The 57,671-nt window shown below is 46.1% G+C and carries 52 protein-coding genes and 1 pseudogene (2 of these 53 cut by a window edge); 25 read left to right on the forward strand and 28 right to left on the reverse strand.

Translation table 11 applies throughout. From position 1 onward, the window contains the following. Positions 1 to 900, forward strand: partial view of a helix-turn-helix domain-containing protein gene (locus EHQ17_RS08660; protein ID WP_135595364.1) — the 3' portion only. It extends 351 nt beyond the left edge of the window; 900 of the gene's 1,251 nt are visible here — the last part of the coding sequence; its start codon lies off the left edge, out of view; its stop codon occupies positions 898 to 900. 238 nt (positions 901 to 1,138) lie between these two features. Here EHQ17_RS08660 and EHQ17_RS08665 read toward each other — a convergent pair whose 3' ends face one another. After that, on the reverse strand, positions 1,139 to 1,759 hold the full coding sequence (locus tag EHQ17_RS08665; RefSeq protein ID WP_246057473.1) for an MORN repeat-containing protein: 621 nt from the start codon (positions 1,757 to 1,759) through the stop codon (positions 1,139 to 1,141). 44 nt (positions 1,760 to 1,803) lie between these two features. Beyond that, positions 1,804 to 3,003, reverse strand: a complete 1,200-nt coding sequence (locus EHQ17_RS08670) for a metallophosphoesterase (protein ID WP_135595362.1) — start codon at positions 3,001 to 3,003, stop codon at positions 1,804 to 1,806. Positions 3,004 to 3,154: 151 nt separating this feature from the next. Here EHQ17_RS08670 and EHQ17_RS08675 point away from each other — a divergent pair, with 151 nt between their 5' ends. The 3 genes from EHQ17_RS08675 (at position 3,155) to EHQ17_RS08685 (ending at position 6,498) form a co-directional block, all read left to right on the forward strand. Then, positions 3,155 to 4,918, forward strand: coding sequence for a GAF domain-containing SpoIIE family protein phosphatase (locus EHQ17_RS08675; protein ID WP_135595379.1), 1,764 nt, complete (start codon positions 3,155 to 3,157; stop codon positions 4,916 to 4,918). A gap of 237 nt (positions 4,919 to 5,155) precedes the next feature. Then, positions 5,156 to 5,440, forward strand: coding sequence for an LIC10816 family protein (locus EHQ17_RS08680; RefSeq protein ID WP_135595361.1), 285 nt, complete (start codon positions 5,156 to 5,158; stop codon positions 5,438 to 5,440). A 407-nt stretch (positions 5,441 to 5,847) separates the two neighbouring features. Beyond that, entirely contained in the window at positions 5,848 to 6,498 is a 651-nt protein-coding gene (locus tag EHQ17_RS08685) for a DsbA family protein (protein ID WP_135595360.1), read from the forward strand. A gap of 7 nt (positions 6,499 to 6,505) precedes the next feature. On the opposite strand, the gene EHQ17_RS08690 is transcribed toward EHQ17_RS08685, so the two are convergent. Further along, the gene (locus EHQ17_RS08690) at positions 6,506 to 6,901 is read right to left on the reverse strand and encodes a phage holin family protein (RefSeq protein ID WP_135595359.1); all 396 of its coding nucleotides are present in this window, start codon (positions 6,899 to 6,901) and stop codon (positions 6,506 to 6,508) included. 12 nt (positions 6,902 to 6,913) lie between these two features. Beyond that, the gene (locus EHQ17_RS08695) at positions 6,914 to 7,102 is read right to left on the reverse strand and encodes a hypothetical protein (protein ID WP_135595358.1); all 189 of its coding nucleotides are present in this window, start codon (positions 7,100 to 7,102) and stop codon (positions 6,914 to 6,916) included. A 158-nt stretch (positions 7,103 to 7,260) separates the two neighbouring features. Between EHQ17_RS08695 and EHQ17_RS08700 the strand changes: the two genes are divergently transcribed. Together EHQ17_RS08700 and leuA2 are read left to right on the forward strand one after the other, a co-directional pair. Continuing rightward, positions 7,261 to 7,872 (forward strand): tetratricopeptide repeat protein, encoded by a 612-nt coding sequence (locus EHQ17_RS08700; protein WP_135595357.1) that lies wholly within the window; start codon positions 7,261 to 7,263, stop codon positions 7,870 to 7,872. Positions 7,873 to 8,150: 278 nt separating this feature from the next. Continuing rightward, entirely contained in the window at positions 8,151 to 9,452 is a 1,302-nt protein-coding gene (gene leuA2 / locus EHQ17_RS08705) for a 2-isopropylmalate synthase LeuA2 (RefSeq protein WP_135595356.1), read from the forward strand. Positions 9,453 to 9,890: 438 nt separating this feature from the next. Here leuA2 and EHQ17_RS20395 read toward each other — a convergent pair. From EHQ17_RS20395 to EHQ17_RS20325, 4 genes and pseudogenes are all read right to left on the reverse strand, one after another. Further along, positions 9,891 to 10,050, reverse strand: a pseudogene (locus EHQ17_RS20395) (TetR/AcrR family transcriptional regulator); the annotation flags it as partial. Between the two features lie 57 nt (positions 10,051 to 10,107). Beyond that, positions 10,108 to 13,323, reverse strand: coding sequence for an efflux RND transporter permease subunit (locus tag EHQ17_RS08715; protein ID WP_135595354.1), 3,216 nt, complete (start codon positions 13,321 to 13,323; stop codon positions 10,108 to 10,110). A 478-nt stretch (positions 13,324 to 13,801) separates the two neighbouring features. Beyond that, positions 13,802 to 14,500 carry an Lcl C-terminal domain-containing protein gene (locus EHQ17_RS08720; RefSeq protein WP_135595353.1) on the reverse strand — a complete coding sequence of 233 codons (699 nt, stop codon included), beginning with the start codon at positions 14,498 to 14,500 and terminating at the stop codon, positions 13,802 to 13,804. A 14-nt stretch (positions 14,501 to 14,514) separates the two neighbouring features. After that, complete coding sequence (locus EHQ17_RS20325) at positions 14,515 to 15,252, reverse strand: LIC_13076 family protein (protein WP_425460695.1); 738 nt, start codon at positions 15,250 to 15,252, stop codon at positions 14,515 to 14,517. A gap of 181 nt (positions 15,253 to 15,433) precedes the next feature. On the opposite strand from EHQ17_RS20325, the gene EHQ17_RS08730 reads away from it, so the two are divergent. The 4 genes from EHQ17_RS08730 (at position 15,434) to EHQ17_RS08745 (ending at position 19,693) form a co-directional block, all read left to right on the forward strand. Next, positions 15,434 to 16,420: a YheT family hydrolase gene (locus EHQ17_RS08730; RefSeq protein WP_135595351.1), complete on the forward strand. Its 987-nt coding sequence runs from the start codon at positions 15,434 to 15,436 to the stop codon at positions 16,418 to 16,420. Between the two features lie 83 nt (positions 16,421 to 16,503). Beyond that, a complete protein-coding gene (locus EHQ17_RS08735) occupies positions 16,504 to 17,013 on the forward strand; it encodes a DUF1564 family protein (RefSeq protein ID WP_135595350.1) in 510 nt (169 codons plus the stop codon). 345 nt (positions 17,014 to 17,358) lie between these two features. Further along, positions 17,359 to 18,570 carry an acetyl-CoA C-acetyltransferase gene (locus EHQ17_RS08740; RefSeq protein WP_135595349.1) on the forward strand — a complete coding sequence of 404 codons (1,212 nt, stop codon included), beginning with the start codon at positions 17,359 to 17,361 and terminating at the stop codon, positions 18,568 to 18,570. Positions 18,571 to 18,769: 199 nt separating this feature from the next. Next, the gene (locus EHQ17_RS08745) at positions 18,770 to 19,693 is read left to right on the forward strand and encodes a hypothetical protein (RefSeq protein ID WP_135595348.1); all 924 of its coding nucleotides are present in this window, start codon (positions 18,770 to 18,772) and stop codon (positions 19,691 to 19,693) included. A gap of 97 nt (positions 19,694 to 19,790) precedes the next feature. Here the strand turns inward: EHQ17_RS08745 and EHQ17_RS08750 are convergent, their stop codons facing one another. Genes EHQ17_RS08750 through EHQ17_RS08760 form a run of 3 tightly spaced genes read right to left on the reverse strand, consistent with a single transcriptional unit; the run spans position 19,791 to position 22,202 of the window. Beyond that, positions 19,791 to 20,936 (reverse strand): acyltransferase family protein, encoded by a 1,146-nt coding sequence (locus EHQ17_RS08750; RefSeq protein WP_135595347.1) that lies wholly within the window; start codon positions 20,934 to 20,936, stop codon positions 19,791 to 19,793. Then, positions 20,933 to 21,163, reverse strand: coding sequence for a hypothetical protein (locus EHQ17_RS08755; RefSeq protein WP_135595346.1), 231 nt, complete (start codon positions 21,161 to 21,163; stop codon positions 20,933 to 20,935). The genes EHQ17_RS08750 and EHQ17_RS08755 overlap by 4 nt, the downstream gene beginning before the upstream one ends. Positions 21,164 to 21,179: 16 nt before the next feature. Beyond that, entirely contained in the window at positions 21,180 to 22,202 is a 1,023-nt protein-coding gene (locus EHQ17_RS08760; protein WP_135595345.1) for a DUF2804 domain-containing protein, read from the reverse strand. 125 nt (positions 22,203 to 22,327) lie between these two features. On the opposite strand from EHQ17_RS08760, the gene EHQ17_RS08765 reads away from it, so the two are divergent. After that, positions 22,328 to 23,203, forward strand: a complete 876-nt coding sequence (locus tag EHQ17_RS08765; RefSeq protein WP_135595344.1) for an LIC_13029 family protein — start codon at positions 22,328 to 22,330, stop codon at positions 23,201 to 23,203. Positions 23,204 to 23,273: 70 nt separating this feature from the next. On the opposite strand, the gene EHQ17_RS08770 is transcribed toward EHQ17_RS08765, so the two are convergent. Further along, entirely contained in the window at positions 23,274 to 23,864 is a 591-nt protein-coding gene (locus EHQ17_RS08770; protein WP_135595343.1) for a DUF6962 family protein, read from the reverse strand. Positions 23,865 to 23,965: 101 nt separating this feature from the next. On the opposite strand from EHQ17_RS08770, the gene EHQ17_RS08775 reads away from it, so the two are divergent. Further along, a complete protein-coding gene (locus tag EHQ17_RS08775) occupies positions 23,966 to 24,796 on the forward strand; it encodes an aldo/keto reductase (protein WP_135595342.1) in 831 nt (276 codons plus the stop codon). Between the two features lie 15 nt (positions 24,797 to 24,811). Here EHQ17_RS08775 and truD read toward each other — a convergent pair whose 3' ends face one another. Continuing rightward, on the reverse strand, positions 24,812 to 26,083 hold the full coding sequence (gene truD / locus EHQ17_RS08780) for a tRNA pseudouridine(13) synthase TruD (protein ID WP_135595378.1): 1,272 nt from the start codon (positions 26,081 to 26,083) through the stop codon (positions 24,812 to 24,814). Between the two features lie 104 nt (positions 26,084 to 26,187). Here truD and EHQ17_RS08785 point away from each other — a divergent pair, with 104 nt between their 5' ends. Further along, positions 26,188 to 26,637 carry a MarR family winged helix-turn-helix transcriptional regulator gene (locus EHQ17_RS08785; RefSeq protein WP_135595341.1) on the forward strand — a complete coding sequence of 150 codons (450 nt, stop codon included), beginning with the start codon at positions 26,188 to 26,190 and terminating at the stop codon, positions 26,635 to 26,637. A 193-nt stretch (positions 26,638 to 26,830) separates the two neighbouring features. Next, the gene (locus tag EHQ17_RS08790) at positions 26,831 to 27,277 is read left to right on the forward strand and encodes a DoxX family protein (RefSeq protein ID WP_135595340.1); all 447 of its coding nucleotides are present in this window, start codon (positions 26,831 to 26,833) and stop codon (positions 27,275 to 27,277) included. A gap of 102 nt (positions 27,278 to 27,379) precedes the next feature. Here EHQ17_RS08790 and EHQ17_RS08795 read toward each other — a convergent pair whose 3' ends face one another. Continuing rightward, complete coding sequence (locus tag EHQ17_RS08795) at positions 27,380 to 29,116, reverse strand: GMC oxidoreductase (RefSeq protein WP_135595339.1); 1,737 nt, start codon at positions 29,114 to 29,116, stop codon at positions 27,380 to 27,382. A 204-nt stretch (positions 29,117 to 29,320) separates the two neighbouring features. On the opposite strand from EHQ17_RS08795, the gene EHQ17_RS08800 reads away from it, so the two are divergent. Both EHQ17_RS08800 and EHQ17_RS08805 read left to right on the forward strand, forming a co-directional pair. Further along, positions 29,321 to 29,599 (forward strand): GNAT family N-acetyltransferase, encoded by a 279-nt coding sequence (locus EHQ17_RS08800; RefSeq protein ID WP_135595338.1) that lies wholly within the window; start codon positions 29,321 to 29,323, stop codon positions 29,597 to 29,599. Continuing rightward, entirely contained in the window at positions 29,596 to 29,931 is a 336-nt protein-coding gene (locus tag EHQ17_RS08805; RefSeq protein WP_135595337.1) for a VOC family protein, read from the forward strand. The genes EHQ17_RS08800 and EHQ17_RS08805 overlap by 4 nt, the downstream gene beginning before the upstream one ends. On the opposite strand, the gene EHQ17_RS08810 is transcribed toward EHQ17_RS08805, so the two are convergent. The 3 genes from EHQ17_RS08810 to EHQ17_RS08820 form a co-directional block, all read right to left on the reverse strand. Then, on the reverse strand, positions 29,907 to 31,178 hold the full coding sequence (locus EHQ17_RS08810) for a BaiN/RdsA family NAD(P)/FAD-dependent oxidoreductase (protein WP_135595336.1): 1,272 nt from the start codon (positions 31,176 to 31,178) through the stop codon (positions 29,907 to 29,909). The two genes, EHQ17_RS08805 and EHQ17_RS08810, sit on opposite strands and share 25 nt — an antisense overlap. Before the next feature lie 186 nt (positions 31,179 to 31,364). Further along, positions 31,365 to 31,784 (reverse strand): DoxX family protein, encoded by a 420-nt coding sequence (locus tag EHQ17_RS08815; RefSeq protein WP_135595377.1) that lies wholly within the window; start codon positions 31,782 to 31,784, stop codon positions 31,365 to 31,367. Between the two features lie 118 nt (positions 31,785 to 31,902). Beyond that, positions 31,903 to 32,787, reverse strand: a complete 885-nt coding sequence (locus tag EHQ17_RS08820; RefSeq protein WP_135595335.1) for a pirin family protein — start codon at positions 32,785 to 32,787, stop codon at positions 31,903 to 31,905. Between the two features lie 72 nt (positions 32,788 to 32,859). Here EHQ17_RS08820 and EHQ17_RS08825 point away from each other — a divergent pair, with 72 nt between their 5' ends. Both EHQ17_RS08825 and EHQ17_RS08830 read left to right on the forward strand, forming a co-directional pair. Next, complete coding sequence (locus EHQ17_RS08825) at positions 32,860 to 33,333, forward strand: LIC13081 family protein (RefSeq protein WP_135595334.1); 474 nt, start codon at positions 32,860 to 32,862, stop codon at positions 33,331 to 33,333. 78 nt (positions 33,334 to 33,411) lie between these two features. Then, positions 33,412 to 35,091: a GAF domain-containing hybrid sensor histidine kinase/response regulator gene (locus EHQ17_RS08830; RefSeq protein WP_135595333.1), complete on the forward strand. Its 1,680-nt coding sequence runs from the start codon at positions 33,412 to 33,414 to the stop codon at positions 35,089 to 35,091. Between the two features lie 42 nt (positions 35,092 to 35,133). Here EHQ17_RS08830 and EHQ17_RS08835 read toward each other — a convergent pair whose 3' ends face one another. From EHQ17_RS08835 to EHQ17_RS19780, 5 genes are all read right to left on the reverse strand, one after another. Continuing rightward, positions 35,134 to 35,733 carry an anthranilate synthase component II gene (locus EHQ17_RS08835; RefSeq protein WP_135595332.1) on the reverse strand — a complete coding sequence of 200 codons (600 nt, stop codon included), beginning with the start codon at positions 35,731 to 35,733 and terminating at the stop codon, positions 35,134 to 35,136. After that, positions 35,730 to 37,112 (reverse strand): anthranilate synthase component I family protein, encoded by a 1,383-nt coding sequence (locus tag EHQ17_RS08840; protein WP_135595331.1) that lies wholly within the window; start codon positions 37,110 to 37,112, stop codon positions 35,730 to 35,732. The genes EHQ17_RS08835 and EHQ17_RS08840 overlap by 4 nt, the downstream gene beginning before the upstream one ends. After that, complete coding sequence (locus EHQ17_RS08845) at positions 37,030 to 37,353, reverse strand: hypothetical protein (protein WP_135595330.1); 324 nt, start codon at positions 37,351 to 37,353, stop codon at positions 37,030 to 37,032. Before EHQ17_RS08845 ends, EHQ17_RS08840 begins: the two co-directional genes overlap by 83 nt. Before the next feature lie 26 nt (positions 37,354 to 37,379). Beyond that, a complete protein-coding gene (ilvB, locus tag EHQ17_RS08850; protein WP_135595329.1) occupies positions 37,380 to 39,068 on the reverse strand; it encodes a biosynthetic-type acetolactate synthase large subunit in 1,689 nt (562 codons plus the stop codon). Between the two features lie 132 nt (positions 39,069 to 39,200). Then, positions 39,201 to 39,356 carry a hypothetical protein gene (locus tag EHQ17_RS19780; RefSeq protein WP_167881127.1) on the reverse strand — a complete coding sequence of 52 codons (156 nt, stop codon included), beginning with the start codon at positions 39,354 to 39,356 and terminating at the stop codon, positions 39,201 to 39,203. Positions 39,357 to 39,462: 106 nt separating this feature from the next. On the opposite strand from EHQ17_RS19780, the gene tpx reads away from it, so the two are divergent. After that, positions 39,463 to 39,978 carry a thiol peroxidase gene (gene tpx, locus EHQ17_RS08855; RefSeq protein ID WP_135595328.1) on the forward strand — a complete coding sequence of 172 codons (516 nt, stop codon included), beginning with the start codon at positions 39,463 to 39,465 and terminating at the stop codon, positions 39,976 to 39,978. A gap of 357 nt (positions 39,979 to 40,335) precedes the next feature. On the opposite strand, the gene EHQ17_RS08860 is transcribed toward tpx, so the two are convergent. Beyond that, a complete protein-coding gene (locus EHQ17_RS08860; RefSeq protein WP_167881128.1) occupies positions 40,336 to 41,439 on the reverse strand; it encodes a zinc-dependent alcohol dehydrogenase in 1,104 nt (367 codons plus the stop codon). Positions 41,440 to 41,768: 329 nt separating this feature from the next. Next, a complete protein-coding gene (locus tag EHQ17_RS08865; RefSeq protein WP_135595326.1) occupies positions 41,769 to 43,250 on the reverse strand; it encodes an aldehyde dehydrogenase family protein in 1,482 nt (493 codons plus the stop codon). A 469-nt stretch (positions 43,251 to 43,719) separates the two neighbouring features. Between EHQ17_RS08865 and EHQ17_RS08870 the strand changes: the two genes are divergently transcribed. The 6 genes from EHQ17_RS08870 (at position 43,720) to xrtN (ending at position 53,017) form a co-directional block, all read left to right on the forward strand. Beyond that, positions 43,720 to 45,246, forward strand: coding sequence for an HDOD domain-containing protein (locus EHQ17_RS08870; protein ID WP_135595325.1), 1,527 nt, complete (start codon positions 43,720 to 43,722; stop codon positions 45,244 to 45,246). Between the two features lie 291 nt (positions 45,247 to 45,537). After that, positions 45,538 to 46,788 carry an LruC domain-containing protein gene (locus EHQ17_RS08875; RefSeq protein ID WP_425460696.1) on the forward strand — a complete coding sequence of 417 codons (1,251 nt, stop codon included), beginning with the start codon at positions 45,538 to 45,540 and terminating at the stop codon, positions 46,786 to 46,788. Between the two features lie 84 nt (positions 46,789 to 46,872). Next, positions 46,873 to 47,916 (forward strand): sensor histidine kinase, encoded by a 1,044-nt coding sequence (locus EHQ17_RS08880; protein ID WP_135595323.1) that lies wholly within the window; start codon positions 46,873 to 46,875, stop codon positions 47,914 to 47,916. A gap of 11 nt (positions 47,917 to 47,927) precedes the next feature. Then, entirely contained in the window at positions 47,928 to 48,593 is a 666-nt protein-coding gene (locus EHQ17_RS08885; protein WP_135595322.1) for a response regulator, read from the forward strand. A 421-nt stretch (positions 48,594 to 49,014) separates the two neighbouring features. Further along, a complete protein-coding gene (locus tag EHQ17_RS08890; protein ID WP_135595321.1) occupies positions 49,015 to 51,642 on the forward strand; it encodes an XrtN system VIT domain-containing protein in 2,628 nt (875 codons plus the stop codon). Between the two features lie 7 nt (positions 51,643 to 51,649). Next, the gene (gene xrtN, locus EHQ17_RS08895; RefSeq protein ID WP_135595320.1) at positions 51,650 to 53,017 is read left to right on the forward strand and encodes an exosortase N; all 1,368 of its coding nucleotides are present in this window, start codon (positions 51,650 to 51,652) and stop codon (positions 53,015 to 53,017) included. Between the two features lie 12 nt (positions 53,018 to 53,029). Here the strand turns inward: xrtN and EHQ17_RS08900 are convergent, their stop codons facing one another. The 4 genes in view from EHQ17_RS08900 to EHQ17_RS08915 are tightly spaced (at most 15 nt apart) and all read right to left on the reverse strand, a layout consistent with a single transcriptional unit that may run on beyond the window. Then, complete coding sequence (locus EHQ17_RS08900) at positions 53,030 to 53,746, reverse strand: DUF1554 domain-containing protein (RefSeq protein WP_135595319.1); 717 nt, start codon at positions 53,744 to 53,746, stop codon at positions 53,030 to 53,032. A 15-nt stretch (positions 53,747 to 53,761) separates the two neighbouring features. Beyond that, positions 53,762 to 54,598 (reverse strand): fibronectin type III domain-containing protein, encoded by an 837-nt coding sequence (locus EHQ17_RS08905; RefSeq protein ID WP_425460697.1) that lies wholly within the window; start codon positions 54,596 to 54,598, stop codon positions 53,762 to 53,764. 2 nt (positions 54,599 to 54,600) lie between these two features. Then, positions 54,601 to 56,205, reverse strand: coding sequence for a hypothetical protein (locus EHQ17_RS08910; protein ID WP_135595317.1), 1,605 nt, complete (start codon positions 56,203 to 56,205; stop codon positions 54,601 to 54,603). Then, a protein-coding gene (locus tag EHQ17_RS08915) for an adenylate/guanylate cyclase domain-containing protein (protein WP_425460691.1) crosses the window boundary here: on the reverse strand, positions 56,202 to 57,671 show its 3' portion. The gene runs 765 nt beyond the window's last position; the window shows 1,470 of its 2,235 coding nt (coding positions 766-2,235); its start codon lies beyond the right edge, outside the window; it ends in the stop codon at positions 56,202 to 56,204. The genes EHQ17_RS08910 and EHQ17_RS08915 overlap by 4 nt, the downstream gene beginning before the upstream one ends.

Raw genomic sequence — 57,671 nt, forward strand, 5'->3', positions numbered from 1 at the left:
GATCCGTTGAAACTTTCTCTTTGGGGATTTTTAGGATTTCCGATTCTTTACTGCGTTTCCCAATTTATAGACAACTTATATACGATTACATATGTCGGCAAATCCGTCGTGTTACTGATTCAAATCAGCGCCGGAATCACCTCGTTTCGTTATATCCGTAAGAATCGGATGCGACCGATTTACTACAACTATCCGATTCTCAACGTCACGGTTTGTATTTCGATTCTTTGTCATACGATCGGACTTTGGATCGGTTTCCTTCCGTTGGTCATCGGATCCGCGATCGTTCCTGCGTTTCTTGTGGTTTATTTTTTCATTCTCGAATACAACCATCCCGAATTTTGGAGAAAGATAGAAAACGCGGAGCTGAACAACACGGAGTCTGTTTTGACGGAATTACTACTCATCGAAGACGGATCCTCCTTGTCGGTGGAAGAAACGGAAGCGGGTTTGAGTTCCTACATTCCGAGAAATTTGATCGAGGGTTTGGATCTCAGTCGGATCGAAACCAAAATCGAAAAGTTCGTGGAAGACAGAGAGTATTTGGACGAAGATCTGCGTTTATCCGACTTTGCGGCGTATCTGGGAATTTCCCTTCATCAGGCTTCGTATTATTTGAACAATTACAAGAAATCGAGCTTCACCGATTTTCTCAATTTTCATCGTTTGGAGGAATCGAAACGGATGTTCCTGGAAAAACCGGCAATGAATCTTTTAGAAATCGCCTTAGCCAGCGGATTCAATTCTCCTTCTTCCTTTCGTAGGGCTTGTATCAAATTTGCGGGTAAATCTCCGAAAGAATTCAGAAGTTCTTTGTTTAAGGAAAAAATCGCCCAGGAAATCGAGACGCCGATTTCTCCGGTTTCCTATACTGGTTTGGAACTGCAAACCAATCGATAGATAATCGTTTCAAATCGGGTATGAGCCCGTAAAACCCGTCGCCTTTTTTCGCGCGACGGGTTTCCTTCTCTAACACCGCAGAACCATCCGCGTTTTTTAGGTGTTCCTACAATTCGTTTCGTTTTAACCTACTTTGATCGGCATTCGGATCCGCGGGAGTTCCCGCACTTGTTTCCTAACAAAACAAAACGTCGCTTGAATTTCAGTCCGATACAAAAATCGAAAACTTCGAAATCCTTCAGCGGGAACAACTCATCCGATTTCGAAGAATGGAACACTCTTTCCTTTTTTTTCCGACCGTCAAAAAGCCTTCGGCGCTTTCTCCGTCTTCGAGAAAACGACCGCTAAAAATCGCTCCGCTGGAAAAACGGTAGGTCCCCGGCCCGTATTTTTTGTCAAAACGAAACCCACCGGAAAAACGATCCCCATCCTTATATTGGATACTACCGAAACCGTGTCTTTGTTCGTTCTTAAAACTTCCCGAATAGACTTCGCCCGAATCGTAGACGAAAATACCGTTTCCGTTGTTGCAGTTTCCCGATTTACATCCCGGAGGAGATCCTACATAGGAATTCAAGGATTTGTTTTCTTTTTTCGGTCGAACGTTCTCCGAAGAAGCGACCACCTCTTCCTGCGCGGATTCCGGTTCGACGTATTTTTTCGGCTGACCGAACGCATCTTCCTGGAAGAATTTCCTCTCTTTGATATCCGGTTCCAGATCGAGATCGTTCTTTTTCACGGAGGATTTTTTATGAGCCTCTGACGGCTTGGAAATTTCCTTATTTTTTTTGCCGCAGCCGATCAAAAGCGAACAAAGTAAGATCGCAATCGTTGTTCGATAGATTTGGGAAAGGACCATGTCCATCCTCCACGTTCGAAGTCCTTTCTATAACTATCGGATTTTTAGGAATTCTTCTTCAATTCAATGACGCTGATTTCGGAAGGCGCTCCCAAACGTAAGGGCGGCCCCCAATATCCGGTTCCCCGACTTACGTAAATCCAAGTGGACTTATGTCTATGCAAACCCGCGACGAACTTCTGCGCGAGATAAATGAGAAAATTTCCCGGAAAATACTGCCCCCCGTGCGTATGTCCCGAAAGTTGAAGATCGAAACCGGCCTCCGCACTTTCGAACACGCTGTTGGGTTGATGAGCCAGTAATACCTTATAATCGGAATGTTCCCCGCCTTGGATGGCCTTATGCGGATCCGTTTTGTGTTCCGGAAGAATGGAACCCGCTTTTAGATCCGTAACACCAGCTAACGTCAGTTTGGCGGAACCGTGTTCCAAAATCCGGTTTTCGTTTAACAAAACTTCGATCCCGTGACCTTCCAACTCCCGAATCCAGGAAAGAACCCCCGAATAATACTCGTGGTTGCCCGTAACGAAAAAAGTCCCGTGTTTGGATTTCAGATCGGCCAACGGCGTGATATGGTGTTTGAGTTTGTTCACCGGTCCGTCCACAAGATCGCCCGTGATGGCGACCAAATCCGGCTTTAATTCGTTCACCGTCTTTACCACGGACTCTAAAAAACCCTTTTTGATGGTCGGTCCGATATGGATGTCGGAGATCTGAACGATTCTAAATCCTTCCAAGGAAGAATGTAAATTCTCTCCCGGCACCGTCACCGGAAGTATCTTCAACTTACGATGCGCTTGGTAAAAACCGATTCCTGTCAGACCGCCGGCCAGACCTAAAACGGAAACGCTCAAAATACGATTGAGAAATTCCCTTCTTCCGAAAAAAGAAACGGCCCCGTCGGAAGTCGAACCGGGAAGAACGCTTACGATTCCGTTTACGGAAGCGGTCGTTATGTCCTTCAACAAAACCAGACTGAAGAGGATCGTAAAAAATCCCAAGCCGGTAAACGCGAGATACGAGAACGCGGTCTGAATTTTTTCCCGATCTGAGGTAAGACTGATATAATAACTGATCGGAATACTCAGCGTGAACAAAACGATCAGGATCCAAGCCAACCGGGACGTCCAACCCTGCGCCCCCAGACCGTCGATCAAACGAAAGCCGGTATACGTATAACCTAACCCGATGATCAAAGTGAACACTCCGAGAAATATGAGAAAGCGGGAGATTTGATTTTCCATTACTTTAATAAGACCGTAAAAAACGATCGAAGTTTCTATTCGGATTAAATTCCGGAGTCCTTAGGAAAAACGCATTCGTATTTTCATCAAGTCGAATATTCCCAAACCCTTGACGAACCTTCCGATTTTCGTAGCATTGACAGAAAGTTCCATGGTTCCGGTCGATTTAGAATTTCAAAAACTGAAAAGTATCCTCAATACGAGTACGATCTTAAACGCAAATTTAGATCTCTATCAGCTTTTGCCTTTGATCATGTTGTATTCCAAAGATCTGTTGGAAGCGGAGGCGAGTTCCCTGTTTCTTCTCGACGAAACCGGAGAATTTTTGTACTGCGAGGTGGCCTTAGGAGAAAAAGGGGAAATCATCCAGAAATACGGACGTCTCGATGTGGGCCAAGGAATCGCGGGTTGGGTCGCAAAGGAAAAAAAGCCCATCATCCTGGAGGACGCGTATTCCGATCCAAGATTCAACCAGGCCTGGGATCAAAAAACCGGTTACAGAACCCGCTCCTTGGTATGTGTGCCGTTGTTCGTAGAAGACAAAATCATCGGGACTTTAGAAATCCTGAATAAAACCCGGGAACGTTCCTTTGATTCCTCGGATCTGCATTATCTCACTTCCCTTTCCGAAGTCGCGGCCATCGCGATCCAAAACGCGAAGATCCACGACAATCTCAAAAAGAGAATCCTGGAACTTTCGCTTCTCTACGAGTTCGAAAAATTGATCGTGTCCGAAAAAAGCATTCACGAACTGGGAAGTTGGGTTTTGGAAAAGATCCTTGCGTTTTTGGAAGCGAAAACCGGAACGATCTACCTCGCGGATCATACGAATCGATCGCTTCGTATTTTAGCCGCCAAGGGAATTCCCAAAGAGGCTTTGCATTCTATCGTGGTTCCGTTCGGGGAAGGGATCGCCGGCTGGGTCGCCGTGGAGAGAAAAAATCTTCTGATTCAAAATCTCGAAGAAGACAAACGATACGATCAAAACGCGAAGTATAAGTTCGAGGCGAATTCCCTCATCTCTTCCCCTTTGCTTTATAGGGACGAACTTTTAGGAGTCATCAGCGTTAACAGTAAGAATTCGGGATTCGCATTCCATCAAAACGATCTCGAAATGTTGGGGGCGATCGCCAATCGACTTTCCGTAACGATCAAAAACGCCGATCTTTTCCACAGAGTCGTGGACAGCGATCGGGAATTACAAAGGGCCCGCGAAGTGATGTCCAAGGTCATACCGACGGCGATTCCGTATATCAAAGATTTGGAAATCGGTGCGGAACATATTCCTTATTCGAACGTCGGCGGCGATTTTTACGGAGTATTTAAACTCGATACGGAACGAACCGGGTTTTTGATCGCCGACGTTTCCGGACACGGGCTTTCCGCTTCCGTGATCGCTGCTGTGATTAATACGATCGTATCCACCTTCGACAAGGAAACCCTTTCCAGTCCTTCTAAATTTTTTACCGGACTCAACCACGCGTTGAACAATAAAATGGCGGGAAATTTCGTGACCGCTTTTTATTGCGTAATCGATACGGCAAAAAATTCGATTCTTTATTCGAACGCGGGACACAATCATCCTTTGTTGTTTAAGAGATCGACCGAAACGATCATTCCTCTTGAGACGAAGGGAAAACTGATCGGGGTGATTCCGGATCTGTTTTTCGAGGAGAACACAGGTTCTTTCCAGAGTGGGGATCGTCTCGTATTGTATACGGACGGGATTTCGGAACATTCTTCCGAGGATCGATCCAGAAGATACAGCGAAGAAGCCATATCGTTGTCCGTCCGCAAATCCATATCCAAAACCTGCAAGGAAGCAGCCGCACAGATCGTAGGGGATTGTGTCGAATACTGCAACCGGCCGAAATTCGACGACGACGTGACGCTCCTCGTGGTGGATCGCAAATAAAAAGTTTTTCTAATTTAGAATTTACGAATATACTAGTTTTTTAAAACATCACCGTTCCCGGACTAACTTAGTTCGTTTAAAATCGAAATCCGCATACGATCTAAGGATGGATTTTTTAATCCGAAGTCTCTAACGTTAGATTGAACGCTTATTATATAATGTTTCGAATAAAATAAAATTCGCAAGGTTTTTGCGAACAAGTCGGCGTCTAACTAGATGAAATAAGGAGGGTTCACCATGAATGCAATCACGATCTTTGCGCTTGCGTTGTTGGCAGTTCCTGTTTTTGCCCGTTTTGCTCGGGTGACGAAAGAGGCGATGGGTAGATATCACCTGGTCGGCTTGGGTGGTTTGTTTTTGATTTTGGGAGAAGCGACCCGAATGACGGCGGATAAAATTTCGCCCATTGCAGCGCTCCTTCCGGTCATCGACATCGTCACTGCGATCTTGGCTTATGCGGGAGTTCTTTTCGGGACGCTGTGGTTATCAGTGTATTACATTAAACACCCGAATGAAATTTGAAAATTCATTAAATCAGGTTCAAAAAGGCGGGTTCTTCCCCGCCTTTTTTGTGTACGGAGGTCCGACCTTGTTTTCGATGGTTTTTGTGCCAAGGATTGTGGGAACTCCCCGCCTGAACTTCGAAGAGATGGAGCGAGCGGAGAAAAAATTTTAAGAGAATCGGTAGGAACACCTAAAAACGAATCGATCACGGCACAAAATCCCGATTCCTTGGAAAAGCGAATGAATGCGGGAACTCTCACACGGATCGAAACGATTCTTCCAAAAACTTCGGCAAAACTACCGAAAGATTTTTAAGCCAAACGAATGTGGGAACTCCCTCGTTTTACCAAAAGAATCTCGATGAACTCCGAAAATGCGGGAACTCCCCCGGAAATATCAAAAACGAAACAAAGGATACAAAAGCCATGAACGAAAAACGTCCGCTCACTCATTCGATACTCTATGCCGCAGATCCTCTTTGCCCTTGGTGTTACGGTTTTTATCCGGTCTTTCGAAAAATCCAGGAAACGTATTCCGACAAGATACGATTTTCCCTGAGCCTGGGCGGATTGAGATTCGGAAAAACGGCGGAACCGCTAACGCGGGAACTTGCAAAAATACTAAAATACGAATGGAAGGACGCGGAAACCGTAACCAAACAGCCGTTCCATTCCGAAATCCTGAACCGAAACGACATACTCTACGACTCGTTTAATGCGTGTAAGGCGACGATTTCCGTTCAAAAAATATCGCCCGAAAAAACTTTCGAATATCTCGGAGAAACCTCTAAATCTTTCTTTTACGAAAATCGAAACCCCGGGGAATACGAAACCTTCCTGACCGTCGCGCAAAAGGTCGGCATCGATCCAGATCGATTTCAAAAGACGTACGAAGACAAGGACACGGAATCGGAAACTTGGGCGGATTTTTATTACGGATTTTCGGCGGGGATCAGCGCGTTTCCTACATTCATTTTTTCTGATGGAGTGGAAAGCGGCGTATTGATTCGAGGATACCACACATACGAACAGACGGATTCGATTCTAAAGGATTATTTCCGATCCGTTCGCGTATAGGAAAGATTCAATCGTTTCTTTCTCGTTTACTTTTTGACTTCGATTCCCTGGATTCCGTTTTGCCGACGTAATTGGCGAGAACCAAAAGGATTCCTCCTAAGAACGCCGACCAAAAACCCGGAACGGACAAAGCTCCGGGAAACCAATCTCCGATGATCAAAATCACCCAAGCGTTAATGATCAAACCGATCAAACCCAAACTAAGATAATAAAAGACGATTCCGATCCCGAGAGTCATCACGATCAACACGAGACGCAAGGCCGCATTAATCACTACGAAAGCGATCACGACCGTCACCGAATGAAACCAACCTCCTACGACGTGAAAGTCCGGATGAATCAGAGGAAAAACGAACTCGACGACGAGCGACATTAGAATTAAGGAAAATAAAAAATGAATCATAAAACTTCCGCGTTAAACGTAAACATCGACGTTCTTACCGATCGAAGGAGGAGGTGATCCCGGAGGGACAACCTCGGAATCCGCCGATTCTACCCGATTATCCTGCTCTGCAGTGATTTCTCTCGGAGAAGAACCGGTGGAAACCGGCGCGATGGAATCCGAAAAAAGGATCTGCCTCGATCCGACCGCCATGTAGGACATATCCTCCTCCTTAGATAAGAATTTTCTTTCAGGGAGATATTGTATAAAAGCCCGTCCCGAGTTCCAAGGAAAAATGCGCCGGACTTGGAAAAAACTTTCCAGAAACGGACGAGGATCACAACCTGAACGGGAAAGCTCCGAAAAAAAACTTCTTCTTTATGAATCTTCAACAAGCACTCGAACAAGTGAAAACCGGAAATCTTCCGGAAGCCAAAAAGGCCCTTCTAAAATATCTGCAAGAAAATCCGGACGATCCGGTCGGAAATTATCACCTCGGAATGTGTTTTTCCCATTTGAACGAATTGGATTCGGCCGAGGAAAAATTTCTCAAAGCGATCGAGTTAAACGAAACCTTCGTCGCCGCGAGAATCGGTCTCGGGGTTTTATACGCGAAAAAAAAGGACAAACCGAAAGCGGAAATCCAATTCAGCAAAGCGCTCGAAATCGACGAGAATCACTCCGGTGCAAAAAAGAATCTTGCTTCCCTTTATACCGGAACCGGCAACTACGACAAGGCTCTCGCTTTGTATTTTTCCGTTCCGGAACGGGAACGCTCCGATATAGTTTCCTTATATGCGATCTCTTATTGTCTATTAAAATTGGATCGTCTTTCGGAAGCGCGGCAAACGTTCCAAACGCTGGAATCGCTGCCCGTTCCTGAAACGATGAAAAAAGATATTTCCGAACTGAAAAACCTCATCGAGGAAAAAAACATCGAGTCCGAGGGAATTTGGACCTTGCTCAAAAAACCGGATTCTACCCAAACCTAAGAGATCGGATCGTCCTTTTTCCTTGGAAACGATTTCCTTTCTAAAACGAATTCAAAAATTTCTTGTATTTTTCGCGATCGTTCCGCAGTCTGAATTTATATGTTACACAATATTCTACTCGGTCTCAATCTTGTTGAGCTTCTTCTCCTTCTTAGTTAGGGGGAGCCGGTAGAGTTGTAAAAAAATGACGAGCCTGCTCCTCCCGGAGCGGGCTTTTTTGTTTTCGGAATTCCTCCTCCGAAAACCCGCTCCTCGAACCGACGGCTCAAGGAGAATACATGGACCAAACAGAAAACCCCGAACACACGATCGCGGCGAAAAACGTCTTCACGAATCAAAAGGAAGTTCAGACCTTTTCTGAAATTCTGCAGAACCCTCTTCCTAAACACGCTCCCTTCTTTATGGACGTCACGTTGCGCGACGGAAATCAGGCTCTTCGCAAACCTTGGAATTTGGATCAGAAGGAAACCGTATTTAAGCAACTTCTAAAGTTAGGAGTTCAGGGAATCGAAGTGGGATTCGCCTCTTCCAACGATCAGGAATTCGAAGCGTGCAGCCGTCTCGCTTCGATAGCCCCCGAAAACGTGGTGATCTCTTCGTTGTCGCGCGCCGTGGAAAAGGAGATCGATATTTCCTGGAAGGCGATCCGGAACGCTCCCAAACCGAGAATCCACATCGTGTATCCCATATCCGCCTTTACGATTCAAAACGTATTAAAAACGACTCCGGAAAACGTTCTGCAAAAAATTTCCGAATCGGTCGCCTATGCGAAAAGTCTTGTGGGAGACCGCGGAGAAGTCCAGTTTTCCGGAGAACATTTCGGCGACGCTCTGGAGAATTTGGACTTCGCGGTGGAAGCGTTCCGCACCGCGTTGAATTACGGAGCCGATGTAGTCAATCTTCCGAATACGGTAGAACGTTATCGGCCTTGGTTGTTCGTTTCGATGGTCCGCGCGGTCACGAACGCGCTACCCAAAGACACGAAAATTTCCATTCATACGCATAACGATTTGGGAATGGCAACGGCGACCACGGTGGAATCCTATTTTTCCGGAGCGATCCAACTCGAAACCGCCTTAAACGGGTTAGGCGAACGAGCGGGAAACACGAACACGTTCGAAGTCGCCGTGGCGCTCCATAATTGCGGAGTGGAAGTTCCGCTTGATCTTTCGGCGATCTACGAAACTTCCCGTCTGGTTTCTTATTTATCCGAAGTTCCGATCTACGAAAAAGCTCCTTTGATCGGTGAGGACGTGATTTCCCACCGCTCCGGGATTCATCAGGACGGGGTCGCCAAAACGAGACATTTACGGAAAGGCGCCTATCGCGCGTTCGATGCCGCTTTGATCGGAAGGCCGGAAGGAGATAGGATCGAATTTACGAGCCAGTCAGGAAAAAGCGCGGTCTTCTGTATACTTAGGGACGCGGGCGAGGAAATCAGTCTCGAACAAGCGGGAAGGTTGCAACCGGTTTTAAAAAAGATCTCCGAAGAATCAGGCAAAGGCGGACTTTCCCTGAACGAAATCATGACCGAGTGGAATAAGTTGAAGGCTATCGCGCACGAATCCGTCTCCGAATAGACGGATTCGTATCCGCAAAAAACGTTTATGAGCGATTCATAATACCGTAAAATAGAATCCCGTAAATCGTTCGCAAAACCGTTTCGTTCGAAGTTTCCCGAGGAAGTTCGGCGGAAACCAAAACCGCCTCGAGAGAACGATCCAAAAGCGAAGCGAAGATTCTCGGATCTATGTCCGAACGAAAACGGCCTTTTTCGATTCCCTCGGAGAAAAGCTCCAGGATCCGTTCGTATATCTTTCCCGAGCCGGAAAAGGGAATCGTCCGAAACAGTTCGGGTTCTCTGAGATTTATCTCGGAATAAACGCGCGAAAACCCGGGAGGGAATTCTCGCGCCTTGAATTCTCCGATCGTCCGGATTTTTTCCAAAACGTCCGAAGTTTCGTCTCGGAAAGTTTCCTCCACCTTTTGTACGATCCGACCGTTCTTATCCCGGATCATCTCCGAAAAAAGATGAGCTTTGTTTTCGAAATGTTTGTAAAGGGTTTTACGGGACATACGCAACGTTCTTGCGATTTCTTCCATTCGAGTTTTAGAATATCCGTATTCCAGAAACAATTCTTCCGCCCGTTTCAGTATTTTTTCCCTCGTTCCGACGATCGTCGAAACATCTTGATTTATTACATTATACATATTGAATATACCTTGGATCTAAGTTCATAAATCCGGATTAGGAGAACGTTTTCTGACGAATTCGTTGATCTTCTCTATGTATGAAAACGCGGCCGGAACGACCAACAAAGTCAGAATCGTGGAGGAAATGAGACCGCCGATAATCGCGATTCCCATACTCGTCCTCTGTTTGGAGGCTTCGTTTAATCCTATAGCGATGGGAAGCATACCCGCTATCAGAGCGAAGGAAGTCATCAGAATCGGACGGAGACGTTCCCTTCCCGCTTCTATGATAGCCTCCTTCATTTCGAATCCTTTTTCCAAAAGCTGATTGGTAAAATCCACGAGCAAAATCGAATTTTTCGTGGCGACACCGATCAACATGATCAAACCGATCATCGAAAAAATATCCAAAGACTTACGCGTGATAAAAAGCGCGATAAAGGCGCCGGAAAGCGCGAGCGGAAACACGAGCATGATCGCGAACGGAGTAACGAAGGATTCGTAAAGAGAAGCGAGCACCATGTAGATGAAGAGAACGCCGAGTCCCATCGCGATCGCCATCGAAACTCCCATTTCCTGAAAGCTCTCCGCTTGTCCGAGATAACTGATTTTAATTCCCGGTGGTAGCGGAGCTTCGTTTTGTGTAAAAGCGGCGATTTCCTGCATCGCCCCTCCCATCCCCGGACCTCCCGGAGCGACGTCGGCATAAATTTCCACGGACTTGTTTCGATTCAATCTGCTGATACTCGCAAGACCAATCGTCTCCTCCGCCCTCGCCACGTTCTGGATCGGAATCATCCGATTGTTGAAGTTCGGCACGAAAGAATGATAAAAATTCTCCTTTAAGTCGCGTTGTTCCTCTTTCAATCGAACTCGAATGTCGTATTCGATTCCGTTTTCACGATATACGGCGGGAACGGTTCCTTCCACCAAGGTTCTGAGTTCGCCTCCGATGACGGTTCCTAAAACCCCGAGTTGCACTTCTTTTTCGCGATCCGGAACGATCCTAAACTCCGGAGCTCCGCTCCGATAACTCGTATCGACGTCGAGAAGCGCTTTGGATTCGCGGAGTTTTCGATATAAAAGATCGGCGTATTGTTCTACGATTTTTCCGTTACTTCCGCTTACGACTAACGTGAACGGTCTTTGACCGCCTCCGACGTTGTCTATATCCTTCACGATCGGAGTTGCGTACGCAAACCCGGCGAGTTCGGAACGTAACTTGTCCTTAAATTCGCTCGTATTGATTTTTCTTTGTTTGGACGGAACCATCTCGACGAACATCGTCGCCGATCGGTTGTTGTTCGACATTCCCACGAGTTTGGTTTCCGGATGAGCGGCGATCAAAGACGAGACACGTTGTGCGACATCGGCCATTCCGCCCACGGTGGTTCCCGGAGGCATACTCAAGGTCACCTGGAATTTTCCCTGATCCTGAGCCGGAAGAAACGTTTTCGGAATAAACTTAGTTAGAACCAAACTCACCGCAAAAACGAAAATGGCGAGGGAAAGGATTAGAATGGGCCAATTCAAGGTGAAACGCAAGACGGAAGCGTATAGGTTCTCCAAGAGCGTCTGAAACGAATTGAATCCCGCCAGAATTACGTCGAGGCATTTTTCCATTATTCGAAATAAAAACCGGATCGGCATCCAAAGAAGTTTTAAAATCACGGATACGAGCGTTAGGAACCCCGATTTTTTTTCGAAATTAGAATTCGAACGCGCCGAAGAATCCGTCTTCGGTTCGTTATGCGGACTTCCCGAAGAATGAGAGACCGCCCCTCCGAAATACGCGGACATCATGGGAGCGATCGTAAGGGCATCGTATAAAGAAATCAAAAGCGCGAAACATACGGTTAATCCGAATTCGCGCAGAAACTGCCCGACGATTCCGCTGATAAAAGCGATCGGCATAAAGACGGCGATTACGGTCATCGTAGTCGCAACGACGGCTAACGTTACCTCTTTCGTTCCTTCGATCGCGGCTTCCCGCGCAGTTTTTCCCATTTCCCTATGGCGAAAGATGTTTTCGCGAACGACGATTGCGTCGTCGATGAGTAGACCGACTGCGAGACTGAGCGCCAACAAAGTCATAACGTTGACCGTAAAACCGGCGAGTTGCATTAGAATAAAGGCGCCCAACAAAGAGTTGGGAAGAGCCAAGCCGGTAATGATCGTCGATCGAACACTTCCTAAAAACAATAGTACCACCACGATCGTCAGTGCGATACCTATGATAATCGTTTCGTTCACGTCGTAGATATTATCTTCGATCTGGGTCGAATTATCGCTCGCGATCTCCAAGGACGGCGTTCCTTGTCTTTTTTTAAGTTCGAGGTTCATGTTCGAAACGCGTTTACGAACTTCTTTAGCGACGGCGACCGTATTGGCTCCGGATTGTTTGTAAACGTAAAGAAAGACCGCCTTTTTACCGTTATAGTAGGCCCTGGTGGTTTCATCTTCGAGAGTATCGTAAACCTCTCCCAGCTGACCTATTTTAACCGGTACTTCGTTGCCAAAAAGGGAAATAGGCGTATCCCTAATTTCCTGCGGGGAACTGAATTCGTTGATGGTCCTGTAAACGAGTTCCTGATCTCGTTTACTCACTTTTCCCGCAGGAATATTCGTTCCTCCGGATGCGAGTCGATTGGAAACGATCGAAGCGGATATCATATGTTCCTTTAATTTATTTCGATCTAATGCGACATGAATCTCCCGCTTTCTACCGCCGAAGATGGTGATATTCCCTACGTCCTTAACAGTGAGCAATCCTTGTTTGATTTCTTCGTTTGCGATATCGAAAAGACCCGCTTCGGAAAGATCGGCGCGCAAAGACAAAACCAGAATCGGTTGATCGGAAGGATCCACTCTTCGGATGATCGGTTCTTTGGAATCCTTGGGAAGTTTCGGTTTTGCGGAAGAGACTTTATCACGAACTTGTTGTTCGGCGTATTTTACGTCCGTCTCTAGAGTGAATTCGACTATGACGGTCCCGAATCCTTCGTTACAATTCGATTTGACGCGTTTAACACCGGATATCGTGGACATTTCGTCTTCGATAGGTTTGGCGATTAGGGTTTCGATTTCGTTTGGAGAAGCGCCCGGATACGGAACGGTGACGGTCACAACGGGAATGGAAACGTTCGGGAAAAGATCAACCCCTAGTTTGTTTAAGGAAAGATATCCCGTCACAAGAATGATCAAAACCGTACACGTTATGAAAATCGGTCGTTTGATCGATATTTCTGCGAAGTTCATCTTCGTATTTCTCCTTCTGATTCAAAGTTTATTCCTCATGGGGAATTCCATCAGAAGGGAACACATTCTATTTTTTATACGTCATCGAGAGAAGGCGTATTTTCTTTTTATATTGTATCGTATCGAACGAATTGAAATCGTTCACTTTAGAAAATGAACATATTTAAATTTTCTAAAGTACTATCACGACTCAAGAACAGGAAGAACGATTCAGCGGAAATCACCGCAAAGCAATCCGTTCTCTTTCTTGAGAGTTTCATTTTTTCAATCCCGTATCTTCCGTCAAGGTCATTGAGGCTTTTGGTAGATTCTATTTTATTTTTTCGAATTTCGTTGCTTAGAATGGAATAAAGGAAACGATTTTATATAGGTTTGTATTCTTTTGTGAGGAGAGATTTGGTTTTGGTGGGGAGTTCCCGCAAATTCTCCCTGGAACGACGGGGGGTTGGGCTTTATTTCGAAAGGCAAATCGACATCTTCATGGCGATCCTCCCTGAACGCAACGAATCACACCAATGCTAGTTTTCGAAGTATTTTGATTCGCGATTCCGGAAGAAAAATCCACGCTCCAAGCCGTCGAAGGATCTAAAGAATTGCTGGAACTACTCCAAAATGGAAGCGAAGTTAATGTCTGTCCCGGAAATATCCATTTCCGAATCGTCGGCACTTCAAAGTCTCCGTCTCCTCCGGCGCAACCATTCGTACTCGTTGAATTTGCAACATCGACCCCGTTGGAACAATACACAAGAGACTTTAATTCCGTAACCGTAGGAACTCTCCACCCCGTTCCACCGATGTAATTAGAAGAACTATTTTGACAATCGCTGAACGCCTGTCCCGAAGTTAATTTTCCCCCAGAAACCGAGCCGTTGCATTGGTTATCAGGACTTGAGCAATAAACTTCAAAGTATGCTCCGAACGTGCATTCATTTTGTGTCTGGTCGTATAATTCTCCGTAGGAACATCGCATCCAGCGCAGCCCCGTCCACGGAAAAAGAACAGTATCACCCTGGAGGATGGGAGTTCCCGCAAAAATCAACAAGGACGTCCAAGAAGAATCCTCATACGATTCGACAGTAACCGCCTCCTTAAAATAAGGATTGAGATAACAACCGAAGTTAAAAGACGTCAGACAAAAAATCGTAACTATAGAAAGATAAAAAATGAATCGAGACATATTCAATTTGTTCCTTATTCCTGAAATCGCACCTTCATCACGTCTTTTCTGGGAAAAACTCTTTCTTTACCCTTATAATACAATCGAACGCCTTCTACATCAATTTTTGTGACTTGTCCCTTTACAATTTCTCCCGACCGAAGTAAGAGAACGGATAGATTTTTAAAATTTCTAACTTCTTTTAGCCAAGCGGCGTCAATCTCCGATTTTTTGTCCGAGTAAATACGTTCTTGGAATTCTTCCTTCCATTGTTTTTCGTTTTCTTTGATGAAATCCTCTTTCCACTTCGAAGGATTAATTTTGCTTCCGTCTTTTGCAACGCTATCGGACGAATTCTTTATAAGAACAATTTCCCTTGAATCGCAACTTTCAACCAAAATCGATTTCATCGTTACGGATGCAATTACCCCAAGAATAAGGCTTGAAATACCATCCAACCAAGTAGTTTTCAGAGTTACGCGGTATGGCTGATTCGGCTTCGGAAAAATTTCTGCAAAACGGACTCGATTGATGGGAATCGACCCAAAAAGAATATACCATTGAGTCGCGCTTCCGACAACTTTACATTCAACAGATTCCTCTTTTCCTGTTCCAGAAACGTGCGCGGAAAATCGGTAATTTTCCGTTTCTTTTATTGCAGTCAAATCGAAACTTGCGCAGTTTGTAAGTAAGAAGAGTATGAATAAAAATAATAAATGCGCAAAAAACGAACAATCGTCCGTGAATAGCTTCAATTTTGTGTGAACTCCTATTTTCAAAAATTCGTTTTCTAGTATCCTCTTCTAACAAGAGTTATAGGCACCAGTTTTTTTCCAATTTCAGAAGAATATTCGCCTCTCACGAAGCTAAACTAACCCAAATTTACATAAAAATTTGCCACGTTAGACGCTCAAAAACGCTTTTCCTTCCGAATCCGTAGAATCTAATGATCTTATGCTCAAAAAGTTACAAACGGCAGATTTCATTCCTAAAGGAATTCTCAAATTCTCTTTTGTGCAAACCGCTCTTGCGTCTTTAGCCTGGAATTTACCGGATGAAATGTCATTCTTAAATAATGCGGAAACAATGATTCTACATTCGGGTAAGAATGTAAAACTCGCGGGATCGTTCAGTAGCCAAAAAGACAAAAAAAGCAAAGGACTTTTAATTCTTTTGCATGGCTGGGAAGGAAGCATTAATTCAACTTATATCTTGAGAACTTCTGAATATTTTTTTCGAAACGGATACAATATTTTTCGCCTCAATTATAGAGATCACGGTGATACGCATCACCTAAATCCAGAACCGTTTAATGGAAGTCTTATAGAGGAAACATATGAAGCGGTCAGGCAAGCAAGTCTTTTGAGTGAAAAAGGAGTTCCCACGTTTGTGATAGGCTTTTCATTAGGGGGCAATTTCTGCTTACGAATTGCTCGACGTCATTCGTCTACAGAAAAAAAACTACATCAACTGAAACATTGCATAGCGATTTCACCTGCAATTCATCCAAAAGACGCAACGACACTCATGGATAATAAGTTCATTATAGGTCGTTACTTCCTGAAAAAATGGAAACAATCTATCGAAAAGAAAAGAATTCACTTTCCTACATTAGTACCTTATGAAAGGATTTTGAAAGAAAAATCGGTAATGAAGATGACTGAAAAATTCATCGAAACCGCAGACGAATTCGAGAATCTCGATCAATACTTCGGAACCTATACGTTAGGGGAAAAAGAGTTATCTGAAATTTTAATTCCTACGACGATTTTAACTTCAAAGGATGATCCGATCATCAGAGGAGAGACGTTTTCGTTGCTCCATCCAAATCGTAACGTAAGAATTTCGATTCAAAGTTTCGGCGGCCACAACGGTTTTTTGGAAAACTGGCAAGGGAATTGTTGGTATTTTCGTGTTTTAGAAGAAATTCTTGGTGAATAGCGGGAACTCTTTTGAAAAAATCGAACAACTTTCATTAAAAAAATTGAGAATTTTTTAACAACTCGCTCATTTCAGGAACCGGAATGGGCATGAGAACAATTCAATTCAAAGATAAAAATTCCAAAAAACTTTCGCTCGCAGGATTAAAAGTTACCTGTAGCTTTCTTATACCGGCCAAACTTTTTTATAGGCTAACTTCTCGAGAAAGAAGAGTAATAGGCAAAAATCTTCCCTTTCTACTTAAAAAATTCTCAGCCAAACTAACAACGTCCCCGCGAATCGGCGCAAAAACTTTAACAATTCGATACCAAAGGCCAGGCAAAAATTTAATCAAAATAAACGCGCGCGTAGACGGTGAAGACTGGGCACAGCTTGGTATTTTGGCCGCGTCACATTCGGTTTCGCGTTGTTTACTTTACTGTTTTTTACTCGAGTTACTAAATTCAAATAATTCACTCCCTAAAAAGGTGCTTAAAAAAGAACCTCAAAACTTTATCTTTCTTTGGGATTTCGATTCTAAAAGAAAAATACTAAAACGATTTCTTTTTATAAAATCCCGCTTTTTTTACGAATCGTTTGATAATTATAAATGATAGCCATTTTTAGAAAAATTTGGTAGGCAGTAGTAAATTGGATTTCGGAGTTCCCGCAAAAATTTCAATAAATATAACTAACTGAGAAGCTACGCCCTCCTTTGCGGGATACAAGGACCTTAAAATAAAAAACGAGGAACCACTCTCGACGGACCTTATCGCCAAACTCCCCCGCATAACCAAGGCCGCTCGTTCATTTGACGCTGGTGGGACCTCGATCACTCCGTAACCTAAGGAGTTCCCGCAAAAAGAATTGCAAACCATTCCCTACAAACAAAATAGAAACCAGAATACCCAAATTCATTAAACAGTCGTTCATCTTAAAAGGAACAAAGAGGGAAATCAATGTCAAACGCATATGTAATCGACGCGGTTCGAACCCCAAGAGGAAAAGGAAAAAAGCGAGGCACACTTGCTTCTATTCACCCGCAAGAACTTTCAGCGGCCACCTTAAATGCGCTTCAGGAAAGAAACGGAATCAAGCCGGAAATCGTTGAGGAAGTAGTTCTCGGTTGTGTGTCTCAAGTTGACGATCAAGCAGCGTGTATTGCCCGTTATGCGGTAATGGCTGCAATGTGGCCGAATTCGGTTCCCGGTTATACGGTAAACAGGTTTTGCGGCTCCGGCCTCCAGGCGGTCAATAACGCAGCCAATCACGTTCAGTCGGGATCGATGGCAGTCGCGTTAGGCGGAGGAATCGAGTCGATGTCCCGCGTAAAAATGGGTGCAGATCTCAACGGACGCGACTTTAATATAGGAAATCCTAATATTCAAAAACATTACAATTTGGTTCCTCAGGGAATCTCCGCCGATCTAATCGCAACGAAGTTCGGAATCTCTAGGGAAGAAGCGGATCGCTTTGCAGAATCCTCTCAGATCAAAGCGGACAAGGCGATCAAAGCAGGATATTTTAAAAAGTCGATCATACCGGTAAAAACAGAAGACGGAACCTTAATCGATACAGATGAAAATCCAAGAATCGAATCCACCTTCGAATGGCTTTCCGAATTGGCTCCCGTTTTTAAAACAGTCGGAGAAAAAGAGCTGGATGCGATCGCGCTCAAATCCTATCCTGATGTCCAAAAAATCAATCATATCCACACATTAGGTAATTCTTCTGGAATCGTGGACGGAGCCGCTTCCGTCTTACTTGCTTCCGATGAAGGTATTAAAAAATACGGACTCAAACCTCGCGCCAGAATAGTAGCAATGGCTTCCACCGGAGAAGATCCGACAATTATGCTCACCGGACCTGTATCCGCTTCCAAAAAAGCCCTCTCTATGGCAGGGTTAAAACCGGAGGATATAGATCTTTGGGAAATCAACGAAGCCTTCGCTTCGGTTGTCCTTTACACACAAAAATCACTGGGAGTTCCCGCAGAAAAAATCAACGTTAATGGCGGATCGATCGCCCTCGGCCATCCGTTAGGAGCCACCGGAGCGATCCTCCTCGGAACCGCTTTGGACGAACTGGAAAGAAGACAACAACGTTATGCGTTGATCACTCTCTGCATCGGAGGGGGAATGGGTATCGCGACCATAATCGAAAGAATCTAACCTAACACGCGTAAATCGGGCCAAAGCGTCAGCTCGGCCCGATTTATTAGCTCGCCCCACGCCGTTCCTTCCTCTTTTTTTAGCATTTGCTACCTCCTTTTTATAAAAAAATGTCAAGAAATCGCATCATTTCTGTTATTAGTTCAGAAGTTAAATTCATTTCACTTAGAACTTTTCTCTTGAGATACGGAAGTAACTTATGGAAGACATCACTTTAGCGCAAATTATTCTCGAAAAAATAAAGAAAGAAAACGAGAACCAGCAAATACCGACGAATACCGATCTTTACTACCATTTTCGCTCGACGCTCAATATTTCCGAAAAGAAGATCACGAAAATACTGAACTTTCTAAAAGATTCGAATTGTATTTTTGTTTTAAATATAAAAAAGCAAAATCCCAACTTTTCCGTTCCTGGTATAGACGCCTATGTAGTCGCGGATTCGTTTCTCATCGATTCCTTATTTTCCAAATTTCATAAGAGTTTGGAACTCCAGTATAACGCGATGTATCGCAAATCCCTCACTTATCAACAGATTCTAACGCGAATCCTGGACGAGATCGCGACGATTCAAAACCAGACCATTTTAGAATTGTTCACGTTTTGTGTCCTTTTCGAAGACATCAAAAAAATGATAAAGACACAGCCGGATCGCTATGAAGAAACCGAAAGAATCAAAACGCTCAAGGAACTGATTCGAGAATCGGAGACCCCGCTGTCATTCAATCCTGAAAGAAAATATAATTCCCCGGAGACGGTTTCCATATCGGTCATCTTCGAACCGGATCCGCCCGCAGCTATGGAGGAGAGCCTCCCCGATTCGACCAACAAAACAAAGACTAAATGGGAATTGATGGCCGAACTTTACTCTATACCGTTTCTTTTGAGAATTCATTTTAGAAAAAAAGAATATTCTGTTATTCAGCAGCTTTTACTATCCTCAAAAATTAAAGCCGCTGCGGATCTAAAAATGATCGCTGTCAGCTGTTCCAATCTCTTGTCTAAAAATACTTTGGAATCTCATCTTCGGCTGGAATTAAATAATCTGCGCAATCTGGCGATGAAACGACTTTTAGACGAAGTAAAAAGTCCCGTCTTCGGCGATTTAGAGCTGGTTATTTAAAGCCCTACAGACGCGAACCAAAACACGCCGGTGCGCCATTCGTGGAACTGCAGCCCGTCCCTATATTTGGATTTGCGTCTGGGAAGTTGAAAAAACTTTATAACTTAATATAAAATCTTTTTCTATCTAAGAAAGTCAAAATAGCCCACCAAAAAACAACCCAAACGAACGCATAAACTAAAGATGCGTCGTAAGGATCGAATCCCGAAAGCAATTTAGAATATAAGAATCCTTTTATACTGATCGATTTTCCGTTTTCACGATCGATCGTCCAAACGTTCAAAATCCTCGCTATAATTCCGGAGCCCGCAAAAACGAGAATTGCATTTTTTCCGTAGACCAAAAAAGGTTGAAACCAGAATTCCAATTTCAGAAACGGATCCGATCGGATCATCCGATGATTCCATAGGTATAAAAATTCGAAACAACCCACACAAACGAAGGCCAATCCCGCCGTATAAACGGAATAACTTCCGGTCCAAAGACTTTTATTCATCGGAAGAAGTAAACCCCACAAAAGTCCGCATAACAGCAATAAGGCGCCGATTCCAAAAAAGTATCCTACTCGTTTTGCGAAATCGGTCTTTTCCGTTGAAGAAAATATCAATCCGCAAAGGACACCGAACAAAGAGCTGCTGAGGGAAGAAACTCCGCTTAAAAAACCTTCCGGGTCCCAAGTTTTCGAGAATTTCCAAAGATGGGGAACCCCGAACAAACTACGATCGATCCAAGCTCCGATATCCCGACCCGGCTCCAACGAAACCGCATCGGCACCGGGAGCGGCAACCTGCGTCAACAACCAAGTATGACCGAGTAAGATAGGAACGGTCAAGATCAGTATTTTTTTGTCCGGCAAAAAAAGAAAAACGGAAGCTAACACCAAATATACGAAAGCGATCCTCTGTAGAACGCCGGGAATCCTCAGTTCGCCTAACGACCATTCGCCGAAAAAATTCAAAAACAAACCGATAAAAAAGAGCGACGCCGACCTCTTAATAATTCGAAGCAAAAGCGTTACACGATCCACTTCCATTTTGGAACGGAACGAAACAGGAATCGAAACGCCGACCGCAAACAAAAAAAAGGGGAAAACGAGATCCGTCGGCGTACAACCGTTCCATTGGGCGTGTTTTAAGGGAGAATAAATGTAGGACCACGATCCTGGGTTGTTTACAAGGATCATACCGGCCACGGTAAATCCCCTGAACAAATCAAGTGATAATATTCTAATATTCGAATTCATTTAAATTGCAGTTTAGAAATCAAATCGAGACGGATCCTATCGCCGTTATATAAAACCGCAAACTCTTCACGGTCTTCCGAAACCAAATCAACGATGCGGGTTTTCTCCAAACGCGGAATCCGACTTCCCGGAAAGTCTGTTAACTCCAACGTAACGGAAGTTCTTCTAAGTACGGCTTCTTCAAGACGATCGTACAAATCACAGGAAACAGGAACGTATTCTTTCATCCATTAAAATCCGAATTTACCAAAGGGATCTATGAAACTCCGTAAACCCGTATACGTCCCGGAACACAACTTCCCTTCCTCTCGCAAAACGGAATTTTCCGGAAAACTTTCCTACGAATTGTCGAAAGTAAAGTTTGGAAAAAATGAGATTCATTTTCTCTTTTCGTTCTCCCTCAGGAACGAAAACCAAATCGACCAAACCTTCCTCGTCGCGAATTCTCCAAGGTTTATACGGATCTTTTTGTGAAAAATCGAAAATCAAACGAGGAACTCTTTGTCTTTCATGATCGATCCAAAATGCGTTTTCGGAGTAAAACGATTCGTTCACCAGAGCCGCGAAATTCGCGCCGATGGAGGTTTTATCCGGTAGAATCGCACTCAACGCCGCCCAATACCAATTGGTTTCGTCGCGTAAATAACCGCCGGACCAGTCGTAAAGAATCGTCGTCTTTTTTGAATCGAAAACGAGCGGTCTATCTTGAAAGGAAATTTCGATCGAGGAAGGAATGATGGGGGAACATTTTTCGGTGAACGTCCATCGAGTCGGCTCGGAGGGATTTACGACCCTTAGGGGCGAATGTGTCGCATAACCATATTTTGCGTTAAACCGAAATCGAAGTTTTTTGCCCAAAAAAGCATCGACGCTTAGTTTACCTTCCGCATGGGATTTATCCACGGAAAGAAAAGAAGAGCCTTTCGAAAACCGAATCCCGTATTCGTCCGGATTGGCGGGGAATTTTAAACCGGAACCCGAGTCGAGTCCTTTCGTATCGAATTCGTAGAGGATCCCGTCTTCGTAATGATAAAGATAGGCGAAAACGTTATATACGTAACCCAAACTCACGGCGGCGAATCCGACCAAAAACTGATCCGTGATGATTCCGATATAATTGAATCTTTTAAAAGCGAAACGCTTCTTTAGGCCGCGTATTTCCTTGCCGAAAAAATCCAAAAGTTGAAAGTCTTTATAGTTAAAGTCGATTGGTCCGTCGAAGATCCCGTAGTTTACTTTGTTTTCGGAGCCGATAATTTTTTCCATCTCGATCGCGTAGGTTACCGGACAAGGTTTAAAAAGCAATGTAAATATAAACACATCGGCAATTTCGCTTTACTTTTCCATTTTTGCATACAACATTGGCGTACCAAACTTTCCAAAAGAATCCAATGGCAGAAACATCGAGTCCTAAATCCACGAATCTTGACGAAGCGGATCTTAAGATTCTAAAATCGAAAAAAACTTCCAGAGAACTTTCCATTCTGCTCTATCGCGTGCTTTATCGAACGGAAGAAGTAAGACAAGGCTCCGTGAAGGTTCTCAAAGAAACGTTTCTCAGAACGCACACCAATCACCCCGAACTTTTTCCGATTCTGGATAGGGCAAAATTTACGAAAGATATGATCGCTCTTTACAAAGCCACATCGACCCTTTCTCCGGATAAGTTGGAATCGTTTTTTAACGCAATCCACGCTTCCTTTCAAAACGAAATCCGTTATATGGTCGGGAAGTCGGCTCAGTTCTCTTTCGACATCATCTTTCTTGTAATCGAAACGATATTAAACGAAATGAATCTTCCTGAAAACGAAAGATCGGTCAACATGAAAGACCGGGAATCGATTTTGAAGAATTTTAAAGCATACAATGATCTTTCCAAGATGTTCAATAAAATCGGGAATACGAAGATCGTGATCGACAAAAAGGACGAAATTATAACGGAGATTTCCATTCTACATAAGGACATTACTATCATTTCGATCGAAAGCATGTTCCGACATATTCTCGCACAACTATTACTTTCTAAAAAATACAACTGCGGAAACCTGATCGAAAAATGGGCCCAAGAATACGGAATGGAGGACAATGCGCCGTCGATGAAACGTGTGATCGCGGAGGGAACTCCTTTGACCGAATTCAGACTACAATTCACGAACGCGGTTAAGACCCTAAAGGACGAAAACGAATTGGATCTAATGTTCCTCAGAACCCTGGCAAACTACTACGCCTCTTGGGTCACCCAGGTTTCCGAGCAAATCCCTTCTTAATCTTAGAATATTCTAAATTTAGAATATTCTAAGATTCCGTTATATCACTTCGAACGAGCAGGAAACAGAATCAGCTCAAACGTTTGAGCGAAACGCCCAGGGAATACCCGGCGACGGCCAAAACGACGTGAAAAAGATCCACATTGAGAAAAGGCCCTCTTGATCCGGTCGTTCCGATGACGAGCCCCGCCAAGATAAAAAGAATCGCGCCCAGTATTCCGTACAACGCGGGCACTTTGTTCCCTCCCGAGTTTTTACGGATACAAACGACGATCGCGACGATCATCGCAAGTCCGCCCAACACGGTCGATAAAAACGGAAACGGCATAACGTAGGAGAAGACTATGTAAACGAGAAGCAGAATTCCCGCTATCGGATACAACGCCCCTTTTTCCAATTTTTTAATTCCAAGATGAAAAAATCCCACTCCGATCAAAGGCACTCCGACGAAACCCGCCAGTCCTACGAAAAAACGATAAACCGGATCTAAGACTCCTATTCCCAAAAAGTGAATCGTACCCAAACCGGCCGAAATTCCTATGGAAAACAATCCCACAAATCCCGCGGTTCTGGAAACGGAAGCCGAGTGAGCGGTTCGAAGCGCCGCGTAAATCGCAACAACGCTTAATATTAAATCGGAAATTGCTGTACTCAATTGCATGGTGGATGATAGTTTCATCGAAAACAAAATTGGCAAATCTTTTTATCACTTTATAACGCCGGCGGTCGATCTATACCGTCCAAGAAACATAGGAATTTTTTATGACCCAAAAAGCTTTGACTCAATCCGTTACCTTAAACAACGGAATTTCCATGCCGATTTTCGGGCTAGGTGTTTGGAAAACGAAATCCGGCAAGGAATGTATCGACGCCGTTCTCGCGGCGTTGGAAGTAGGATACAGACATATCGATACCGCGAAAATATACGGCAACGAAGAGGACGTCGGTAAGGCGATTCGCGAAAGCGGTATTCCCAGAAACGAAATTTTTATAACGACGAAATTATGGAACGCGGACCAAGGCAAAGATAAGACCAGAAAAGCGTTGGAAGGAAGTTTAAAAAGTCTCGGAGTGGATTATGTGGACCTATATCTCATCCACTTCCCCGTCGCTTCCAAAAGAATGGATTCATGGAAAGAACTGGAGAAAGCGTATCACGATAAACTTTCACGATCCATAGGCGTCAGTAATTATACGATCAGACATTTGCACGAACTTCTACAAGAATCTCAAATCACGCCGGCGGTCAATCAGGTGGAATTCCATCCGTTTCTCAATCAAAAAGACCTTCTCGAGACGTGTATTAAAAACAAGATACAACTTGAGGCATATAGCCCGCTCGCTCACGGTCAAAAGACGGACGATCCTCAAATCGTTTCAATGGCAAGAAAATACGGTAAAACTTCGGCGCAGATCCTAATACGTTGGTCGATAGAACAGAACATCGTTGTCATACCCAAATCGGTAAAGAAGGAAAGAATATTAGAAAATTCGCAAGTATTTGACTTTAAGATTTCGGATGAGGATATGAAAGTTTTATCCGCGCTCGATGAAAACTTCCGAACTTGTTGGGATCCTACCGACGTCGATTAGGATGTTCCATTTATTTTACGGCGTTGAAATCAATCCGAAGTCGCTCTGCGTTTTTTTGTGTTCCGGTTTCGCACGAAGTAAAAGACGTTTCACCAACATAGTCGCGTAAGTTCCTGCAGGAAGGCGAAATGAAAGGAGCATTTTTTTTCTCCCAGGATTCAATTCGTCCTCCTCGAGTTTTCCGGTTTCGAAATCGTCAGGAACAACTCGAAGCCTTCTGTCAAAGGCGTGCATCCTGATTTTCGGAAACGGGGAACGATCCATACAATTCGAATCCAAATCCCAGGAACTAAGAACGGAATCAAGCATAGACATTTCATTTTTAGAATATTCTAAATTTTTAATTCCCGGATATCCGGGAACCTGTATATTTCTGTCAAGGCCGACAGCCGACAACAAAGAGTCGGGAGGAAAAAACAAAGGTCCGGTTTTCGTTTTGATAAAAACGCCCGATTCTGCTTCTTGAAAAAGAAGCCCAGATACGAATTCATTCCACAACAAGGACTGAAAGGAAGACAGTGCCATTAATAGTTCCTCTTCCGGAAAGGATTCCATCCGTTTCGCAAACGTTTCCGGAGAAATGTTTCGTTCTCTTTTTAAAGCCGAAAATATTCCCGCTTCAAGTTTAGTTCCCGAAAGTTTTTCACAAAGCGGCCAATTTCCCCATTCAGCTTGTAGCTTTTTTTTCCGGTCTCTTGCCTGTTTTTTCTCCCCCGCAAACGTTTCCGTCAAAAACAAACGGAGACAAAGTTCATACTCTTTACGAAAGTATTGAAGAATAGGAAGTCGGAACTCCGGATGAAAACGGCTGAAACGTTGCGAGTCGTAATAATTTACGAAACCGATCCGTGATACGGTTCCAATGTTCTCCTCCAAGAGTGGGAATTCCTTCTCCTGTAGATTTCGTAGCGTTAGTCGAAATCGATTGCCAAAATTCGCTTCGGGACTCAACGGCCTTTCGCACCTTCCTACGGTTTCCAATTTCAAAACCGAGGACAATTCTTTCGGAACTTGGAGCGGCAGTTCGCAAGATATAAATTGCAATGTTTCGGCATGCCTGTCTTTTTTCCCGGCATAACCGATTTGAGAAAGTTGAAGTTTGGATTCCCGCGCGATCCGCAATAGCGCGTCGATTGTATTCCAACCTTTTTTTCGAAGTCGGAAGATCGTCCAACGTCCAGTTTTAGTGAGCCAGGTCGGATCTATGATTTCCTCGACTTGAAAATCTTCGGGGGTTTGTTTCAAGTCGTAGACCAAAAATCCGCTGTACAACCGCTCACGCACGATTCCAAGGTGTAGGAACTCCCCTAGGCAACAACCTGGAATTGAAAAAAAAATTTCCTTGACCAAAAATCAAAGTCCACTGTCTAATAGTTTAAGTTTAAAGTATCGTGGGAACTCATTACAAAGGAAATTCTCGGGAAAAAGCCGTTCTAAATACGTTTATCAAATTGAGTCGATGTTCCGACTCGATTCGACACGTGGAAGAAAAGGTTTTTACCAAATACGGACTTACGACCGGGCAATTTGGTTGTTTGGAAACCCTATTCCATATCGGACCGATGTGTCAAAAAGACATCGGGCAAAAAATTTTTTCCTGCGAAGGGAACATCACCCAAATCATCGACAATCTCGAAAAAAGAAAGCTCGTAAAACGAATTCGAAGTGAAGAAGACCGAAGATACATCATCATCCACCTAACCCCCGAAGGAATTTCCCTGATCGAAAAAGCGTTCCCGGAAATTTTGACCAACCTGGTTCACAAGTTTGATCCCCTGACGGAGAAACAACTCGGTGAGTTAGGGGAGTATTGTAAGGAAGTCGGCTTGAATGAGTTCTAACTTCTTATTTAAGGATTAATACTTTAAATTTAAAGTATTTACGTTTGTAAACAGGTAAGAGTTCCCGCAAAAACAGTCGAATGAGTCGCAAATCGGAAGACAATGAACGAATTCCAAATACTTTAAATTTAAATCATTCAGCATCAAAGATTTGCGAATGATAACGTAGGAATCATTTTAGGAGGTAATAGAAATGTTTCAAAAATTCTTCAAAACGGACTCGGATATAGGTTCTTTAATTTTGAGGGCAGTTGCAGGAATCGTAATGTTCCCCCACGGTGCGCAAAAACTTCTGGGTTGGTTCGGAGGATACGGCTTCGAAGGAACAATGGGTTATCTGGTAGGAATCGGAATTCCTACTCCGTTCGCCTTTCTTGTGATCATCGCCGAATTTTTCGGATCGATCGGATTGATCCTTGGGTTATTCACACGACTTTCCGCATTCGGAGTCGGAAGCGTAATGATCGGCGCCACTCTGATCTCCCACACAGAACACGGTTTTTTCATGAATTGGGCCGGCACTCAAAAAGGAGAAGGATACGAATTTCATCTTCTTCTCATGGCGATCTCCCTGGTCCTGATCGTCAAAGGAGGAGGTAAGGCTTCCCTGGATTCCATGATCGAGGAAAAATTGGAATAAAAGGAAACGTCTCCGGGCATCGCCGAACCAAGCGCGATGTCCGGAACTAGTACTTTATAATTTTAGAATATTCTATTTGTCGAAAAAATAACCCGATACCGCCTATTTTTTTCGGTTTTTCCCCGAGGATTTTTTGGATGGACTTTTTCTTTCCGAACCGCGCAGGGGAAAATTCTGAAACAACTTTTCAACACCCCACTTTTTCTCGAATCGAAACCGAAGGATATCCCCGGATTTAGGAGGAATAAAGGACATAGCACGTTCGGTAAGAGCGGTGATCGTAAGACTCGGATTCACCCCGAGATTCGCCGGAATCATAGATCCGTCGCAGACAAGAAGATTCCGATAGCCGAAAACCCGATTTTGCAAATCCACGACTCCGGTTTCCGGTTTCTCTCCTATATTACATCCCCCTAATATATGTGCGGTGGCCGGAATATCCAACAACGCCTCGTTGATGCTGCTTCGAGCGACACCGTCCGTAATTTTCGCAAGCCTTCTTGCAAACTCGTTTGCGATCGGAATATAAGTGGGAATTTTTTCTCCGCTTTCCTGAGTAGAAGACAAAGTCCTACGGAAAGGCCAAATCCATCTCCGTTTTCGGAGGATCTCGATGCTATTATCAACGGTCTGCATCACGAGAAGAATGATCGTACGACGAGCGAATCCGATCGGATTTAGCAAACGAACGCTACTGATCGGATGTTTTAATACTTCTATCAAAAAACGTAGCTGTCTCGGAATGATTCCTCCTCCGTCCACGATGACCCCCGCAGCCAAACCGTTCATAGCATCGGCCCCGTCCGGATAACGGACCGGTTCGATATGAGTATGTTCGTCCGGGAACACGCTCGAAGTAATGGCTACTCCGTGGGAAAGGTCTGCGCCCTTATCTTTCAGAGTGACTCCGATCAACGATTCGCTGTTGGTTCTCACCATATGACCGAGTTTATGCGAAAGTTTCGGAAGAATCCCCTCCTCCCTCATCTTCAAAAGAACGCCTAACGTTCCCAATACTCCGGCGGAAAGTACGACACCCCTCGCCTTTAATACACGTTTGGGAAATCCGAAAAAAGAAGTGGTGCGTTCCGTATGAATCTCATAACCGTCCGATCCATCCTCGCCTAACGGAATCAATGCGACAGCCTTGGTTTCCGCAAAAACCTCCGCACCGGCTTTTTCCGCAAAATAAAGATAATTCTTATCTAATGTATTTTTGGCGTTGTATCTGCAGCCTACCATACAACCGCCGCAGTCGTTGCAGGAATTCCTTTCCGGTCCTTCTCCGCCGAAAAATGGATCGATCCCGCTTTTTCCGAAGTGAACACCGACAGGAGTCCGTTGAAAGGTTCCCTCGATGCCGAAAGTTTGCGCCGTTTCAAGCATATAACGATCCGAATCCCAGATTCTGGGATTTTCAACGACACCTAACATTTGTTTTGCGAGTTGATAATAGGGAAGAATCGATTTTTTTCCGCCCATCTTAGAAACGATTTCATTTTTCCAGAACGGCTCAGGAGGAACATACAACGTGTTCGCATAAACCAAACTTCCTCCGCCCACACCCGCTCCGCTCAAAACCATTACGTCGTTCAGAAAATTGATTCTCTGAATTCCGAAACAGAACAGTTTGGGAAACCATAAGAATTTTCTTAAGTTCCAATTCGTTTTCGGGAAATCGCCGCTATTCCAGCGTTTTCCGGATTCCAAAACTGCGACCTTATAACCTTTTTGCGAAAGTCGAAGCGCAGAAACGCTTCCTCCGAATCCCGAGCCGACGATAACGTAATCGAAGTCGTAAGCCGCTTCGTTCGTATGCGAAATTGTGCGTGATTTCATTTAGGATCCTATCGAAGATTTAAGGGCTCAGAATCTACTCCTTACCGTAGATGCAAAGTCAAAATTGGGCGAATCGGGCGGGAAACGATCACTTCGGATTAAAAAACGGACGAACCGGATCGAACGACTTAAAATCGACCCCGCTTTTTCGCGCCCTTCCCTCTTTACTCTTGCATGAATTTATACGTTTGTTAGGATTGAATCATGAATTCACAGACGTTACATTCCGAATCGGAGTTCAAATTTTACGAAATCTTTGACGGAATCGAAGCCTATCTCGTTTACGGAGAGGAAGGAGAAATCTGGGATCTACGTTCCACATACGTTCCTTCCGAACTTAGGGGCAAAGGAATCGCCGACAGGTTGGTAAAAACGGCGATGAACAAAGCCAGATCGTTGAATAAAAAAATCATACCTAGCTGCTCCTACGTGGCGACATTTTTGGAACGACATCCGGAATACGCGGACATGGTAGCCGAATGATCCATCACGTCGCGATCGGCTCCAAACATCTTCCTCTCCTCGGAGAATTTTATGAGCGACTTCCGGGCATTAAAAAAATCGGGGAAAATAAAAACGAGGACGGTTCGATACGGTCGATTTGGTTCCGTTCGGGTGAATCGATTTTGATGCTGGAATCCGATTCGGAAAACAGGGGACCGAAGGCGTTGATTTTTTCGGCTTCCTCCTTGACTCCGGAGACGTCCGTCTCACTCCCCAGATTCATTCAAGAAACCGAATATACGAAATACTTTAAGGACCCGGACGGAAATCTGCTCGGATATTCATCTTATCCGGAGCCTTGGCCTTTCTGAAGCGCGGACAATATTCCCCGAGCCGCGATAAAGGAGGTCGTCCATGCGTTCTGAAAATTGAATCCGCCGGTAACTCCGTCCACGTCCAAAACCTCTCCCGCAAAAAATAAACCGGGAACGATCCTGCTTTCCATTGTCTTAAACTGCACTTCCTTGCGATTCACACCTCCGCAGGTGACGAATTCGTCCTTAAATTCACCTTTTCCGGAAATTCTAAACTTCGCGTTTTTCAACTCTTCGATCAGAAGATGCGAATCCTTCGAGGAGAATCCCGCCCAAGTTTTCGTAAACGCGCCCGGATCGGATTCTAAAATCCGCTCCCAATAACGTTTCGGAATTCCGAACAAAGGGGTGTTTCTGACCGTTTTAGCCGGATGAATCCGTTTTTCCGTTTCGATCGTTTCTCGGATTTCCTCACGCGACAAAGCGGGCACGAAATCGACCTTTAAAAAAGTTGAATATTCCTTTTCGAAAAGTTCGCGCGCTCCTTTGGCCGATAGTTTCAAAATCGCCGGTCCGCTCAATCCCCAATGTGTCACGAGCAAAGGACCTTCCTGAGCGTAACCTAAATCCGAAAGAGAGCATAACGTATTTTCGAAGGAAAGACCTGCCAGATCCTCGAGACGCGGATCCGATATTTTGAACGTGAACAAGGACGGAACCGGATCGGATATAGAATGACCGAGCGCTTTCAGCCAGCCCCACGCTTTTCTTCCGGAGCCCGTCGCAAAAAGAATTTTAGAAAATTCTAATATTTCTCCGGATTTGAGTTGGATGCGGAAATCGGAGCCTCCTTCCGGCGAAGGGATCGGAGTGACGGAATGGATTTCGGTTTCCGTTCTTAGTTTTACCCCGTTCCTTTTTGCCTCGCGGAATAAAACCTCCAGAATCGTTTCTGAGGAATCGGTAACGGGAAACATCCGTCCGTCCGCCTCGGTTTTCAGCAGAACGCCGCGTTCTTCGTACCAGCGAATCGTATCCTTGGGCCCGAACGTTTCGAAAGCCCATCGCAGCTCGCGCTCTCCTCTCGGATAATGTCTGCTCAGAGGTTCGGGGTCCAGGCAATGGTGCGTAACGTTGCATCTCCCTCCCCCCGAAATTCTGACCTTGGAAAGAAAATTCTTTCCTTTTTCCAACAGGGTCACGGACGCGGATCCGCTCGAAGCGAGTTCGATCGCGCCGAAAAAACCGGCCGCCCCTCCTCCGATGACCGCGACTTTAGGCTTTGATTCGGCGTTTCGATCCAGGGGTTTTGCTCCGCATTTTGAAGGATGAATTCATTTCGTTTTCAATTCCGTAGAAGGTGCGGAATTTTGCATCACGTATTTCTTTACGGGAGCTTCGATTCTACCGATCGTAAAGGAAACGATTGGACGCGGACAAAAATGAGGCGGGAAAATCTTATTCATCCCGCCACACGTATAACTTTTCGTTTAAACGCTTTTGTGAGTTTCTATGTAATGATCGGCGGACAATCTCCCCGAACCGTACAAAGAAAAGTGAAACAACAGAAGAAGTATCATCGCCGCGTAAGGCAGGTTCGAACCCGGAGCCATAAAACCTTCCTTTGCGTGAATGAAAAGAACCGCTCCGATCAAAACTGGAACCTGCAACATCGCCGCAAATCGCGTAAGCAATCCGGACAATAACAAAACTCCTCCGCAGATATGAGCGATCACGATGTAATGGGCGAGTAACGCGGACGCCATCGGTGTTTCGTTCATCTTCATCAAACGAATCAACGCGTCCGTATCCGCCAAAAATTCGAAACCTTTGTAGAGTAAAACCCCTCCCAAATAAATCCGAAGAAAATCGACCAACCAATCCCGATGTTCCTGCAGCCAACGGTTCAAACGATCCATAGTCCGCCTCCCGATTCTTAGTTTTCCGATTTTATGATACTTCCTTTCTTCGGCTTTTGCAAGGGGAGAATATTCGGAATTTCTAAATTATCTCCGTCCGAATCCGCTCTTACGATCGAATCGTCCCCATCTTTCCCGCCTGAAAATCTTCGAACGCCTGATAGATTTCCGCCTGCGTATTCATGACGAAAGGTCCGTATCGTGCCACGGGTTCTTCCACCGGTTTTCCGCCGATCAACAGGAGTTCCCATCCGTTTTGTTCGGTAGCGGGCAACGAGAATCGAACGTCGCCTTCGCTTCTTTCAAACCAGACCATATCACCTTCCCGAACCGATTGCGGTCCTTCTTCGGTATGAACCGAACCGTTTCCGGAAAAAGGAAACGCAAAGACGTTGTAGGAAGCCGGAACCGGAATCGTAACGTCCGCACCGGGAAGCAGATGCAGATGATAATACAAGATCGGAATTTTCGTTTCGATCACGGCTTTGGTTCCGAACACTTCGCCGGCGATCACCCGGAGTTTTGTCTTTCCGTCCGAGGTTTGCACTTCCGGAATGCGTTCGGAAGGAGTATCTTGGTAACGAGGAGTGCTCATCTTTTCGGAAGAAGGAAGGTTCACCCAAAGTTGAAACCCGTGCATCCGACCTCCACTTTTTTGAAACTGCTCGGAAGGAAGTTCGGAATGTACCAAACCGGAACCCGCCGTCATCCATTGAACGTCCCCCGACTTCAATTTGCCGTAATTTCCCCACGAATCCTTATGTTCCATTTCCCCGGTCAATAAATAAGTGACCGTTTCAAATCCTCTGTGAGGATGTTCGGGCGCTCCGATCGCTTTGTGCGGTTCGTATTCTACGGGTCCCATTTCGTCTAATAGCAAAAACGGATCCAGCTGAATCAGGTCTTGAACGGGAAAGGGTCTTCGAACCGGAAAACCTCCTCCTTCCATCGTTCGAAGTGAGGGTCGGATCGTTTTTATTTTTCTTAGATTCATAAATCGAGCGCTCCTATCGCTCACGAAATCACGGTGTAAAAATTTCTCGAATCGAAAAGTACGGACTTCATCATGATAACAACAACTGTAACCTTTTCAGTTTCATATTCTTTAGACGAATCTTTCCGCTTTGTGGCGGATTTTCGCAACCTGACCGTTTGGGGAGACCGGATCAAACTGGTGAATCCGCTTCCGGTACAAAACGCTCCGGAGCTTCCCCGTTTCGAATTACTCTATTCTATCGGGCCTTTCGAACTCAAGGCGAATTATTCCGCAACCGAATGGGAAACGAATTCACGAATGATTATGGAAACCAGTAATTCGTTTATCGATCTCCGCGATATTTATACGTTTCGAAATTCTGATCACGGAGTGAAAATAACGTTCACCAACCATTCCAAACTCAAATTTCCGCACAGTTTTTGGGAGCGTTTTTTCCACGCGGGGATCCGCGCGAGAATCTGCAAAGAAATGAGACAACTTCAAAACTGTCTGCATAAAAACGGATCCGAAACTCCCAAACACTTTCATATAATCCGAAATTAGGTTTGGGAACTTAAATTCGTCTTGCACAAATTCCTTTTTTAATATACAGATGATAACTGTTAAAATCGGGTTTCTACATTGGATGACAACATAATCCCCGTACCGGCCGACGAATCCGCGCGTTTAAAAGCGTTGTTGGCTTATAAGATTCTGGATACGCCCGCAGAGGAAAAATTCGACTCGATGACGCAGATCGTTTCGTTTATCTGCGATACGAAAACCGCACTCATTTCTCTCATCGACATGAACCGACAATGGTTCAAAGCCAAAACGGGAATGGCCGATTCCGAAACACCGAGAGATATTTCCTTTTGCCAATACGCGATCCTACAAGACGACATTTTCGAAATCGAAGACGCGCACTTGGATCCCCGATTTAAAAACAATCCGCTCGTAACCGGCCCTCCGTACATCCGTTTTTACGCGGGCGCCCCCCTCAGAACGCCGGAAGGGTTCAACGTGGGAACGTTATGTGTCATTGATCCGAACCCGAAACGACTGAGTCAAAAACAGAGACTGATCCTGAAAGTCCTCGCGGAACAGATCATATTCAATTTCGAACTGATCAAAACGAACCGTGAGTTGATCGCGGTCCGCAAAAAAGAGGAGCAGTTACAGAATTACAAAAGCCAGTTTTTCGCCAATATGAGCCACGAAATACGAACTCCGGTCCACGGAATTCTGGGCGTTGCCGGGCTTTTGGCGGAAACCGAACTCCAAGTCGAACAGCGAGAATACGTGGACACGATACGGAAAAGCGGAGGGCTTCTCCTGAATCTTTTAAACGATATTTTAGATTTTTCTAAATTAGAATCCGGTCATATGAAAGTCGAAACGGTTTCCTTCGATCTGGTCGAACTTTTGAAGGACGTGTATTCCCTTTTCGAGTTGGAAGCCAGAAGAAAAAACGTGGAATTTACGCTTCGTTTCGGGGATAAAAATTCCCTAATCATCGTAAGCGATCCGAACCGGCTTAAACAAGTCCTGATCAATCTCATCTCGAACGCCTTTAAGTTCACCGAAAAGGGAAAGGTTTGTTTGGAATTAGAAACCGGATCTGACGACGGAAAAACCTCCGAAATATTCTTACGAGTAAAGGATACCGGAATCGGCATTCCGGAATTGAAACTCGCCGAACTCTTTCAGGCTTATACACAAGCCGACACTTCCGTATCTAGAAAGTACGGAGGAACGGGACTCGGCCTCGCCATCAGCAAGAATCTTTCGGAAATGATGGATCTACAACTTACGGCACGAAGTACGATCAACAAGGGCAGCGTTTTCGAAATTTCCGGAATCGTAAATCTCGCGGAAAAGTCGGAGGTCAGCTTCGAGCAAAAGAAGATCGTATTCAATTCCAACGGAAGCCCGGTCCAAGATCTGCGAATTCTCGTCGCCGAAGACAACGAAACCAATCAAATGTTGATTCGAAGATTGCTCGAGAAGTTGGGATATCGACCCACGATCGTATCCAACGGAATCGAAGCGTTGCATCATATCGAAATGCAGGGTGCGGACGTTTTGTTTCTGGACATACAAATGCCGGAACTGAGCGGAATCGACACCGCCAAAATCCTGAGTCAACACACGAACCAATCGATGCGTCCTTATATCATCGCGATTACGGCTAACGCGAGCGCTTCGGATCGCGAGGCCTGCTTGAACGCCGGAATGGACGACTACATAAGCAAACCGTTTCATAAAGAGGAAATCGCCGCGCTTCTGAATAAATACAACGGAAAAAAAACCTTTCCGTAAGGACCGGAAAAGGTTTTAGAACGGAAACGCGTTCGGTTTACGCTAACGTAGAAAATTTTCGATCATACGTTTCCCTTCGTCAGTCGCAAACGATTCCGGATGAAATTGAACACCTTCCACGGGAAGAATTTTATGTCGAATTCCCATAAGAGTCGGATATGTTTCGTCCGTTTTTGCGGTTATCTCGAGACAAGCCGGCAGATCTTCGGGATCGGCTTCCAGGGAATGATAGCGCATCACACGGATCGATTCCTGAATTCCCGAAAAAATTCCCGCTCCGTCGTGGGAAACACGGGAAGTTTTTCCGTGAAAAGGGCGTTCAGAACGCCGCAAACGGCCCCCGAAAGATACGACGATCCCCTGCATTCCTAAACAAACTCCGAATATTCTAATATAAGGATTTTTTAATTTTAAGATGGACTCGGAAACTCCGAAATACGCGCGGTCCTCCGGACTTCCCGGACCCGGCGAAAGGACTATGTGCGTCGGATTCACCGCAAGTACGGCTGATAAGTCCGTACGATCCTGACGGAATACGGTGAGGACGCCGGTCTTTTTCGGGCGTTTTAGAGTCTCCTCCAAAAGATCGACCAGGTTGTATGTGAACGAATCGTAATGATCTATGACGACGCAGCGTATCATGACAGATATTCCTCCACGGCGGATTTTATAGCTTTTAATTTATTTAGAATTTCATTATATTCTAACTCTTTTTCCGAATCGAAAACGATCCCTGAGGCCGCCCTTGAATACGCGAAGTTTCCCGATTTAAACAAAGAACGTATTAAAATACAGAATTGCGCGCTTCCGTCCAAGGATAAATAACCCAGAACTCCTCCGTAAGGTCCCCGTTCTTCGGATTCGATTCGGCGGATGATCTTGATCGATTCCACTTTGGGCGCTCCAGAAAGTGTTCCCGCCGGAAAAACCGACGCCAAACCGCCGAAACAATCCTCATCCCGTTTTAGGATTCCGGTAACTTCGCTCGAGATGTGTTGCACGTGTGCAAACTTTAGGATCTCGAATTCTTTGCGCAGACGAACCGTTCCCGTTTCGCAGATTCTTGATAGATCGTTTCTATGAAGATCGATCAGCATGGAATGTTCTGCCAATTCCTTTTCGTCGCTTAATAATTTCCCGGTAAACGTACGATCTTCTTCCGGAGTTTTGCCTCTCGGATACGTTCCCGCCAACGGATAAGTTTCCACGATCCGATCATGATGTGAAAACAAAAGTTCCGGACTGGAACCGGCCATCTCCAATTCCTCGTCCTTGTAATAGAATAGATACGGAGAAGGGTTTTTCTTTTTCAGGGAACGGTAGATCGGAAATATATTTCCTTCGATTTTAAATCGTTCCTCGAAGCCTATTTGACATTGAAACGTATTCCCGGCGGCGATCTCTTCTTTGGTTTCCGAGAACATACGGAAATATTCTTCTTTCGTTTTCGAATATCCGGAAACGGTCACGCTCACATTTCCGCTTTCGGAATCTTCTTCGCCCAAAATCGAAAGAAGTGATTCGATCCTATTTTTCCGATAGAAGAAATATTCCGCCTCTCCTTTGAGGCGATCCAAGACTATCCCGTCCAAATACAAACCGAACGAAAAAAAGGGGAATCCGTTTCTCCCAGCAAGTGCCGTCACCGGCTCGAAGAAGAAGACGGAATCGTAACTCAGATAACCGACCAAACCGCCGTTGTATCGTTTTGAACGTTTGGCAGACGGGAATAAGGATCGTAGGGTTTGATAAGGATGTTCCGAAGAAAAAACGCGGCCGTTTATCTGAAATGTGTTTTTGCCTCCCCTGAATCGAAACGGAGGCTCAAAACCCAAAATCGTATAACGGGAATTATTCGAATACTCGGGATGACTTTCCAAAAGAAAACATCCCGAGTATTTTTTTGTTAAGCGAAAGAAGAAGGTTTCTAATTCCTCCTCACGAAGCGGAAACGACAAACTCTCCGGTTTTTCCGGAAGGGAACCGAGATATCGCCTCAGGCTTTGGATCCGACTGTACATAATGCACTCCTGTAATTTCCGGGATATTCCGGAACAAGTTCAGTATTTTCTCCGGTTCAGCGGAGCGTATAACGATCTGTATTTCTTGCGTTTGATTTTCCTTGTCGCGCCAGAGGCGCCAATCCTTCCAATCGATCGACTTTCTCGAAAGAATTCCCGTCAACCTCAGAACCGCGCCCGCTCCTTCCTCGGAAATCATGTGAAAGGAAAAATCAACTTCGTTTTCCGCAGATAAATTCATATAATATTCTCCTAAATTTTAATATTCTAATGTATCATTTCACGATTGGCCTTACCGGAGGGGACCATCGGAAGAACGTGCAGTTCCGGAAGGACGTTTAAAACCGCGAACGAAGGCCCTTCCATCGACAAGATCTCGGTCAAAGTCTCCGATACGGTCGTTTTATCTTCCAAAATAAACGACGGAATTCCGAACGAAGAGGCGATCCTTGCGAAATCGGCGGGTAACGTAAATCGTGACGCGGAAAAACGCGAACCGAAAAAGAGTTCCTGCTGCTGACGCACCAATCCCAGATGTCCGTTGTTCATCAAAAGGATCGTCACGTTTAGACCAAGCTCGCGTAACGTGTCCAATTCCTGTATGTTCATCATGATCGATCCGTCTCCGGATACGCACACGATCCGTTTATCGGGTAAGGCAAGGGCCGCGCCGATCGCCGCGGGAAGACCGAATCCCATCGTTCCTAACCCGCCCGAAGTCAGAAAACTTCCCTGTCTACGGAACGGATAGTATTGCGCGACCCACATCTGATGTTGACCGACGTCCGTCGTGAGAACGACCTTATCGCCTGCGATATCCGCGATCCGTTTGAGGATAGAAAACGGATGTAGAACGTCTTCTTCGCCGGGTTGGGGAAGACCGTAGGATTCTTTGAGAAATCGAATCCGCTCGAACCACTTCTCCCTGGTCCGGGTAGGAATCGGTTCCCGGAACGGTCCGTCTAACAGTAGTTTGATGACTTCGTGTACGTCGTGTTTCAGGGAAAGATCCGGGGTTTTCAATTTGCCGATTTCCGTCGCATCGAGGTCTACGTGAATGATTTTCGCGTTCGGACAGAACTCGCTCAACTTTCCCGTGGCGCGATCGTCGAATCGTACGCCCAATGCGATCAAAAGATCCGCTTCGTCCAGTGCCATATTGGTAGCGCGTGATCCGTGCATTCCCAACATTCCCAAAAAGGAAGGATTTTCTTCTGAAAGAATTCCGAGGCCCATCAAAGTGCAGACCGTCGGGAACCCGCTTCTTTTTTGTAGGATTCTAAACGCCTCCGCTGCGTTCTGACGATTTAATCCTCCGCCGACGTAGAATACGGGACGTTGCGACCGTGAAATCAAATTGTCGAAATCGGAAATCCAATCCGCGGCGATAGGTCCGAAAGTTTCATTTTTATGAATATTCCAATATTCTAATTCTTTGGATTGGTCCCATTCGATTCTTCCGAACGCCACGTCTTTCGGAACGTCGATCCAAACGGGGCCTGGGCGTCCTTCCACGGTCGTATTCCACGCCTGCGGAAGGATTTTTACCAAATCTTCGGTCCGTTTTACGAGATAACTTCTTTTGGTGACCGGTATCGAAAGTCCGAACGTATCTATCTCTTGAAACGCGTCCGTTCCGATCAACGCGGTAGGAACCTGCCCCGTGATTGCGAGTAACGGAATCGAATCCATCTTTGCGTCCGCGACGGCAGTAATCAGATTGGTAACTCCCGGCCCGGAGGACGCGATACAAACCGCGGTTTTCCCCCCGGCACGCGCCATTCCTCCCGCGATAAAACCGGCGCCTTGTTCGTGCCGAGCGAGTACGTGCAGGATTTGACTTCCGTATAACGCGTCGTAGATGGGAAGACTGGCTCCTCCGGGAATTCCGGCGACGACTTCGATTCCCGCGTATTCCAAAAAACGAACGATGAGTTCCGCTCCGCTCAAATTCATATCGAGCTCCTTTGACAAATTCGATGTTAAGAATCTGTTCGTATATCTCGCAGATCGGTCCCAAAATAAAAAAGCCTCCCCCGGCTTTACACCGGAGGAGGCTTTTCTTAGGATTGCGCCTGAAGTTACTCTCTACAGCGTAAAGCGGGGTCCCGGTGGCCGGACGACCACCACGAGCACGAGCCACACCATCACGAGTGTGTTCGAAATCACTTGACTTGTTACGTTGTTGAGTTTCATAAAACGGATTCTTAATCCAGGTTTGCGGTAATTCGTTCGGAACTTCAAGTCATTTTTTGCGGAAAATCCGTTTTTGATTTCTCGTTTCGGAAGTCGGGATAGAATTGGTCCTTCTCGTATATTCTTAAAATCTAATTTAATAGGATGAATTCCAATGGCACAAGTGACTCTCAAAGGCAATCCGATTCCGCTTGAAGGCAAAATTCCCGCACCCGGAGACAAGGCTCCGGAGTTTAAGGCGGTGAAACAGGATCTTTCCGAATTCGGCCTCAAAGACTACGCGGGAAAAGTCAAAATTCTCGTTGCGGTTCCGAGTCTCGACACATCCGTCTGTGCGATCGAAACAAAAACCTTCAACGAAAAGGCGGCCGGTTTGGACGGAATCGCCACCTTGATCATTTCGGGCGATCTTCCCTTTGCGATGAAACGTTTTTGTTCCACGGAAGGAATCGATTCCCCGAGTTTAGTGACCGGTTCGCAATACAGGGATTTTTCTTTTTCCAAAGCGTATGGAACTCATATAGCCGATGGTCCGCTCAAAGGTCTTTCCGCAAGAGCGGTTTTCGTCCTAGATAAAAACGATACGGTGCGTTATGTGGAGCTTGTGCCGGAAATCGGTTCGGAGCCGAATTACGCGGCCGCACTCGCTGCGGCAAACGCGGCCCTTTGAAGTAGAATCGTTGTTCGTGAGTTCGTTTCCGGCCCGTTAAAACCGGGTCGGAGATCCGCGGAATTTGATACTGCAAACGGTTTGTAGAACGAACTTCGTGGGAACTCACACCGGTTTCGGGTCGTATCGGATGAATTCGCTCGTTTCGGACCCGGATTTTCCCTAAAACGTAGGAACTCCCCGTTTTTTACCGACCACGAAAGAATCCCAAAATCACGAATGTCCGACGAACCATCCGTGATTTCCCGAAAAAGGGGGAGTTCCCACACTTCCGCTGCATCGGCAAAATCTTCGTACAACAACGGATCAACGGAAAAAGTTCGCGGTCCTCCGACATAACAACCCTAAAACACCGAATCACAAACGCTCTACGACGACCTTCGGCCCGTCGTCAAACAATGCTTCGACGGCCTCTTCCCAAGAGGCGATTTTCTGAGTCACCTTACACGGACAAAAGAGCGGGTGTTCCGACAAATGCAAAAGTTCATGCAACGTAGGTTGAACATTCACTCTTCCGGTGGAAAAACTTACCCCTCTGCCGTACATTTCCAAAAGGGGAATCGAAGTTTTTTTCGTATAATAAATTCCCACACTCGTACAATGACCGCCGGGGAGAAGCGAACGGAGCGCAAAACTCAATCCGTCCGGGTGAGCGCTCGCATCCACCGTGATCGGATATTTCGTATCGGGTTCGGGAAACGAACCTCCGACCTGTATAACTTCCGCACCGAGATCCGACGCAATCCGAATCCTCCTAAGATCATTGTCCACATAGGTAACGGAAGAACCCATCGACTTCGCAATCATAACGGAATATAAACCGACACTTTTAGCGCCGCCGCCCACTACCAAAACGGGAGCACCGGGATTCTTTTTTAAAAAGGGACCGACCGTCCGATAACCGTCCGGAATATTATCGCTCATACTCGCGGCGTCCGAAGGAGACATCGATTTCGGAAGAGGGATCAACATAAAATCCGCAAACGGAACACGAACAAGATCGGAAAACGCCCCTCCCCAATGTTTACCGCCCAGATCTCCGAAACCATACATGGAACGCGGAGGAACGGAAATACAACTGTTGGTCAAACCCGCCTTACAGTTGTTACACGATCCGCAGGCGATCTGAAACGCGACGATCACCTTGTCCCCCGGTTTAACGGAACGGACCCGATCTCCGACGGATTTCACTTCGGCTACGAATTCGTGACCGAACGGATAGGGACCTCGAAAAGGAGCTTTCCCCAAAGCAGTATTTCGAATCAAACCGAAGGCGTGATTCCGGATCCAGTGCAGAAGTTTATTCCGAAATGGCGCCTCGCCCTTCAGGATCGCAAGATCGAGATCACAACGCGCCACGGCGATCGGCTCCACCAAGGCGTCTCCGTCGGATTCCAAACGGGGCTCGGGAACCTCCCTCCACTCCAATTTTCCGGGTTTTAAAAACGTCAATTGTCTCATATACCACTCCATAGACCATTTAGTCTACTTTAATACATACAGACAAGTCTGTCTACTTTTAAATAAAAAACAAACTCCTCCGTCAACCTTGTTTTTCACTCCTTCGCATCGTATTCCGCCCTACTCGGGGAAAAAACCGCCGTTTTCGAGCTTCAAACAGGAACTTCCGGAGAATCGCGTATAAAAAAGAAAAGACCCTCGAACCTTTGGGTCCGAAGGTCTTTTTTTGCATCGTTAAAAGTCCTTCGCGGAAAAAAAGTTTCTACCCGGAAACAATAACGAGTCTCCGAACGAAACGGTCGCTTGGACGTTCTAAGAGGATCTTTCCGTCAGATCAAAAACTTCTTCGTAAACGCCACGAGACGTTTCACAAAATTCGTGTAAGGCGGATACATTAGCTCCACCGAACTCAGGGAAGCCTGACGAAGTACGGAACGTTCGTGCGAGAACGCCTTAAATCCGAAATAACCGTGATAACTTCCGTGCCCGGAATGATTCACCCCCCCGAAAGGAAGATTGGGATTCGCGAGATGAAGAATCACGTCGTTCACGGCGACTCCGCCCGAAGAAGTTTCTTTCAGGATCTTTTTGACGGCCCGGTCTTTTTTTCCGAAGATGTACAACGCAAGCGGTTTCGGTTTAGAGTTGATCTTTGCGATCGCGTCGTCCAAGGTCTCGTACGGAATGAGCGGAAGCACGGGCCCGAAAATTTCGTCCTCCATGATACTTGCATTTTCCGGAATATTACTCAGGATCGTAGGTTCGATATAATTCTGAGTGGCATCGGTATCGCCGCCCATTTCCACCTTCGCGCCTTTTTCCACCGCTTCGTGAATGTATCCGGAAACACGATTGAAGTTCCGATCGTTGATGATTCTGCAGAAGTCCGGATTCTCCTTCAGCGATTTGCCGTTCTTGGTATAAAATTCCTTCACAACGGATTTGGCTTCTTCCACGAACGGTTTGACGAGATCGTTGGGTATGAGCAGATAATCCGGCGCCACACAGGTTTGTCCCGCGTTCAACACTTTTCCCCAGACGAGTTTTTTCGCGGCCTTTTTGAGGTCGGCGCTTCGATCGATCACCGCGGGGGATTTTCCTCCGAGTTCCAAAGTCACACTGGTCAAATGTTTCGCCGCCGCGGCCATCACGATTTTTCCGACCTGCGTGCTTCCCGTAAAAAAGATATGATCGAGCGGGAGATCCATCAATGCTCCGGAAACCTGATAATCGCCTTCGAACACTGCGACTTCCTCTTTTGGAAAAACTTCGGAGACGATTTTCTGCGTAATACGCGTGGTGGCCGGCGTAAATTCGGAAGGTTTAATCATCACCGTATTTCCTGCGGCGATGGCCGCAGCCAAAGGAGCGAACGTCAGATAAAACGGATAATTCCAGGGTCCTATGATCAGAACCACTCCGCGGGGTTCGTAGATGATTTGACTTTTGGCTCCGAAAAGAGTCATCGGAGTTTTGGCCGAAACCGGTTTCATCCAACGTCGCACGTGATGGATCGCGTCGTTGATTTCGGAAATCGAAGGCATAATTTCGGAGATATCCACTTCTCTCTCGTTTTTGCGGAAATCCTCGTTCACCGCTTTTTCGATTTCAGGAGTGTATTTTACGATCGCCGCTTTTAGTTTTTTTAAACGATGAATTCGGTCGGAGGCCTTGGTGAGTTTCATCACCTTATGAAAGTGCTCTTTTTGTAACTTGAACACTCGTTCGATTTCAGCCTTATCCAAAGGAGGATACGATGGAGTCTGGTTAGAATTCGGTAATTTTACCGGAGATTCCTGTAAAGTTGGCATTGGAAGTAGCTCCTTAATCTAGTCACTGAGGTAATATTCGAAAATATACCCGTTAGGCGGACTGATTCTATCATCTGCGGAATCAAATGCAATTCTTTTTACTGACCCGGAGTCGATTCGCGGAGAATTCTTTATCGATTCGCGTATTTTTTAGACAAACCTCCGAGGAATAAAAATCGGAATTCAAAGAAGGAAACTAAGAGGTAGGACAGCGCAAGGAACGCTCCTGACTCGGTGAAACGCGGTGGGTTCCGAATGAAAAAAGGAAAACACGTTAGACGCTCATTGACCGACCGCCCTGTGTTAGATCGACTGAAAATTGGACGTAATAAAAAAAGAAATTCCAAAACGGATTCTCGCGTATTCGGAACGAAAACGGCATCGATTCTTGGAAATATTTTTCCAAGAATCGGCGCCCGGATTTTCCGATTACTTGACAGAAAAGGAATCCATTCGGAAGAATTACGTTATGAGTCAGACCAAACAGTTAGAGTTGCATCATCATGAAACCCTCGGACTTTACAGCAATTTAAAAGATCTGAATCATCCCGTTCTGGAAAACACTCCGGTTCATTACAGATTCCACAATCTTACGGAAAACGTGGACTCGATCATCAGCCGGACTCTTGACCGTTACCTTCTTCAACTCGATATCATTTACGTCCGCGATTCGGTTTTCACTACCCTCAAGGAAACCATAGCAAATTCGATAAAGGCGAACATCAAACGGATCTACTTCCGCGAATTGGAAGCAGACATACAAAATCCGGAAGTTTATAAACAGAAGATTTTAGGATTCAAAAAGAAATACATCGACAATAAGGAAAAATACGAGGAGCTTCTGTTTAAGAACAACTTCGTCGTTCTCGTGTCCTTTATCCACAACAAGGACATGATCCGGATCCGTGTGATGAACAACGTAAAACTCAGCCCCGCCGAGGTGGAGCGGATCAATCTTCGGATCGAAAAAGCGAAACAATACAACGATCTTTCGGAAGCGTTTTTGGAAGCCGGAGACGAAACCGAAGGCGCGGGTCTCGGATTGATCATGTCTTTGATGATGCTCAAAAACGACGGCCTTTCCGCGACCTCGTATAAGATCGAAAGTCAGGGCAACAGCACGAGCGTAATCATCGACATTCCTCTCGTCATCACCAAAGAGAATTTTCAACTCCAGAAAACCGAGGAGATCATCAAAAACATAGACGGCCTTCCTACGTTTCCCAAATCCATCCAGGATATTCAGGCGATGATCGAACGACCGAATTCTTCGATCTCCCAGATTGCGGAAGTGATCAAAAAGGACGTCGCACTTTCCGCGAACATACTTAAACTCGCCAACTCGGCCGCGTTTATCCGCGCTAACAAAGTGGAGTCTCTGGATCGTGCGATCCAATTGATCGGATTAAAGGAGTTGAGCCAACTCCTTTATTCGTTGGGAACGAAGCAGATCCTCGAAGACAAGTTCCCCGCCTTCCTTACGATCTGGGACAAATCGAATCAATGCGCGTTTTATTGTAAGCTGATCGCCGCAAGAATGAATCTGCCTAGGGACACGATCAGCAATCTGATGTCCGCGGCGCTGTTGCACGATATCGGTGAAATCATACTTTTGTCCCTCGAAGAAAGAACTATGAACAGTATCGGAAAAATTTCGGCCTCGAAAGAGATCGCTTCCGCGGTTTCCATGGAGGAAGCCGCATTAGGAATCACTCATACGAAAGTAGGAGCCCTGATCGCGGAAAAATGGAACTTCCCCGATATCTACGCCAAAGCGATGGAGTTCCACCATAGGGCTCTTTTGATCGACGAGGAGTTTGCGCCTTATATCTATCCGATCTATCTCGGAGACATGATGATCAAGATCAACAACGAAGAGGCCAAATTCAGCGAAATCCCCGAAAAGATATTGGAATACTGTAAGTTCAACAGTTCCGGCGATTTCCACTCCTTCCGCACCAAAGCGCTTGAGAACTTTTTAGCCAGCGTTCGTTGAAAGTAGTTTAGAATTTTCTAAACTACCGAAACTTGGGAACTCCGCGTCGTAGAAAGGAATACTGCGAAGAGGAGTTCTGCGACAACCGTTACTTTTTTTCGCGATGAAACGGCGGAATCCGGTCGTTTCACTTTGGTCGAAACGGATGTCGCATTATATCTGTTCGTTTAACAAAATATACCGTTCGGATTATTGTCCTCCGATGTCGTTCGTGCGAGAATATTCCTCGTTCAGGCGTTTGTGCCGGAGGATCCGATGAAAAAAGTTTCCAAGTATGCGGGTTTCGTTCTGATGGGTTTTGTCCTATTGGGATCGTATTCTTGCAATAACACGCAGGATCCCAATCTTCTTTGGCTTTTAAGCGCGACACAATCGAATCCTGCGCCGGCTCCCGACGGAGAACAATCTTTCAGCATCGTCGTCAACGACGAAACCGCTCCGCCCGACTTCGTATTCGATACCACCAAGACGATCAGTGTCAACATTCAGGTTTTGAGTCCGGAATCGCCCGTTTCCGGAAGTTTGGTACAAATCTTTAACACCGATAATACGGCCCAGAAGACGATCTTTCGCGCAGTGACGTCGGAGAACGGGGAAGTGAAAGGAACGTTCACCATCGACGAAGCGACCCGAAAAGTTTTTTTGAAAGTGGAAGCCTTCGGTCAACTGTACGAAGCGACAGTGGAGGTGATCCACACGAGTAGCATTTCCCGGAGAATCACCGTCGTAGTCAAGGGGAACAACGTTCTTCTTCCGGATTCGGACGAGGACGGAATCGTGGATCGGGACGACGCGTTTCCGAACGATCCTACCAGGGCTTCGACTTTCCGTTATCCGACCGAAGGATATTATACGATTTCCTACGAGGATTTGTTTCCCAATCAGGGAGACGCGGATTTCAACGATTACAACGTCCGCGCCGTTTTCGAAGAGGATTGGAACGCGCAGGGAAAGGTGGCGCGGATTCGGGCGAATTTCGTTCACGTCGCCAAAGGTGCGGGTTACGACCATACGCTTCATCTGAGTATTCCGGGAGCGACCGCTTCCGATTACACTCTCACCCGGTTCGGATACGACGGAACTACCGTGGAAAGTTCTACGGGCGGAACGAACACTGCCATCGACTCGATGGAGATTCTCCCGAGATCCAATACTACGATTCCATCCTCGAATACATCCCGCTCCCAAACTGTTTTCAAAAAAGGAAAATCCGCGGCTTTGGAGGTCATCCTACAATCGCCGGTCGCTCGGGCGATTCTGGGTCCGGCTCCGTATGATACGTTCGTCCAAGTGATTCATACGGGAAAGGAAATCCATTTTCCGAGAAAGTATTTTGATTCTTCCGGCAAGGACTTGTATCTCGATTCCACCGGATTTCCCTGGGCGCTTTTGGTTCCGGGGAATTTTCGATGGCCGTATGAAAGTACGGACATTCGAAAATCCTATCCTTCGTTTCAATCTTGGTATGAATCGGAGGGGAGTTCCCACAACGACTGGTATATAACTCCTGTATCGTCGGAAGTTTTTCCGGCGACGAATTGAACTGCTTTTCCCCGGGATTTTCTTTCCCGGGGATTCTTTTTTTTCTTTCATTCCGATGCGATTGTCGGAGGATTCGATCCTCTTATGCGAGATTTGAAACTTAAGAATCCTAGACTTCGTTCCCAACCAGCTTCTTTGGAATCCAATCTTTCCCCGAAATTCTTTCTAAACCTTTTGAAAGAAATCGCTCCGATCGTGGCCATCGACGATCGGCGTAGTATTTTATTCGCAAACGAATCGTTTCGAAAAGAATTCGTGGGGAGTTCCCGCAGCGTGATCGGTAAAAATCTCTTTCGGGTTTTTGGACTCAACCCGGTCGATCAAGAGGAGATGGAATCCAACATCGATCTTTCCAAACGAAGCAAAGTGCAGAATCAGGAATTCCGGAAACAAAAAATCTACTACGGTTATTCTGTGTTTCGATTCGGAGAAAGCATCGGGATCATCCTTAAGAATATTACGGAAAACAAACGATTGGAAAAAAAAATCGCAAGTCTTCATACGAAATTGCTCCAATCGCAGGAAGAGGAAAGAATTCGACTTTCGCGGGAACTCCACGACGGAGTAGGACAAACGATTCTCGCGGCCAAACTCAATTTCCAAGCCTTCAGTCGGAACCCCAAAATCTACGGCGCACAATTCGATACGGGTCTTTCGCTCATCGATAAGGCAAGCCAGGAACTGCGGGATATTTACACCAACCTTCATCCTTCCACATTACGCGAAATCGGATTGGAGGCCGCGATTCGTGCGCTCAGTTCCGACATTTTTCCTCCGATGGACATAGAGGCGGAATTGGATCTCAGCCTAAAATCCAATCTGCAACCGCAGATCGCCAATCAAGTTTTTAGAATCGTGCAGGAAATCTTCCAGAATACGATCAAACACTCCCAAGCGAAACGGATTCATCTGAAAGTTCAGATCAAAGGAAGACAATTGTTTTTGGACGCAAAGGACGACGGAATCGGTTTTCAGGAACGAAAGGTGCGCGCCCGATCCTCAGGTTTTGGACTTGAAAATATCAGAAGAAGAGTGGAAGATTTAAACGGTAAATTTAAGATTGATTCCTCCGCGGGGAACGGAACTAAATTTACGATCCGGATTCCATTGGAAAAAGAAAAAGTATAACGACGGAAGTTATGAAACCTGCGACTAAAATATTCCTAGTAGACGATCACGCCATCTTGCGGGAAGGATTGAAGATGATTCTTTCCGAACAACCCGGTTTGGAAATTTGCGGAGAATCCGGAGACGCCGAAAAAGCCTTGGATCAGATCGGGAAACTTTCTCCCGACTTGGTCATTACCGACATTTCTATGCCCGGCTTAAGCGGAATCGATCTTGTCAAAAATCTGAGAAAGTATTATCCGCAGATCCGCTCCATCATTCTCTCCCGTCACGACAACAAAGAATACGTTCAAAAACTTTTAGAACTGGGAATCAACGGGTACGTTCTCAAAGACGACGCCGGAAACGATCTACTCCGTGCGATCGAAGCGGTTCACAAGGGGGAAACGTATCTAAGTCCGGGAATCACGTCTCATTTTCTTTCCGGATTCGTAGGCGGAAAACAAGGAGAGGAAAATCAGGACGCCAGAAAAGCGTTTTCGGTTTTGTCGGATCGAGAGCGGGAGATTCTAAAACTCGTGGCGGAAGGTAATTCCAACGAGGCCATCGGTAAAATTTTGAGGATTTCGCCTGCGACCGTCAAGGTACACCGCGCGAATATCATGAAAAAACTGGATCTGCATAAGGTCGCGGACCTTGTGATGTATGCGATCCGCGCCGGTTTGATCGAATCCTAATTCGTGTTAGAGTGCGGTTTCCGGGGAGTTCCTACAACTTCTGAGTTTGTTCCAAGTTCCACGGATGCAAACCCCTTGTGGAACCGCGGTCGGCTTGGGCTACGCGCCGTTTCTCCCGTCTTCGGACCACGTAAAAGTTCCCGTAGAGAAAAACCTGTGGGAACTCACACGAATCGAGGATTCGTAGGAACACCTAAAACATCCCTTCTCCGACCGAAAACGGCCTACGCCCAACCCGACCTTTGTAGGAACACCCCGCCCCTCCCGTGTTTCGACAAAAAATCGCTCGGACCACCCTCGGGTCGGAACCTCGACCGGATTTCCGTCAAGCACTCAGGTGCAGTTCCGACCGCACTCGGACTGCGGACGGAGGGGGAACGATCGGTTATCATACCAAACATCCAAACCGTAGGAAAAATCTATGACGATACGAAACAAATTTAGCGATTACTTTCAAAGAGAAGTGAAATTACTTCGATGGTCCCTGCCCGCCTACCTATGGTTTCTCATTTTGATTCCTTCTTTGGTCCTGACGATCGCGTTTTCCGCCGGAATCTGGTATTCTGGATTCCTACATTTGCAAACCTACTTCGGCGCCGCGTCGGAACTACTCGTGTATCCGTTTTTTATCACGGTCGGATTCCTTCTGCTTTCGCTTTCCTGTTTTCTTTTATACACTCTTTTTCCGAATTATAAATTCTTTCTGGCGTTCACGTTAGTCGTCTCAGCGATCTGTTTTGCGACCAATTCGTACGTCCTCAATCACGAAGTATTTCCTCCGTTTACGGAAAGAACGGTTTGGTCGTTATGGATTTCGTATGCGGTATTAACAGCCTCTTTTTGGAAGGAGCGGATTCCCAAAACGATCCTACTATTTTTCCAGCCGATATTGACGCTTGGAATGTTCCTATCCTTATCCTTCGTTTTAGTTCTCGCACCGTTGATGCTTTTCAGCTGGATGTTGGTGTGGATGGCGGGACTAGGATTTTTACCGTACGGACCGTTGTTCGCTATCACGGCGTTCGGAGTTTCGATTTATAAAATCCACGTTTCGTTGGACGAGGTCGGAAAAAAAATTTCCACCGCGTCCGTGGTCTTGTCCCTCGTTCTGCTGTTCGGATATGCCGCGTATTATTTTAAGGAATGGAAACACGCGGAGAAGGTATTAACAAAGCAGGAAATATCACAAGGGCACAATCGAGTCGATGAAGACCTTCCCGAATGGGTGCAAAAAGCCGCGCGATTGCGGGCCAATCACGTGACGGAAATGGTGCTCCAGCCCAATCGAAGATCCGAGATTGCGTTGTTCTCCGCGCAGAGTCAATTCGATCCATTGGCTTGTCTCGCGTCGATGGGAATCAATTTGTTTTCTCGGTCATCCGATGAACGTGTCACGCCGGAAGAATCGGGAAAGATACTTCATCTTTTGTTCGGAAGATCGCACGCGTATCTCGAACGACTCTGGAGGGGGAATTCGCTAATCACGACGGATATGGATTCGCACGTACAAATTCATCCCGAACTCAGAACCGCTTATACCGAAACGACGATATCCGTTTATAACGAGAATTCCGAGACGTCACGACCACTATTCGGATTCGGCGCCGGCATCCCGGGAAACGAAGAGGCAATTTATACGATCACCGTTCCCGAGGGAAGCGTCTGTACCAAACTTTCCCTTTGGATCGACGGAGAAGAAAGAGAAGCGCGACTAACGTTTAAATCGAACGCGCGTAACGCGTACGAACAGATCGTCGGAACCGAAAGGAGGGATCCTTCCTACGTGGAATGGTTGGACGGGAATCGACTCAGGCTCAGGGTATTTCCAGTCGCTCCGCAGAATTATCGAATGGTCAGGATCGGAATCGTATCACCTCTTCGATCGGACGGAAAAAAACTGAACTACGAAAGAATACGTTTGGACGGACCGGTGGACGCCTTTCTGGAACAGAACGTAAACGTGGATCTATTTTCCAAGGAACCGATCGAATTGGATTCGACCGGAATTTCTTTGAAGGAAAAAACCGTATCCGATTCTCAAGTGCGTCAATGGACGGGTAACGCGGGATCGCAAGAATGGTCTTTTTCGCTACCGACGATCGAACCGAAAGGATACATAAACTCCCTGGGAATGACGTATAACGTGCTACCCGAACGAAGGGAATCAACGGAATTTACGCCCGATCGAATCGTTGTCGTATTAAATTCTGCGTTCTCCCGAGCCCGTTGGAAAGAGATCGTCTCTAAATTATACGACTTCGAAATTCCGGTCGTGATCGTAACCAACGAATGGTTCCGAACTGCAGACGCCGCCAAAGCCGCCCGTTATCTGGACGAATGTGAAATTCCCGCGTTCAATTTATTTCCATTGAATCTAAGTTCCGATATCGTAGGGAACGATCCGGTATGGGTCGTCGCCGGCGAAAAAAAGTCGATTCCCCTCGGTGAATTGCGGGGCTCACGAAGATTTAACGAAATACAAACCGCCGCATCCGAACGGACGGAACCTTGGAAGATCGCGTTTCTCAACGGAAAACGATCGGAATACGCGGCCAGCCTGATCGACCTTCATCAGGCGACTCCGATCGCAAACGGCGAAGAGGAACTGATCGAAGCTCTCCGCAACCGTCGAATTTCACTTACGGTCGAAAAAAACGGACTCGTTTCCCTACCATACGCCGGAATCACATTAGAAAAAACGAATACAAAAAAGGGGGAACGTCCGGGAAGCGATCTCTTGATCCGGATGCTCATCCAAAAAAACATCATGAAAAAACTCGGAAAACGATTTTTCGACCGGGATCTCGACAACGCCGATTTGGTAGAAGCGGCACGCGACGCGATGGCGGTAACTCCGGTTTCCAGTCTGATCGTACTCGAAACCGAAAAGGACTACCGGAGATTCGGAATCAAGGCCGCCAAATCTGCGTTAGGTCAAAGCAAACTTGAAACGCCGGGTGCCGTCCCTGAACCGGAGGAATGGCTATTACTCGTATGTATCGTATTGGGTCTGAGCGTATATTTCCGATCCAGACGCGCATTCGCCTAACACGAGTATGTCGATCTCCATCGCCGATTATCGATTAAGATCCGCGGTTTCGATCATAGTATTGCTCGTATTCTGCGCCGCATCGATGACTTACGCCGCGGAAAAACTTCTAACGATTCGATCGGCCTTCGAGTTGTATCCGATCCTGTTTCTACCTTTATTTTTTAGCACCAACCGGGCGGCGGTTCGAAACCGAATCCTATATTTTTTACCGGGAACGGTTTTTATACTTTCCGGAATTTGGTTTCATAGGTTGAGTCTGATTTGGATCGGTTCGTTTTGGAACGCGCTCGCGACTTTACACGGAAGCGGAATCCGTTTTACCTGGCCCGCTCCTCTGCTCGTATTCGCTGTTCCTCCAATCACAGGCTTCGGTTCTCTTTTTGTCGGATACAAACTTCGTTTGATCGTGACTGAAATCGCTGCACATTTAATACGAAGGATAGATTCCGCCGCGACGGAAGTCGGTAATCGAATCTTCTTCGACGGACATTGGTTCGTGGTCGATCGCGCTTGTGAAGGATTGAAGATGGGACTCGCGACCGCATTGATCGCGGCGGCGTTCGCACTCCGTTCCAATAGAACCGGTAAAATCCTGGTTTTGGGAACCGCGTTTCCCCTTTGGTTTTTTTCGAATCTTTTGAGAGTATGCACGTTAGTCGTCTTTCAAGTTCCCTCATCGTCTTGGAGGCACGAGTTTTTAGGAATCGTTTATTTTGTAGCGGGAGTTTTGATTCCTCTTTCCTGGATTGTGTTGTTTTATCCTGCGAAAAAAAAATCCGATTCTCCCGAAAAGGAACAAACTCATCGCTCACTTGTTGCTCGTTTACGGCTTCCTTCAACGAGCGCTCGTATCCTGATACCGTTTCTGACCGCGTTAGTCGTAATCGGAACACGTTGGATTCCGATCGATTCACCTTCTTGGCCGTCCGCAATTCTATCGTTCCGTCTGGATCGAAATTCACTCGTCGATGATCCGAGAATCGCCGTTTATCGATCCGGAGAAAATTATCTGATTTTAAAACGAAATCTCTTCGCCGTCGGAACGGGGCACGATCCGAGAATCTGTTTCGAAGCGGTAGGATTTGCGTTCGCGGAACAGAACGAAAACGGAGGATTCAAACGCGCCCGATTGCAGAGCCCTTCCGGCGCGAAACCGATTTTATATTGGTGGTATTCGATCTCCAAGGATCGGGTTTTGTCCGACACGGATCTGGCACGAATCGGGGAGTTCCCGCAAATCGTCGCCGAAAACGATTGGCAATGGCGAAAGGAACGTTTTTTAGGAGCAGACGTGATTCAGTGGAACTTATACGGACCGAAGGAAAACGAACTCATGGAAACAGCTCGCCACCTAACACAGAATTTGCGATGACTCGTTTCATTCTCACTGACGTACACAAACCAGAGACTTAGGAAGGTTACAAGCGTCCGTAAATCCGGAACTCATCGAATCCGTATCGGTTCTAGCTCCCATTCCGAACTGACCGTTATTGAGTCCGCCCCCCGCAGTCCCGTCGCTCCATCCGGTACAACTATCGGCGCTCGAAGTCCAATCGGCCTCCAAACCGGTCCACCAAACCTTCGCCGCGTTCGTATCGATCGCCGCGATCAACCCGGGTGCTGGAAACACGACGATACCTGCGGAATTCGTAGTGAACACTTTCACCGGAGAAGCGATCGAACCTCGATAATAATCCAGATTGGGCCGCAAAATCCAATTCGAATTTTCTAATATATTTGTGCAATACGCGGTCGTACAAGCGGTCCTAAGCGGAGCCGTAGAGGAAGCGATCATCGCCTTATAATCGGTTCCGATTCCGGGTAACGCGGCGAAATTAGCGTCCTTTTCGGCCGCGCAGATTCCGTCGGCTCCGGCAATCCCTCCCGCACCCAATAGTCCGTCTGAAAGACCGACCGTCACAAAGACGAATTTTAGGGAAACGTTCGGATCCTCGAAACCGTTGGACCGCGAATCGGAATTCAACAACGCCAAAAGTAGGATTCCGGGATTGAAATCCGGAAACGGGGAGGAACAACCGAATACCGAACACAAAACCAAAGAGAATGCAATTTTTTGAATATAAGAATAATATTTTTTCATACGATCCCCCCGGAATCAGTCGAATCCTTTCCTAAAACCGACTTCTATCCTACCCAAATATCCGAGCCCGTTCGAATTCACCGTTTGTACGAAGGGATCGTTCCAACGGGAGTAACTTTCCGGTTTAGATTCTATCAAAACCGTGGTCGAATGAAAAGAACGTTTTTCCAACCACACGTTCAATCCGTAACTCAAAATGGCTAAAACCCCGATGACGGTCTGGTTATTTTGATGTCTGTCGTATTCTTTTTTGTCCTCTTCCCTTTTGTGGAGCAAATACAAGGAAACAGGCAGCGGGGCGGCAAAGGCGGATAACGTTAAAAAACCGGGATCGTTGGTTGTGGATTCCGCGAGCGAATTCCCCGCCGTCCTTTCTGCGTTAGCCGCAACCGCAAGGGTGCCGAACCATATCAAAACGAACGAGACGCGGCCGTATTCTTTTTTTTCCAAAGGCGAAAGACCGGGGACCCAAACCTTCCAAGCGGAAGGAGAGATTCCTCCCGCAATCTCCTTCCTTTTTTCCGCTTCCACTACGCTTTTAGGACGATCGTGTTCCACCGAAAACCTGGACCATTGACTCCAAGAAGAAGGTTTGCCGAAACGGTTGAGCGCGGAAATCCTGAATTCGTATTCTCCCGCGGGGATCGAAAATTCGAGGTTATTGACCGAAACCTTATCCTCCCTTACCGGAAAGTCCGGAGCGGAAGGTTTACGGATCTCCAACTTATAACCGTTATTTCCCTTGACCTCGTTCCATTCTATGTAATAGGTGTATTTTATTTCTTCAGAATATATTGAAATACTAATACAAATGAAAAATACGATCGAAATCGATCCGAAAAAAGTTTTCAAACTCATTCTCCTTTTTTACCGCTCGACTTCGTCTCGGGAGCGGCCAGTTCTTCCCTGAGTACGATCTTAAATTCCGCGACGGCCCGGACGGATCCGCTACCTTCCCTCGTTAGGGACCAAGCAAATTTCCCGACGTCCAAAACGCTCAAATCGTTCAAACGAAACGATTCCCCTTGAACGTTACGTCTAAAAATAGACTCGCCCGAAGCTCCGTACAACGTTAGACTCCATTTGGCATCCCGGGAAACGGACGAATGTTTCCACCTAAAAACGATCGAATCCTTTCCGGTCATATCCACCGTTTTTCCGGTTGCAGGAAAAACCAAGGTCGGAAGTTCGGAAACGTTTCGGACGTTTTTATTATTTTCGGAGGAATGCGCTCCGTTTTGAAACGGAACCGCTTCATTTTTTAATGCGACATCGTTTGGATCGGAATCGGTCTTTGAGGAAACGACGGAGCCGCCCGTTTCCACCTGAAACGAACGAATCTCCGAGACGGATTCCGTACCAGGAAGAGAGGAAAACGAACGAACCCTCCAGTGGTATTTCCCTTCCGAAAGAGGGATGGAAATCGAAGTTTTAAAAACGGTCAGTCGTTTCGGGTTCGTTTTAAAATCGGATGACTCGGAGATTTCCAGGATATAACCCGTCGCCAAACGCGAAGGTTTCCAACGGAACGACTGTAGTTGATTTCCTTCTAAATTCGTATTTTTTAAAGGGAAGAGCAACGTCACGGGCGGATTGGGAAGAATTCGGAACTTCCTCACCGAAGAGAAATTTTTTCTATCTGCGGAAGAAAGCCTCCAATAATAAATCCCTTCCGGAAGACCGGCCTCAAAGTTCTCTCCCTTAAATTCCTTTTTAAGAATCAAAGGATGGAAGTCTCTGGAAAGAGCAACCTCCAAAATTACGGAAGGATTTTTTGAATTCGCCTTCCAACGAAAACCGACCTTGGCTTCGCCCGATTCCGGAAAAATCCTGTGATTGTCCGGCGGTTCCGTAAGTTCCCAAGTTTTCGCGATCGGATTTAAGTCTCCTTCGTAAATTCTTACGTTATGCCCCTCTTTAATCGTCTCGACATCCTTGTCCGCCCGGATCCATCCGAGATTTCCCTTATCGATTTCGATCAGATTTTCCCCTGTTTTTTCGGAACGCGTTATGCGAAACATACTTTGTTCTACGGCCTTCAATTCCGTTTTACCCGAAACCAAACGGACCGGTTTCGAGGAGAGGACTTTGAGCGATCCTTCCTCAAGTTCAAACATCTCCTCGTCTTCCTTGAGATGAATGACGATCATCGATCTTGGATCTAACTCGAGTTTCGTTCCCGAAACCAAGGTGACGACCGCCTCGGAAAGTTCGTCCGTACGCACGGAGTCGTGGTTGAAGATCGGAAAGTTCTGCTCCACATCCTGCCAGATCATACGATCCGACAATTTTCTCTGCGCCGTTCTGTATTTGAACGTGATGTTCCCCACCCTTTCCTTTTTTCCCCAATCCGAATCAACCGCACCCTCTTTCCAAAAAAGAAAAAGTGAAATGGAAAGGACCACAAAGGAAGCAAGCCCCACCTGGATTTCCTTACCGAATCTTGTATACGGACTCATACCAACGACTTAGAGGGAGATTCGGGATCGGGAATTCCGCATAACGTGCGCAATTCTTCCAAAGACTTCGGACAATCCTGATCGTCCTTCCAACCTAACACCGCGTAGATGATCTGCGGCTTTTCCTTACCTCGGATCCAAACCGGAGGGAGTTGGACGAAGTGAAAATGATCCTTCGCCAGTTCGTAGGTGCTTTCCGCGATGAGTATATCCGTTCCGAACTCCTTATTGAGATATTCTATCCGCGATGCGAGGTTCACCGTGTCTCCGATTACCGTAAACTCCAACTTCTTCTCGGAACCGATCTGACCGACGATCACAGGACCGGAATTGATTCCGCATCCGAAACGGGTGAACGGTCTTCCCATCTCCTCTCCTTTTCGGTTGAATTCGATCAAAGCCCTTCTCATCAGAAGCGCCGCGTTGATCGCGTTTTTGGGTTCGTGACCGTCGTGTAAAAGTGCTCCCCAGTGGGCCATGATCGCGTCGCCTATGAACTTGTCCACGATCCCTTGTGTGAGATAAATACATTCCACCATCTCCGTGAAATACTGGTTCAAAAATTCGACGACTTCCTCCGGCTTCATCCTTTCGGACATGCCCGTAAAGTTTCTTAAATCCGAAAAGAAAACCGTGACCTCGCGATTTTCACCGCCGAGTTTCAAATCGGAGGATAGAGCCCTTTCGGCGATTTCCTTGTTCACGAATTTTCCGAACGTGTTTTTGATTTTCTCCCTTTCCTCCAAACCCCTCGCCATACGCAAAAACGAGTTGGTCAGAACGCCTACTTCGTCGTGTGTGGAAGGTCGTATATCCACCGCGTAGTTTCCTTGTTCGACCTTTTTCGTAGCGGAAAGAAGTTGAATGATCGGGATCGTAAGCGATCGCGAAAAGATGAATATTACGAAAAACGCAACCGATAAAACGGAGACCAATATCAGAAGATTTTGTCTTCGGATCTTATAAACCGCCTCGAACGCCAGATCGGCGTCTAACGTGGAAATGACTCCGAGACTTCCCACTTCCAACTGCTGATACGAACCCAGAACCTCGCGATCCTCGAAATCGAAACGTTGCGAACCGTTATCGGAAGGACTGCGCAACATTATCTCGACCAAAGGATGTTTCTTATAATCCTTACCGGATACCGCCTCCTTGTCGTTCGAATGAGCGATCAGATTTCCGGCGGAATCGACGACGATCATCTGAAAAAAATCGGTTTGCCTGACGGAAAGAAAGGAATCCAAAAACTCTGCGGCGGAAAATACCAATCCGGCTATTTCCGAACCGTTCGCCTCCGGAATAAAAACCGCGACCGCGGGAAATCCGAACTCGGAAGAAACATTCAAAACTTCTAATGTTCCGGAAAGACGCGGAGACGCCTTTTCCAGAGCGGTTTTCAGAGTTTCCGGATCGGGAGCTCCGGAGATCGAATTCGTCTTTAGAAATTTTAAATTCCAAAAAAG

The sequence above is a fragment of the Leptospira gomenensis genome (assembly GCF_004770155.1).
Lineage (GTDB): Bacteria > Spirochaetota > Leptospiria > Leptospirales > Leptospiraceae > Leptospira > Leptospira gomenensis.

Coding starts and splice junctions, on each gene's coding strand:
- EHQ17_RS08665 (WP_246057473.1), bottom strand. CDS start 1,759: ATGGTCCTTTCCCAAATCTATCGAACAACGATTGCGATCTTACTTTGT.
- EHQ17_RS08670 (WP_135595362.1), bottom strand. CDS start 3,003: ATGGAAAATCAAATCTCCCGCTTTCTCATATTTCTCGGAGTGTTCACT.
- EHQ17_RS08675 (WP_135595379.1), top strand. CDS start 3,155: ATGGTTCCGGTCGATTTAGAATTTCAAAAACTGAAAAGTATCCTCAAT.
- EHQ17_RS08680 (WP_135595361.1), top strand. CDS start 5,156: ATGAATGCAATCACGATCTTTGCGCTTGCGTTGTTGGCAGTTCCTGTT.
- EHQ17_RS08685 (WP_135595360.1), top strand. CDS start 5,848: ATGAACGAAAAACGTCCGCTCACTCATTCGATACTCTATGCCGCAGAT.
- EHQ17_RS08690 (WP_135595359.1), bottom strand. CDS start 6,901: ATGATTCATTTTTTATTTTCCTTAATTCTAATGTCGCTCGTCGTCGAG.
- EHQ17_RS08695 (WP_135595358.1), bottom strand. CDS start 7,102: ATGTCCTACATGGCGGTCGGATCGAGGCAGATCCTTTTTTCGGATTCC.
- EHQ17_RS08700 (WP_135595357.1), top strand. CDS start 7,261: ATGAATCTTCAACAAGCACTCGAACAAGTGAAAACCGGAAATCTTCCG.
- leuA2 (WP_135595356.1), top strand. CDS start 8,151: ATGGACCAAACAGAAAACCCCGAACACACGATCGCGGCGAAAAACGTC.
- EHQ17_RS08715 (WP_135595354.1), bottom strand. CDS start 13,323: ATGAACTTCGCAGAAATATCGATCAAACGACCGATTTTCATAACGTGT.
- EHQ17_RS08720 (WP_135595353.1), bottom strand. CDS start 14,500: ATGTCTCGATTCATTTTTTATCTTTCTATAGTTACGATTTTTTGTCTG.
- EHQ17_RS08730 (WP_135595351.1), top strand. CDS start 15,434: ATGCTCAAAAAGTTACAAACGGCAGATTTCATTCCTAAAGGAATTCTC.
- EHQ17_RS08735 (WP_135595350.1), top strand. CDS start 16,504: ATGGGCATGAGAACAATTCAATTCAAAGATAAAAATTCCAAAAAACTT.
- EHQ17_RS08740 (WP_135595349.1), top strand. CDS start 17,359: ATGTCAAACGCATATGTAATCGACGCGGTTCGAACCCCAAGAGGAAAA.
- EHQ17_RS08745 (WP_135595348.1), top strand. CDS start 18,770: ATGGAAGACATCACTTTAGCGCAAATTATTCTCGAAAAAATAAAGAAA.
- EHQ17_RS08750 (WP_135595347.1), bottom strand. CDS start 20,936: ATGAATTCGAATATTAGAATATTATCACTTGATTTGTTCAGGGGATTT.
- EHQ17_RS08755 (WP_135595346.1), bottom strand. CDS start 21,163: ATGAAAGAATACGTTCCTGTTTCCTGTGATTTGTACGATCGTCTTGAA.
- EHQ17_RS08760 (WP_135595345.1), bottom strand. CDS start 22,202: ATGGAAAAAATTATCGGCTCCGAAAACAAAGTAAACTACGGGATCTTC.
- EHQ17_RS08765 (WP_135595344.1), top strand. CDS start 22,328: ATGGCAGAAACATCGAGTCCTAAATCCACGAATCTTGACGAAGCGGAT.
- EHQ17_RS08770 (WP_135595343.1), bottom strand. CDS start 23,864: ATGCAATTGAGTACAGCAATTTCCGATTTAATATTAAGCGTTGTTGCG.
- EHQ17_RS08775 (WP_135595342.1), top strand. CDS start 23,966: ATGACCCAAAAAGCTTTGACTCAATCCGTTACCTTAAACAACGGAATT.
- EHQ17_RS08790 (WP_135595340.1), top strand. CDS start 26,831: ATGTTTCAAAAATTCTTCAAAACGGACTCGGATATAGGTTCTTTAATT.
- EHQ17_RS08795 (WP_135595339.1), bottom strand. CDS start 29,116: ATGAAATCACGCACAATTTCGCATACGAACGAAGCGGCTTACGACTTC.
- EHQ17_RS08800 (WP_135595338.1), top strand. CDS start 29,321: ATGAATTCACAGACGTTACATTCCGAATCGGAGTTCAAATTTTACGAA.
- EHQ17_RS08805 (WP_135595337.1), top strand. CDS start 29,596: ATGATCCATCACGTCGCGATCGGCTCCAAACATCTTCCTCTCCTCGGA.
- EHQ17_RS08820 (WP_135595335.1), bottom strand. CDS start 32,787: ATGAATCTAAGAAAAATAAAAACGATCCGACCCTCACTTCGAACGATG.
- EHQ17_RS08825 (WP_135595334.1), top strand. CDS start 32,860: ATGATAACAACAACTGTAACCTTTTCAGTTTCATATTCTTTAGACGAA.
- EHQ17_RS08835 (WP_135595332.1), bottom strand. CDS start 35,733: ATGATACGCTGCGTCGTCATAGATCATTACGATTCGTTCACATACAAC.
- EHQ17_RS08840 (WP_135595331.1), bottom strand. CDS start 37,112: ATGTACAGTCGGATCCAAAGCCTGAGGCGATATCTCGGTTCCCTTCCG.
- EHQ17_RS08845 (WP_135595330.1), bottom strand. CDS start 37,353: ATGAATTTATCTGCGGAAAACGAAGTTGATTTTTCCTTTCACATGATT.
- ilvB (WP_135595329.1), bottom strand. CDS start 39,068: ATGAATTTGAGCGGAGCGGAACTCATCGTTCGTTTTTTGGAATACGCG.
- tpx (WP_135595328.1), top strand. CDS start 39,463: ATGGCACAAGTGACTCTCAAAGGCAATCCGATTCCGCTTGAAGGCAAA.
- EHQ17_RS08860 (WP_167881128.1), bottom strand. CDS start 41,439: ATGAGACAATTGACGTTTTTAAAACCCGGAAAATTGGAGTGGAGGGAG.
- EHQ17_RS08865 (WP_135595326.1), bottom strand. CDS start 43,250: ATGCCAACTTTACAGGAATCTCCGGTAAAATTACCGAATTCTAACCAG.
- EHQ17_RS08870 (WP_135595325.1), top strand. CDS start 43,720: ATGAGTCAGACCAAACAGTTAGAGTTGCATCATCATGAAACCCTCGGA.
- EHQ17_RS08875 (WP_425460696.1), top strand. CDS start 45,538: ATGGGTTTTGTCCTATTGGGATCGTATTCTTGCAATAACACGCAGGAT.
- EHQ17_RS08880 (WP_135595323.1), top strand. CDS start 46,873: ATGCGAGATTTGAAACTTAAGAATCCTAGACTTCGTTCCCAACCAGCT.
- EHQ17_RS08885 (WP_135595322.1), top strand. CDS start 47,928: ATGAAACCTGCGACTAAAATATTCCTAGTAGACGATCACGCCATCTTG.
- EHQ17_RS08890 (WP_135595321.1), top strand. CDS start 49,015: ATGACGATACGAAACAAATTTAGCGATTACTTTCAAAGAGAAGTGAAA.
- xrtN (WP_135595320.1), top strand. CDS start 51,650: ATGTCGATCTCCATCGCCGATTATCGATTAAGATCCGCGGTTTCGATC.
- EHQ17_RS08900 (WP_135595319.1), bottom strand. CDS start 53,746: ATGAAAAAATATTATTCTTATATTCAAAAAATTGCATTCTCTTTGGTT.
- EHQ17_RS08910 (WP_135595317.1), bottom strand. CDS start 56,205: ATGAGTCCGTATACAAGATTCGGTAAGGAAATCCAGGTGGGGCTTGCT.